Raw genomic sequence first — 57671 nt, forward strand, 5'->3', positions numbered from 1 at the left:
AAAGCGCGCCATGATGATGCGTATACGCCAGATAATATCGCCGGTAAGCGTCCAGACCGCGCCACGCTGGTTTATACCCAGCGTTGCAAGGAAGCCTTTAGCGATGTACCCGTGGTGTTGGGCGGCATTGAGGCCAGCCTGCGCCGTATTGCTCATTACGACTATTGGTCTGACAAGGTGCGTCGTTCGGTGCTGGTGGATGCCAAAGCCGATCTGCTGATCTACGGCAACGGCGAGCGTCCGCTGGTGGAAGTTGCACACCGCCTTGCGGCGGGAGAACCCATTAGTTCGATTGTGGATGTGCGCAATACCGCCGTGCTGCGTAAAACGGCGCTGCCCGGTTGGACGGGGGTGGATTCCACACGTCTGGATAGCCCCGGTCGCATCGAACCTATTCTTAATCCCTACGGTGAAGATTTGCCCTGCGTCGCGCACACGGTAAAAGGTTCCACCAGCGGCAAGCCCATTACCGTCCAGGCGCACAAGCCGAAGCCGTGGGAAAAAACCTACGTGTTGTTACCCTCTTTCGAGAAGGTGAATAACGACAAGGTGATGTACGCGCACGCCTCACGAATTTTGCACCACGAAACCAACCCGGGCAGTGCGCGCGCGTTGATGCAAAAACATGGCGATCGCTATGTGTGGATTAATCCACCTGCTATTCCGTTGCAAACGGATGAGATGGACGCGGTCTATGCCTTGCCGTACCAACGGGTGCCGCACCCTTCTTATGGCACATCGCGCATCCCGGCCTACGACATGATTCGTTTTTCTATCAATATCATGCGCGGCTGTTTTGGCGGATGTGCGTTCTGCTCGATCACCGAACACGAAGGACGCATCATCCAAAGCCGTTCGCAAGAGTCGATTGTGCAAGAAATTGAAGCGATTCGTGATGAAGTACCAGGATTCACCGGCATTATCTCAGATCTTGGCGGACCCACGGCCAACATGTACATGCTGCGCTGCCAGTCACCCAAAGCAGAGCAAACCTGTCGCCGTGCATCTTGCGTCTACCCAGAAATTTGTGCGCACATGGATACTAACCATGAGCCGACCATCCAACTCTATCGCCGTGCCCGCGCCTTGAAGGGCATCAAGAAGGTGCTGATCGCTTCTGGGGTACGCTACGATTTGGCGGTGGAGGATCCGCGTTATATCAAGGAATTGGCCGAGCACCACGTGGGTGGTTACTTGAAGATTGCGCCAGAACACACCGAGCAGGGGCCATTATCGAAGATGATGAAACCTGGCATGGGCAGCTACCACCGTTTCAAAGAGCTGTTTGACACCTATTCTCGCCAAGCAGGGAAAGAGCAGTATCTGATCCCGTACTTTATTGCTGCTCATCCCGGTACGCGCGATGAGGATATGGTCAATCTGGCGCTGTGGCTGAAAAAGAACCGCTTCCGGCTGGATCAGGTGCAAAATTTCTATCCTTCGCCGCTCGCCAGTTCTACCACCATGTATTACAGCGGAAAGAATCCGCTCAGCAAGGTGGATTATCACAGTGAAGAGGTGGTGGTGCCGCGTGGCGATCGCCAGCGCCGTTTGCATAAGGCGCTGCTGCGCTATCACGATCCGGCTAACTGGGCGCTGATCCGTGAGGCGTTAACCACGATGGGCCTGAAGCATCTGATCGGTAATCGCCGCGAATGTCTGGTGCCGGTGGCAACGGTGGATGAACGCCGCAATACCAAACCCTATCACAAGAGAGACACGGCGCAGGATAAAACCGCACAGCCTGCGCTTACCCGCTTTACGGGAGAAGGTCGGCGGCCAGCGGTGAAGAAAAGCGTCGGAAAATCAAACCATAAGCAGGGGCAGACGGGCAAGCGATGAGTGAGCGCTCGCCTCACGTTTGTGTCACGGCCTGATAAAGCCACTGTAACCGGACGCGCAGAAACTGCACGGCCTGATGTTTACGTGACAGCAACGTTTCCACAGGGACGCCGGTCTCCTGCGCCAGTTGTTTGAAGCTGTAGCCCTGCAACTCGGTTTTCTCAAAGGCTTCTCGTTGCAGCGCTGGCATTTCTTCCAGCGCTGCCGAGAGTTCTTCCCACACCAGTTGGTACAGATAGGCATCCTCCGTGCTGTCGGGAGGGCTGAACAGAATATCAGTCAGTTCATCGCCTTCCGGCCAGCTATCCGTTGCCATTTCCGTGAGCGGTATGTCGTGCTGCTTGCGTGAGCGATCGACCAACTCGTTGCGCGCAGCGCGAAATAGCCAGGCAGAAACATGCTCTATTGGATTGAGGTAGCTGTCAGCTTTGAGCAGCCGATAGCTGATCTCCTGAAAGATATCCTCTGCCTCAGCCATGTTGCGCGTGCGTCGAGAGATAAACGCACGCAGTTGTCGTTGGCAGGCTTCCAGTGCGGTGAGCAGAACGTTTTGCCTTTGCATGGCGTCAGCCATTACTCCGTTTTTCCGCTTTGGTTGGTGGGTTTGTCGCTTGGCTCTGGTGCGTCATCCTGGCTGTCATGACACGCCTGATGTCTACCACCGCGGCGCGAGAAAGGGTCGTGACGGAAACGATGATCACAGCGTTCCCCGTGCTGACCAAATCCATGTTGGTGGAAAAAGGCATCACGCTCTTCCTGACTCATGGCTAACCAACGTTCACGCATTTCGCGCCTGCGGCGACCAAAGAAGCCTTGGCAACCTATGCTGCCGAAGAGTATTTTACATAGGATCAGCAGGCCAAGCGCTTGGAAAAACCCAATACTCTGAACGCCAAAAATGGCGGGTAGTAACGCATTCCACAGCAGCATTACCAGTGTGGCGATCGCCACAACCGCCAATAATCCAATACCCAACATTTTAAATTTACGATCGCACATATCATCTACTCCGTGTTGTTCTGATAGAGAGGTAGACGAATCAGGCGAAGAAATATTTGCATGGGGGCGAAAATATTTTGAAAAAAAGGGATGGTGTCAGAGGCGGTGCGTTGAAATAGCGGCGTGATACCGCTACTGAGAGGGCATTAGCCGTTGACGCAGTCGGCGGGTGTGAGGCGGCGATTTTCTGTGTTATCCGCCAGTGGCTCTATCTTGCCGTGCTCTGTCAAACGATAGGCAACCCCCGCGACGATGCCGTTTTCTCCTTCGTACACCGTGACAAATCGCAGGCGTTTGCCGTCATGGTAGCTGAGTGCCGCACAGCCACCGACGCCCAGCGTGAACTGTTGCACGCTGCCACTGGAACAAAACACGCTGTCGGCACCGCTGGCCTGTAGCGTGACGTTATCGCCGCTGTTGAGAATACGACTACCCGCTCCCTGGGTGTGGATATGACTGCCATCGCCAGCGTTCGCCACGCGCGTTGAGGCGCCTTGGCTGGCGAGGTAATTGCGTCTGCCGCTGCTGGTGATGTGGGTGCCACGACCTGCACTGCTGATTTTTGTGGCGTTGCCGCAGTTGGCAATGCGCGCACGATCGCCCAATGCGCTGAGGCGGCAGTTCTGCCCCGTATTGCTCATTTTGGCGGCAAAACCGCTGCTCACCAACTGGCAGCCGTAGCCTGCGCTGGTAATACTGCCGTTATCACCGGATTGGCCGATAAAGTTGCCGTTACCGGTGGCGGCCAGAGTGCTCTGAAAGCCGGAGCAGCCGATATTCAACGCGTGATCGCCACTGGCAAAGTGCAGGGTGTACGACAGCACCGGCGTAAAGCGTCCATTGGCGTAGCCACGCGGGGTGATGTGCAACTGCTCTGCCTGACTGTGCGTGAGTCGCGCCGCCATCGCTCTGGCGCTGCCTATCTCCTGTTCGAGAAACGGCAGTGCGCCAAAGTGGTGCGCGTAGGCATAATCCACCAGACTTTCCAGCCAGGCGCTGTGGCTCTCGCCAATCAGCGCCTCGTGAATCGCCTGATAGCTGCCGCCCGTTGGAAAACGTCGCAGGAACCAGCGATACAGGTCGCGGCTAACGTGCAGCGCGCGCAGCTGTTCACGTGTTATGTGCGGTTCTCTGTGGGTCGGCATCATGGGTGCTCCGTTAGTGCCTGTGGTAACCATCGACCATACTGCGGAAAGTCTGGGTCGGCGTGCGCCCGGTGGTGCACAGATAGAGGTGCCCACAGATAAAGAACACGCTGAGTACAGCCAGCATAAAATGCACTGGCAGCAGCCAGGCTTTCACCAAAACCCATCCGGCGGGCAGCCACAGCGGGTTATGCAGCAATACGCCTGAGAGCAGCAGTAGCGGCACCAGACTGTACATCACCCCCAGATAAGCCACCTGCTGTAGCGGATTGAACTTGGCGCGCGGCGTGGCCGGGAACGGATGGTCTTCACCTTTGATAATGCCGTAGAGGTAAAAGCGCACTTGTAGAAAAGCCCGTTGGCCCCATCCCTGTCGCTCGATAACGTAATGGTGTCCGTTACCGCCCAGCGCGTTAATCAGCACAAATGCCAACCAGCACGCCAGCAACAGATAGCCGCACAGGCTGTGTAGCGACACCAGCAGCGCGGTATCGTGCGCGCCGAGCAGCGCAAAGTGGTTGATAAAACCGCTCGCCAGCAACAGGATAAACAGCAGCGCGTTGCTCCAGTGCCACAACCGAACCGCACGCGAGTAGAGATACACTTTTTCCTCGTGTCCAGCGGCATGCGGTGCGGCGAAGCGGTAACGCAGGAAACCGTGCAGCGCCAACACGCCCAGCATGCCGACAAATGCCACGCCAGCCAGGATCAGCCAGATAGGCCAATAGTCGGGGGTGTAGAGATAAACATACTGATACAGCTGGGACTGAAATTGCTCAGCGTTAGGCATGATATTCATACGTTCACCTTCTTCACTTCATGGGGACCCGGCCGACGATAGAGGTGCGGTTTGCCCACATTTGGCAACTGATACTCATAGTAGTCGTGTGTTTTCAGCCAGTTCTGCACCACTTCGCTGTCTTCCCGTCCGAAGATCAGCGCATTTTGCGGACAGGCACTGACACAAATCGGCGGGAATCCTTTCATCAGGCGCGATTCCAGACAGAAGTCGCATTTATCCGCCACATGGGTAACAGGGTTCAGGTAGCGCACCTGATACGGGCACGCGGAGATGCAGTAGCTGCACCCAATGCACTTGGGCTTATCCACCCGCACGATCCCGTTGCTGTCGTCGCGGTAGGATGCGCCCGTCGGGCAGACGGTAATGCATGGTGCATCTTCGCACTGCTGGCAAGAGTGACGGAAAAAGTGATAGGTATTACCGGATTCAGGCGGCGTCATCGCAATGTGCGCAATGCTCATGCGCGCCGCGCCGGTAGGTACCTTATTGACCTTATGACAGGCAACGGTACAGATATTACAACCGTTGCACTTCACTTCATCATGGATCATGGCATAGCGCACGGGGGCGCCTTTTTCCGCTTTACCCAATGCCGAGAAAACCGGTGCGCTGAAAAAAATCACCGACCCCATGCCGAGGACAAATTTACGGCGTGAGCATGTCATCTTCCATGCCTCCCAGAAAGTACGTTATTCATTGTGATCCACGCATACCGGGCGCGCGGGCTAGGGGTTCTCATATTGTTCCACCTCAATCCATTCACAGAGCCCTTGGGCTTTGCCGACACTCATGTAGCGGTCGCTGTACAGATAGATGGCACCGTTGGAGGCTTCTACCTGGTGAATATCCTGATAAGCCTCCGTGTCGGCGAGAAAGCGCAACGTGCTGGCTATCTTGTCGTCATCAAATCCATACGGGTGTAGCGCCAACATGCGGGCCTTGAACGGGCGCGGATAAGTCTCGCACTCAAAGCGGACGGTCTGCGCCAACGTCGCGCAGGCGTCCTGCTCATGCGTGAAGATCAAAATTCGCGCGTAGTTATGGCTCATGTAACGGTCGGAGTAGTAGAAACAGGTGTCCTGCTGCGCTATCTCAACGATATCGCTGCTTTGTTCTTCGGCCCGAATCTGCATCAACAGGACATCCAGCTCCTCATCGGTTAACGAATAGGGCGGCGCTAACAGGTCGCGCCGATCCACCACCGTGCCGTTGGCAGAGCAGCCACGCAGGTAATCCGCCAGCACGAGGTAGGGGGCCTTGGGCGCTTCCTCGGTCGGTGCGGTTTCCTGCGCTGTCGGTGCATCGCGCAGTGCGCCGCTTAACGGCAGCAACAACCTGCGTCGGCGCATATCCGGTGCATCGCTGTCTGTAACGTCCTCTGTGGCGGCAAGCGCCGCATCCGGCAATGCATCAGGAGGCGTTGTTTCGTTATCCACAACAGTTTTCATGATTGATGCCTTGTACTCAGGCCGGCAACAGGTTGTGCGCTGCCAAATCGTCTGCTATCTCTTTCAGATCAAGACGCTCCAATACGGCACGCGTCGGGCAGCCCAGTTCAGGGTCCCAGCCCATGGCGCTGTAGAACATCGTCAACGATTTCTGCACGTCGTCGCGATCCATCTTGTCTGTGCCTTCGCTGAACGCGGGCAGTTTTGGGTCCTTATCGAACACCCAGTCACAGATCTGATCGTGCTCGCGGCGCATATCCATGGTGTTCATCAGCTTCACGGTGTAGGCGCGGTGTAACGTGAAGATACGTTCTGCCGCCAGATCGAGGCTGGCTTCGGTGGTATCTTCACCGGTGACGGCAGCAAAGAATTTCGCTTCCATCGCCAGATCGCCGCGGTAGTTCCGGCTTTTGTGCGGTGATACCGTCATCGGCCACACCCAGTTACACAATGTCACTGCGTCGTGCAGGCAGCTTCTCAGCAGCGTCCATTTGGCATAATCAATCTTGTAGCGGTTGATTGGGGTGTAGCTTTTGGTTTCGTCAAACGCATCAGCAGAGCCGAACAGCTCAGCGGCGATCTCTTTTTGCAGCTTGAGCGGCAGGCCGCTGCCAATGTAGTTGATGTGGGTGTGCGTCATGGCATCACGGTTGAACATGCAGTTGACGATCGTCCCCACCTGCGCCGAGGCTTCGTTGGCATGGTGCACCGGGAAGCCCATGGGCGACCACAGCTTGTTTTTGGCGTAATTCCAATATTCTGGTCCCAGATTCCAGCGCTCCGCGATGAAATAGGATCCATCGGACAAATGGCTGAATTCGCCAATCCGGTGGGCCAGACGGTGGTAGATATCCTTGATAAAGTTAGGATCGCCTTCTTCCATCAGCTTCCAGGGAATGGACGCATACTCTTCGGCAGGCAATACGCGTTTGAACACGCCGTGGGTATGACAGTAGGTGAAGTCACGGTGTAATTGACCGTAGTTACACCACAATCCCATGTCGTCGAAAATGCTCAGACCGACCAGGTTCCCGACCACGTTGCCATCGCCTTTTTCAGCGATATCTTTGGGGCCGTTGGGGAAAATGGTGGTGTGCACAAAGTTGGCCACACAGGTGTTGCCGCCGGTGGTCGGTCCGCCAAACTGCTTGGCCTGTGGCACGTTAAGCTGCGACATACAGCGGATCGGGCAGGAGTGACATCCGCCCATTTTCACCGTGTATTTTTCCGCTTCTGGCCCCAGATCGAAGGTGGATTTCATGGTGCGGAAACCGACGGTGTTCTGGTTGCCCGGTGGGATTTCGCCGGTTTCAATCGGGCCGCCTTCCGCCGCTTGCCAGTACAGACCTTTGCGCGCGGTCCAGCGTGATTTCGGGTCAGAATATTCAGCCCATGCCTGCGGCGTGCTCGGGACAACGTGGTTATTGTTGGCCCCGATGAGCTGCGTCATCATGTATTCGTTGAGCGCTTTGAGTTCTTCGCGGTTAGCGACGTTAACGCCGTGGCTACCCCACACCGCGATGGCTTTGAGATTTTTGGAGCCGAGTACCGCACCTACGCCTGCGCCACCGCTGTGGTTGCGACTGTTAAGAATGCCGGAGAGCGGCACCAGATTTTCCCCCGCCGGGCCGATAGCCGCGACGCAGGTTTCTTCACTGGTGGCGCGACAAATTTCTTCGGTAGTGGCTCGCGTGCCTTTTCCCCACAGAAAAGCGGCATTTTCAATTTTTACTTCATCGTTCTGAATATTAATCCAGACCGGTTTTTCCGCTTTGCCTTCAATAATAATGGCGTCGTAGCCCGCGTATTTCATGTAGGCAGCAAAGAACCCCCCCATATGCGCATCAACAACCAGGTGGCCCCGGGTAAAGGTCGACAATGAGGTAATATTGACGCGTGAACTGCACGGTGCGCCGGAGCCGGTCAGCGGTCCGACGGCAAAAACGACTTTATTACCCTCATCGAAAGGTTTTGTTCCGGCTGGCACCTCGTCGTACATGATTTTATAGCCAAAGCCCATTCCACCAACCATCTTTTTATATTGGCTGGAATCCTCTTTGCTGATGGTGCCGGTGCTCAAGTTGATACGTAATATATTACCTGTCCAACCGTTAATCATAATTTTTCTTCCTGCGTATGAAACGCCGCGTGAATAAGGGGATAACGCCCGTCGCCGTTATCAGACGGTAATCTCTTTCCACTCGATAATGGATAATGCCCCGGTCGGGCACGCCGTCGCGCATTCACCGCACAGAATGCATTTGCCTGATTTTTTGGTCTGCGGGTTAACGGTCGCCATCATCCAGGGGCAGGCGGTGGTACAGGCGGCGCAACCGATGCAGCGCTTGGTGTCCACGGCGATGCTGCCATGCTCTTCATTGAAGGCGATGGCCTTGATAGGGCAGGCTTTCATGCATTCGGGATCTTTACACTGCCGACAGGTGTCAGTGGTGAAATTGAGATCGCCGTACAGACCGCCGCCGGAGCCAAGCCCACCGTCGCCGTAGTAGAAATGGCGATGGATTTTGACGCGTGAGAAATAGGAACCAACGCTACCGTCATTAAACGACGTGCAGGCGGTTTCGCAGCGATGGCACCCGGTGCAGCGGGCGCGGTTTGTCACCAGCACGCCTTTGGGGGTGGTCGTCAGCCCGATAACGCCGCTGTCGATCTGTTCCTGTCGGCATCCCAACAGTGAAAGCAGTGCTGGTGCAATAGTGATTCCTGCCAGGCCTTTGCCTGAAATCCGCAGGAATTCGAGTCTTGTTAGTCCCAGATCCAATAAAGGACGCTCAACCTGATTAGGCATTTAATTTTCATCCTCCGCATACCCGAATACATGAGCACGGAAATCAACGCAGTACAAAACACGCAACAAGGCGGCAAGAAATAACGTGACAATAAACATCAATCGTTGTATAAAATAGTTAATAACGATATTTCATCATAACGGCTTATTACCCGCGTCTGTTTTGCGAACTGACTTACGATGCAATGTTGAATAGGACGGAGGTCATGATTTGCTATCAGTGCGATTAATAAGGTACTTGATATGCAATTTATTACTCCGTTAATCATTAACAAGAATGGGTATTTTATTATATTTATTCTGTGAGCTATATCGTAGAAAAATGAATAACCATTTATTTTTTATGGGTATTGATTATTATTCCTATTTACATCCTGTCAGATATATATCTTGTTTATCATTTCCTTTCTTTTGATAAATATATTCCCCGATTTCAACTTCTCTTAACAAAATAAATAACATTGTGAGCAATGTTTATTATCATTCATTTATTATTTACTGTTACTGGTCCGGTTTATTTTCTTGAGATAACTCTGTTTTGACTTGTGTCTGTGAGAAGGGAATTAGCGTGCAGAGGGGAAAAATGATTATCCACACTATTTGCATGGATTATAGGCGCCGTACTGTGCGAAATGTTAACGCTTCATGCGTGTAAAAAACGAACAGGTTACCTTTCGGTAACCTGTCGTTGGAGGAGCGGTCTGGCAGGAAAATTACTGTGCGGCAACCTTGGATTGGCGATAGGCATCTAGCCAGTCAGCGACGCGTTGTTTCTGCTCATCATTCAGCCACATGCCCAGCTTGGTACGACGCCAGATGGCATCCTCCACGCTGACAACCCACTCTTTGTCGACCAGATAGCGCAATTCCGCTTCGTAGAGATCGTGTCCGAAGTTTTCGCCGAGGTCATGAATGCCTGTAGCATTCGTCAGGATCAGTTCGCTGTGGGAACCGTAGGTGCGGGCATAGCGACGCGCCAGCGATTCCGGCAGATTGAAACGACGGCGCAGCGCAGCGGCGTATTCATCACGCGTTCCGGCCAAATCGCCGCCGGGCAGCACGGCGTTTTGCGTCCAGGCCTGACCGCTGTGAGGATAGTATTTTGCCAGCTTCTCCATCGCATGCTCTGCCAGCTTGCGGTAGGTGGTTAGCTTGCCGCCAAATACCGACAGCAAAGGCGCTTTACCGTGCTCATCCGCCACTGACAGCGTGTAATCACGGGTAATGGCCTGTGGAGAATCCGACTCGTCATCGCACAGCGGGCGCACGCCGGAATAGGTCCATACAATATCGTCTCGTGTCAGCGTCTTTTTGAAGTGATCGTTGTAGACATCCAGCAAGTAGGCCGTTTCTTTGTCGTCGATCTTCACGTCATGCGGATCGCCGTGGTATTCCACGTCGGTGGTGCCGATGATCGAGAACTCATCCTGCCACGGAATCACAAACACAATGCGGTTATCTTTGTTTTGCAGAATGTAGGACTGCGGTTCATCGTGTACACGAGGCACAACAATGTGGCTGCCTTTGATCAGGCGAATACCATAAGGGGATTTCAGCTCCAGCCCGTGATCGAAGAACGCTTTCACCCAAGGGCCCGTGGCGTTGACCAGCCCTTTTGCCTGCCAGGTGTGGGTTTCCCCGGTCACGCTGTCGACGGCATCGATGATCCACAGATCGCCTTCGCGACGCGCCCGCGTCACTTTGGTGCGCGTGCGCACTTCGCCACCGCGTTTCACCACTTCCTGTGCGTTCAACACCACCAGACGCGCATCGTCTACCCAGCAGTCGGAATATTCGAAACCGCGCGTTAATTCGGGTTTAAGCACCGAATCTTTGCCGAATTTCAGGCCGTGGCTGGCAGGCAGGCTGACGCGTTTGCCCAGATTGTCATACATAAACAGCCCGATACGGATCATCCAAGCCGGGCGCAGGTGCGGCTGATGGGGCAAACGGAAGCGCATTGGGAAGATGATGTGCGGTGCCATCTTCAGCAATTTTTCACGCTCGGAGAGCGCTTCGCTCACCAAACGAAACTCGTAATGTTCCAGGTAGCGTAGGCCACCGTGGATCAATTTTGAACTGGCAGAGGAGGTGGCGCTGGCAAGATCCTGTGCTTCTAACAGCAGCACCGACAAGCCACGGCCCGCGGCATCGGCTGCAATGCCTGCGCCGTTGATGCCCCCACCGATTACGATAAGGTCTTTGGTTTCCACGCGTTCTCCTCCGTGTCCAAAAAAAGGTCAAAATGTTCGTTTTCGAGCATTATCATAATCGAAAACAAACACCACAGCCAAGGATTAACCAAATAAAAACATTTAGGCGTGATGCAGATAACATATTGTTGAAGGTTGTCACATAAAGTATAGGGGATTGGTGCGAGAAAGGGTGCGTAATTGGCGGAGAATACGGTCATTTCTCGCGTTGGTGAGAAATGACCGTCGAGGTGTTATTTTTGCCCGTAGTAGGCGTTCGGGCCGTGTTTGCGATTAAAATGCTTGTGCTGCAACGCGCTGTCGAGTGGGCGTAAATGGGGGTTCAGCGTGCAGGCGAGCCAGGCCATGCGCGCCACCTCTTCCAGCACCACCGCATTGTGCACCGCTTCTTCCGCATCTTTGCCCCAGCAGAATGGCCCATGCTGGTAGGCAATCATGCCGGGTGTGTGCAACGGATTGCGATCTCCCAGCGTCTGGGCAATGACCACACCGGTATTTTTTTCGTACTCCTGCTCCACTTCCTGCGCCGTCAGCGGACGGGTGCAGGGAATGTCGCCAAAAAAATAGTCGGCGTGCGTGGTGCCGAGCGCAGGAATGTCCAACCCCGCCTGTGCCCAAGCGGTGGCGTGGGTGGAGTGAGTGTGCACAATCCCCCCTATTTGCGGATAGCGGCGATACAGCTCCAGATGCGTAGGGGTATCGGAGGACGGGCGATAACGCCCTTCAACCGGATTGCCCTGTAAATCCACCACCACCATATCGTCAGCCTGCATCACCTCATAGGCAACGCCGCTGGGTTTGATGACCACCAGACCACGCTCGCGGTCGATAGCACTCACATTCCCCCAGGTGTATGTCACCAGACCGTGCTGAGGCAGGGCCATGTTGGCTTCAAATACCCGTTGCTTCAGTTGCGCTATCATGCGGCTTCCTCCACGTGCAAACCGGCGCGTTCCATGCGCTGTTTCACCCAGTCGCGCGCGGCGAGCACCTCTTTGATGGGATCGGGGGCATTTTCGCTCCACATCTCAATCAGATAAGGGCCGTGGTAGCCGCTCTCTTTCAAGGTGGTAAAGCAGCGTTCGAAATCCACGACGCCCGTGCCGAAGGGCACGTTTTTGAAGACGCCAGGGCGGGTATCCTTCACGTGCACCGCGACAATGTGGCCTTGGCCTGCGCGCAATTCCATTTGCACATCATTATCCCAGGCCGAGAGGTTACCGATATCGGGATAGAGCTGGAACCACGGGTTGTTCAGATAATTGGCGTAACCCAGCGCTTTGCTGATGGAGTTCATCAGGGGGTAATCCATGATCTCCATCGCCAGTGTGACCTGTGCGCGGCTTGCCATTTCTACCGCTTGTTGCAGGCCATCGCGAAAACGCTCACGGGTGATCTCGTTGGCCTCCTGATAATAGACATCGTAACCGGCCAACTGAATCACGCGGATCCCCACATCTTGCGCTAGCGCGATCGCTTTATGCATGATGGTGAGCCCTTGGTTGCGGATGGCATCATCCTGTGAGCCCAGCGGGAAGCGGCGGTGCGCGCTCAGGCACATGGACGGTACCCGAATGCCGGTGGTGGCGATGGCATTGACCAACGCCAGACGCTGTTCCCGATCCCAATCCAGCCGTGCCAAGCGTTCATCGGTTTCGTCCACCGACATTTCGACGAAATCAAAGCCCAGCTCGCGCGCCAGCTGTAAGCGTGCCAGCCACGCTTCGCCGGGGGGCAACGCTTTTTCGTAGATGCCCAGCGGCACCGCTTTTGTCAGCATGTTACTTCCCTTAGCCCCACAGTTGGGCAATACGGCGTTTAAACTCACGGGCGGCATCGACCGGGCTTGCCGCATCGCGGATACTGCGCCCGGCAATAAAGACGTGAATAGGGATACCCTGGAATAGCGGCAGATCGTCCAGCGCCAGGCCGCCGGTGACGGTGACCTTAAAGCCCATTTCGCTCAGACGTTTGATGGCGCTGATGTCGGTTTCGCTCCAGGCGACGCCAGCGGCCTGCGCATCCCGGCTGCGGTGATACACCACTTGCTGAATCCCTGCTGCGCGCCAGGATTCTGCCTGCTCCCAGGTCCAGAAGCCGGTCAGTTCGATTTGTACATCGCCGTCGAATTCGCGCGCTACCGCCAAGGCACCTGCAGCGGTGTTGATGTCCGCGCAGCAGATCACCGTGACCCAGTCGGCATTGGCTTCAAAACACATACGTGACAGGATTTTCCCCGCGTCGGCAATCTTTGCATCGGCCAGCACGATCTTGTGCGGATAGAGCGCTTTCAGATCGCGCACCGCTCGCACCCCTTCGCCCACACATAAAATGGTGCCGACTTCGATAATGTCCACCTCTTCGGCGATCAGGCGGGTGGTGTTGTAGGCATCGGACAGCGTCTGGTTATCCAGCGCAACTTGTAACATCGGTAACTGTGGCATCGGGGACTCCTTATTCCGTCGCAGCCAGCGTGGCGCGATCGATCAGATCCAAAACATCCTGCTCAGTGCGGCAGGCGCGCAGGCGATCAAAATTCGCCTCATCTTCAAACAGATTAACGATCTGCATAATGCCCACCTCTTGGTGCGCGGTAGCATCCTCGGCGGCCAGCGTGATCAGCAGATCCACCGGATCGTTATCTTCATGGTTGAACGGCAGCGGCGTTTTTAGCGTCACCAGCGCGAAGCCGGTTTTCTTCACCCCTTCTTCTGGACGGCCATGGGGCATGGCAAGCCCAGGAGCGATAACAAAATAGGGGCCAAAACGCGCTACGCCATCGAGAATCGCCTGGTAGTAGCGTGGCTCAACCACGTCGGCGGCCACGAGCAGATCGACGCCAATTTTGACCGCGTCCTGCCAGGTGACGGCCTCCGCTTGCAGGCGGATTGAACGGTTTTCCAGCAGCGAATCGCGCAGCTTCATGGCAGCTCCTTACGCTTTAGCATCCTGAGGGAAGTGGGCATTGATCACCTCCATCAGCTTGGGACCGAACTCAGCGGCAGAGAGCATATTGCGCACGCCGACGACATACTTGTTGCCGCTCACGGTAATCTCATCCGCCACGTGGGTTGAGGCTATGATGATGTCCGCGCCGCTCAGCTCTGCTTTATATTCTCCGACGGCACAGCTGTTGACGGTGTGTGCCACCCCTTGTTGGGTCAGGAACTGATCCACCTTCATCTTCATGATCATGGAACTGCCTTGCCCACAGCCGCATACGGCCAGAATCCGAACTGTCATGGTGATTTCTCCAGCGTCATTGCGCGGTGGTTTGCGCGAGTTGTTTTTCCGCATCTTCTTCAGCGCGCAGGGTGCGGCTGGCAAAGTACATGTAGGCCACCGCGATGAGGAGAACCACGCCCATAAACCACAGGCCCAGCGTCATGCCCTGCATCAGCGGCGGTGCCAGAATTGACCAGTCTGCCATGCCCATCCAGGCCGACAGTCCGGTGAGTTTTACCGCCCATACGCAACCAAAAATCTCAATCATCCCCATCACCAGACAGATTTTCAGCGCCGCGCGCCAGCCGCCAAAGTGGTTGGCAAACACGCCGATGGTGGCGTTGGAGAAGAACATCGGGATAAAGCCGGGGATGATCATGATGGGCGAACCCACCCCAATCAGAATGCCAACGGCGATCAACTGGCCGATGGTGCCCCACATAAAGCCCCATACCACGGCATTGGGGGCGAAGCTGTAGATGGCGGCGCAGTCGATCGCCAGCACAGCACCGGGGATCAGACGTTGAGAGATACCGTTAAAGGCTTCGGACAGCTCGGCAACGAACATGCGCACGCCCTGCACGATGATGAAAATGGCGACGGCGAATTGGAAACCGGTTTGCAGGATATAGACGGTCCAGTGGGTTTTTCCTGCCATCTTCTGCACCGTATCGATACCGAATGACAACAGGATTGCGCCAAAGAACACGGTCATCACGATGGCGGTAGAGACGATGTTGTCATGGAAGATATTCAGCCAGCCGGGCAGCTTCAGATCTTCGACGCTCTCTTCTTTTTTACCCAGATAGGGGGCGAGCTTGTAGGCTAGCCAGGACGCGAACTGCTGTTGGTGGCCGATGGAGAAACCACAGCCGTCGGTCACTTCCTGCGTTGGTTTGTACATCATGTTGGAGGTGATCCCCCAATAGAGCGACACCAGCACGGCGCTGCACAGGATGGTGGTCCACATCGGGTAACCGAGAATATAGAAGAACACCGCCAGCAAACCCGCCTGCTGAAACATGATGTGGCCGGTAAGCATAATGGTGCGAATGCCGGTGATGCGGCGCAGCAGGACGTAGACAATGTTCAGTGCCAGCGCCAGCAGCACCGCATAGCCGACCCAGCTGTAGGCATCGCCCATGCGTTCGATGGTGGCCATCATCGAGGCGTAGGTGTCAGAGATGGCACCGTTGATCTGGTACACCTCAGACATCTTGGCGACCACGGGTTTGAACGTGCCCGTCAGGATGCCGGAGCCTGCCTGCAACAGCATAAAGCCGATGATCGTCTTGATGGTGCCTTTGATGATCACCGTGGCGCTTTTGCGCAACAGCAAGTAGCCGAGAAAGGTCACAATACCCAGCAGCAAGGGGGCGTTGGTCATGACCTGATTAAAGAAAATGGTGAAGATGTTGTAGAGAGTTTCCATGGAACACTCCAATCGATTTTTATTGTTACCGTTTTACTGCTATTGCCTGCCATCACGACTGCTTACGGGAGCAACGTTGTGGCTGACATAGCCGGGCGTAGGGACTTCAGTAATCACGAGTAATCGTATTGAGATTTTTGTTGATTGTTTGTGATTAAACTCGCAATTCTCATGGCACTAAAGATCATTCAATCATCAAGTTTTATTTTTTTCATGTTATTCAGTATGTTGTGTTTTTATTCTTTTGCGTTATTTGATCTTGATGTGAATTTTCATGATTTTTTTCTCACTTCAAGTGATTGTCAGTGCGATTTAACGGTGCTAGATTGGCATTAAGTTGTCGTGTTTAATCTTTTTATGATTACTTATGATTTATTTAATTGCCGATTAATGATGAGGTCACGCCATGAGCAAGATAGAAACCATTACCCGCGAATCCTGGATCCTGAGCACCTTCCCGGAATGGGGAACCTGGTTGAATGAAGAAATAGAACAAGAGCAGGTTGCTGCTGGCACCTTCGCCATGTGGTGGCTGGGTTGTACCGGGATTTGGTTGAAATCAGAGGGTGGGGCCAATATTTGTGTCGATTTCTGGTGTGGCACCGGCAAGCAGAGTCACGGTAACCCTTTGATGAAAAACGGGCACCAGATGCAGCGCATGGCGGGGGTGAAAAAATTGCAACCTAACTTGCGCACCACGCCGTTTGTGCTGGATCCGTTCGCTATCCGCCAGGTGGATGCCATTTTGGCGACGCACGACCATAACGACCATATTGACGTCAATGTCGCCGCCGCCGTGCTGAAAAATTGCAGCCCGGAGGTTCCCTTTATTGGTCCGCAGAGCTGCGTGGATCTTTGGGTCGGCTGGGGCGTGCCGCGTGAGCGTTGCATTGTGGTGAAACCGGGCTCGGTTGTCCGTATTAAAGATATTGAAATCCATGCGTTAGATGCGTTCGATCGCACCGCGTTGATCACCCTGCCGGTGGAACAAAAAGCGGCGGGCGTGTTACCGGATGGCATGGATCTGCGGGCAGTGAACTACCTGTTCAAAACCCCCGGTGGAAACCTGTATCACAGCGGCGATTCCCACTACTCCAACTACTACGCGAAACATGGCAATGAGTATGACATCGACGTGGCGTTGGGCTCATACGGAGAAAACCCGCGCGGCATTACCGACAAGATGACCAGCGCAGATATGCTGCGCATGGCCGAGGCGTTGAATGCCAAAGTGGTGATTCCCTTCCACCATGATATCTGGTCGAATTTTCAAGCCGATCCGCAGGAGATCCGCGTGCTATGGGAAATGAAAAAAGACCGCCTGCAATACGGTTTCAAACCCTTTATCTGGCAAGTCGGTGGCAAATTTACCTGGCCGTTGGACAAAGATAATATGGAATACCACTATCCGCGCGGCTTTGACGACTGCTTCACGATGGAACCTGATTTACCGTTCAAATCTTTCCTGTAGTTCGCAATGTAGTTCGCGATGTAGTTCGCAATGTAGTGCGCGACGTGGAAAACACGTCGCGCTATGATGATTGCTGCGCATTTATGATAAATTATGATGTAAACTTTTCACGTCGACGCCATGACGCGCCGCTTCTTGTTACCGGACGACTTATGACTGAATCTCAGCGCCATCATGCCATCATTGATTTCCTGCACCGCCAGGGGCAACTCACTGTCTCCGATTTGATCGTGAATTTTGACGTTTCTCCCGCCACTGCGCGACGCGACATCAACAAACTCAATGAATTGGGCAAACTGCGCAAAGTGCGCAATGGCGCTGAAGCCGTTAACCTGCCGCGCCCGGCCTGGACACCGCTCAATATCTATCAGGCGCAGAATCTGGATGAGAAGATGCGCATCGCGCAGGCGGCCGCTGCGCTGTGCAACCCCGGTGAAAGCGTGGTGATTAATTGCGGTTCAACGGCGTTTTTGCTGGGGCGTGAGATTGTTGGGCGCGATATTCAGGTGATCACCAACTATCTGCCATTGGCGAATTTCCTGATTGAGCAAGAGCACGAAAGCGTGGTGATCATGGGCGGGCAGTACAACAAGAGCCAATCGATCACCCTGGCACCTCAGGAAGGGGATGCGAGCTTGTATGCCGGTCACTGGATGTTCACCAGCGGCAAAGGGCTGACGACGGAAGGGCTGTACAAAACCGATATGCTGACGGCGATGGCGGAGCAAAAGATGCTGAGCTACGTCGGCAAACTGGCGGTGGTCGTGGACAGCAGCAAAGTGGGACAACGCGCAGGCATGCTGTTTAGCCGTGCCGATCAGATTGACGTGGTGATCACTGGGAAGCAGGCTGACGCCGCTATTGTGGAACAACTGCGAGCGCAGGGTGTTGAGGTGATACTCGTATAATAAATCTTATATTGGGACACTGAATTATCCCTGTATTTCTGTCAGTAGCGTGAGTGTTTCGTGCGCGCTTACCAACGCCAGTTTCTGCAACCGCTGTTGCGCGCCCGACACGAGGCGCTCAATTGCCGCCGCCTCGTGGCTCCAGGCTTTTCGCGAGAAATCACGCCGCTACGCGGTGCCTTCGGCGTTCGTGTCCGCTACTCGGGCCGCTCCCGACGCGTTCCAGACGCGGCGGGAACTTTCGCCGCATCCATGCGGCTCACCCGGCGGCCACGCCCGTCTCAGCGTGATTTTTTACGCGCTCAAAAGACCAAACCACATCTTCTGCATCGGCTGTTGCGTGGCCTTTAAATATCCTACTGAGTTAGTGCGTTAGTAATTTTCTCGAAGTTCTCAAATGGGCAGAATCCCTTGTCGTTAGTCGGACACTCACTCAGTGCCAGCGTCACACGCTGTGGCGGGTTGGCGCGGTTAAGCGGTGCCAGCGTAGCGAGCTGTTCAGTCGATTGATACACGTATTCCACTTTCAACAGCGCCTTGTTACTGGCGTTATCGCGCCAGCGTTGGAACACCACCTTGCCGCCGATCGGTGTGGTTTCCAGTTGGTGCGGCAGATGGTACGGTTTCACACCCAGCGCGGAGAACAGCGATGCAACGTTTGAATCGTGACCGACCAGGAAGGTGAATTTAGGCTGCTGCTCGCCAAATGAACCGGCCAGCGCTTTGACCAAGTTGGCAGAGACGGCCTTGGCAACCACCGGTGCGCTAAACACTACGCTGTTGTAGTACTCTTTGATCGACACTAAATCAGCCAGTTGCTTCTCATCTTTGATGCGCCCCCAGCCGATCTTATTAATTGGTGTGCCTTCGTAGTATTGCAGGATAAAGGCATCAGCAATCGAGGTGCCGGTTCTCAGCGGGCCAACCACACCTGGCTCTTTGCCAGCCTCAATCTTCACGTCCGTTTCCTGTGCCATCAGGTCGCACTGCTTATCTTGCTTGCAGTTGGCGGAATCCTTGTAGCGAATGATCTCCGCCATCTGTTGGTATACCGGTTTCAGCCGCTCATTCAGCCCTTTTACCCCACCTTCACCGGCTTTTTGATTAATGGAGTCGATGGCCTGTTGTTTAAACGTGGCGCTGTCATTGCGGATGATTGGGTTAAAGGTAGCGTCCATCGTGCCCAATTTTTCTTTGTGCACCACCGGTACCAGACAACCTGGGAATGCACCCACGGCGAAATATTGTGCGGTGGAAATGGTGCGTTGCAGACTATTGGCGTAGAACGAGACGTCTTTATCCGTCGGGCAGGTATCGGCAGCCAGCAGGCGGTTATCTACCAGCCATTCGCTAAAATAGTGACCAAAATAGGCTTCCAGCACACCACCGCGCGTGGTCAGGTAACTGCTGGGGGTATCCCACTGTGGCCAGGCATCCGGTGTGACCTTGCCGAGTGCGCTGCTCGGGCTGGCTAACGGGGCGCGCAGGCCGTGACGACTAAACACCACGACCTGTTCAAGCGTGTAGCCATCCTGTGCAGCGGCGGGGAAAGTGAGCGCTGCGGGCAGTAACAGCGGGAGACAAAACAGGGCCTTGCGTTGTAAAGACATGGTGATGCTCCTGGTGAATGAATAACACATTCTCGTATGACATGCGTAACGGAGGCGTGTCATACGCGATCTTTCTCATCATGACCCTTTTTTCGCATAACGAAAAATGTTTTATTACAGAAATGTGACGATTGACTTACCTTACTGAAACAGTAGCATCTCTCTCATAGTAGCGTGCGCTGTGCCGTAATGCCTTTTTTCTTGGTCCCGAGGTGGTATTCGTATGGAACAATTTGAGTGTATCAGCATTGAGCAAGCCCATGAGCGTTGGCAGAAACACGGCGTGGTGGTGGATATTCGCGATGCGCAAAGTTACGCCACCGGACATGTGCCGCAGGCGCTGCATCTGACAAATGAAACGCTGTCTGATTTCGTGCGTGAAGCAGAACTCGATCAGCCGGTGATGGTGATGTGTTATCACGGCATTAGCAGCCGCAATGCGGCACAGTATCTGTTGAGCCTGGGGTTTGAGGCGGTATACAGCGTGGATGGCGGCTATGAAGCCTGGCAGCGCGATTTTCCGCAGGATGTGGCGTCGGCGTCGGACAACGCGTGAAGTGGAATATCCCGACGCCATGACGCGTCGGGATAGGGCAAGGTTATTCCACCGCCTGAATCGGCTTTTTCACAAAGAAGCCGTAGCTGATAGCCCCCAGCATGAGCAGGAAGGCACCAAACAGGAAGACATTGGTGAAGGTGCCCGTTGTATCAAGAATAATACCCGTGACGATCGGGGCGCTGGCCGCGCCGAGGAAGCCGCCGAAGTTCTGGATGGCACCCAGCGAAGCCACCTGAGATTTCGGTGCGATATCCGTCGCCAGTGTCCAGATAACCCCTGACGGCATCTGAGAACAGAAATAACCCAGCGACAGCAGCGCGATACATAACGTCGTGTCGTGCACGAAGGGAATCGGTGCCACGAAGCAGGCGGCCAGTGCTGCACCACACACGATCGGGATTTTACGCGCGGTAATGGTGTTAGTACCGCGACGAATCAGACGGTCAGAAATCACGCCGCCCACCAGCACGCCCAAGATCCCGGCAAAGAACGGGATGGAAGCCACCCAGCCGGTTTTCATCAGGCTGAAGCCCAACGATCTCTCCAGATAGCTCGGCAGCCAGGTCAGGTATACCCAAATGGTGAACATGATGGAGAAGTTCCCCAGGATCATGAACCAGGTGGTTTTGTGTTTGAACAGAGAGCCCCAGCTCGCTTTGGGCTGATTTGCTTGTTGCGTCTCAGCAACTGCCGCTTCGCCGTGGATCTGTACTTCTTCTGCGGGCGTCGGGTTACGGTACAGTTTCAGCCACATCAGCAGAATCGGGATACCGGCCAAACCGATGGCGATAAACATGCCGCGCCAGCCCATGGTCAGCAGCAGGATGGTCAGGATCGGCGGCGCAACGGCGTTGGCGATCTGTGAGCCAGTATTGATGATGGCGGTGGGAAGCCCGCGTTCATTGCTCGGGAACCAGCGGTGGGTGATCTTGATACCGGAGGTAAAAAACGGTGATTCAGAGATGCCCAGCATCATGCGCAGGCCATAGAACATCGAATAGCCGTTAACGAAACCTGCGAGAATGGTGAACCCTGACCACAGGCCGAGCGCCCAGGAAAACATTTTTTTTGGCCCGAATTTATCGACCAGCCAGCCCGCAGGCAAGTTGGCTAGCGCATAGGGCCACAGAAAGGCCGAAAGCAGCAGGCCCATCTGGGTGGAACTAAAGCCGAATTCTTTGGAAATTGTGGTGTTAGCGATGCTGAGGTTGGCGCGGTCGAGGTAGTTCACCACGGCGGCGATCAGCAACACCAGAATAATACTCCAACGCAAACGGGATATTTTTTGCATTGGTGGTGCAACAGCAGCAGGTTGAGATAACGATATTGTCTCTTTCATTTTATTTATTTTCCGTGAGCAGGCTGAGAGGAATCTGCGAATAAACGATTCGCCGTGAGTCTGGCTGTAAGGACGTTGGTGTAGGATGCAGGGCGCGCTGTTCTTGCGCCCAATCACGTTGGTCACACACGATCATGCTGAAAATCCCCTGGTTTTTTATTTTTCGTAGCGGGAGTCACGAGGTGCTCCCGCCATTTATTGTTATTTTTTATTGCGCAATTTTTTTCTGGTAATGCGCGGTGCCGTGGCGGATCTGGTCGAGGATCACGGTCAATCCCCAGAATTTCTCCAGCACGTCATCCTTGTTGACCCGGCAGTGAATGCTGTCAAAGGTGCCGCGACGTTGATGGTAAATCTTGGCGTTTTTCGGATAACCCAGCGTTTCAGTGACGGCAGCCAGTGACAGGAAATCGGCCAGTTCGTCTGCCAGCGCCGGGTTTTCCTGATGGTGGTGATAGAGCCACACGTACAGTTCCGGGTGGAAGTTAGTGAATACGCCGCTAAAGCCGCGCGATCCCGCTTTCATCGCCGGGAAGGCAATGGCAGCATTGGCGTTGATGATATTCAGCGGGGTGTCCTGCACCAGCTTGACGCGACGGGTTACGGTATCCAGATCGCAGCTTACGTCTTTCAATACCACGAAACGGCCGGTGTTAGCACAGTAAGTCAGCTCTTCGTCACTCAGCAGGCGGCGATACGGCGCTGGGCACTCATACAGGCCCAGCGGCAGCGATTCCGGCAGCGCATCCAGCAGGCTGTTCAGCGTACTGAAGAAGGTGTCGCTGCCGGTTTTCTGCGGATCGAGGTGGTTAGTCACCAGCACCAGCGCATCGATACCGGTTTGTGCCATGGCAGACAGCTCTTCGATTTGCGCATTGAGGTCGTCACTGATGTGGCCGGAAGCGATCACCGGCACGCGGCCTTTCACATGGTCGACAACGAAACGGGCGACGGCTACGCGTTCTTCCAGCGTCAGGAATTGCATTTCACTGGATTGGCACACGGCAAACAGCGCATCGACTTTGTTTTCCAGATACCAGTCAATCAGGTTGGCCAGGCCGGGATAGTCTACGTCGTTCTGTTCGGTGAACGGTGTAAGCATGACAGGGACGATACCATCGATTTTTTTCATTTTTTATTTCTCCGAATACAGACTGTGCGGGCGCGAGCCCGCAGGCATTAACGTTGTGATAAACGCGCGATAACCTGTTGATGTTCTGGCATGTTTGAAGCACCTTCCCGCTCGACCGCCAGGGAAGCAAAGGCGGAGGCGTAGGTCGCGGCCTGCACCATGCTTTGTCCGTTAGCCAGTGCGGCGGCAAAGGCACCGTTAAAGGCATCTCCTGCGCCGGTGGTATCCACGCCGAGCGCCGGAAAGGCCGGAATGTGTTGGAACTGGTGGCCGTCATACAGCAGCGCACCGCGCGATCCCATGGTAATGATGACGCGCTTGGCACCCATACGTGCGATTTTCAACGCGGCTTCTTTGGTGCTGTCAAAGTCATGAATGTCGATACCCGATAGCAGTGACGCTTCCGTTTCGTTGGGCGTGATCACATCCAGATAATCCAGATAGGGCAGAATCTCACTGGAGTACGGCGCCGGATTGAGAATCACTTTTTTGCCCAGCGCGTGCGCCAGCTTGATAACGTTCAGGGTGGCGGAAAAGTTATTCTCCAACTGCACCAACAGCACGTCTGACGTGGTTAATTCCGGGGCGATAGCCGCGACTTCATCATCGGTGATGGTCTGGTTGGCCCCGGGATAAATAGCGATCATGTTCTCGCCATTTTGCTGCGAGACATAAATGATGGCGTTGCCGGTGGGCTCGGTATCAGATTGATACAGCTTGAACGCGTGAATATCCGATGACGACAAATGGTCGTAGGCAAACTGGCTGAACTGATCGGTGCCTACCTTGGTGACAAAATAGACCTGTGAACCTGCCCGACTGGCGGCCATCGCCTGATTGGCACCTTTGCCGCCGGGGCCGAGGGCGCTGCCCTGCGCCATGATCGATTCGCCACCTTTGGGAAAACGCGCCACTTTGGCGACGATATCGACATTGAACGATCCTAAAATACACACCTTGCCGTTCATCTTGTTTCCTTTCTGTTTGCTGGTTTGATGCCGGGTCTGCTTTTCCAGTCGCTTGAGCAGCACTTCAAAATTTTCACTGCGTGGGGCAATCAACTCAGACTGCAAACTGCGCCGCACAATAGTTGCACCGCCGTAGCAGCGCTGAACCAGATTTAAACGCGCCAACTCGTTCAGGTCGCTGCGGATTGTCTCTTTGCTCACGGCAAATGCGGTGGCCAGATAATCAACACTGGCGCGTTCGTGTTTGGTTAAATAGGCCAGAATTTGATTACGTCTTTCTTCCAGGAACATGGTCACCTCGCTGCTGGATATGAGCCTAAAGGAGCGGCTATGGTTAAAAAGTGACTATTGTCATAGGATAATGGGCAAAACGGAAGCAAACGGAAGTTGGGTGGGGGAGATATATAACGAATTGCCAGCGCCAGCGGTGTTGGTGGCGCGTGCATCAGGGTAAACCGACGGTTTATCAGAACAATATTTCAACCCTCTTAATAAAACGATGTGATATTTTTATGACAAATCAATTTGCTAACGGATAAATTACGATGGCAATTCGCCTAACAGCCTTATCTCAGCCACGCTTGGCACAGGCGTTTGTCGACTATATGCAAACGCAGAATATTCAACTGGAGTTACGCTTCTCTGGGCAGGAAGTGGAACTTTGGCTGGACGATGAGGCGCGGTTGACTGAAGTACAGCAGGCGCTTGAGGTGTTCATTCAGGATCCGATGCATCCGCGTTATCAAGCGGCCAGTTGGCAAGCGGGATCAACCTCTTCGCCCTTGCGCTATGCGCGTTTTTCTTATCTACAGACGTTACAGCAGCGTGCCGGACCACTGACGCTGGGCGTGATGATTACCTGTATTGTCGTTTATTTGTGGATGACGATATTTGGTAACGATCGTGCCATGATGTGGCTCTCTTATCCGGATGCAGGACAACAAGGCCAGCTATGGCGCTGGTTTAGCCATGCCTTCCTGCATTTCTCCTTGCTGCATATTTTGTTTAACCTGATGTGGTGGTGGTATCTCGGCGGACCGGTAGAGAAAATTTTGGGGACGCGCAAGCTACTGACCTTGGCGCTGCTCTCTGCGGTCGCCAGCGGTTGGGTACAATCTTTCTTCAGTGGCATCTATTTCGGTGGTCTGTCTGGTGTGGTGTACGCCTTGATGGGCTACGTCTGGCTATACGGTGAACGCGTGCCGTCGGGCCCGCTGTTCATGCAGCGCGGATTGATGGCCTTTGCATTGTTGTGGTTGATCGCCGGATATTTCGATATTTTAGGTCTACGCATTGCTAATGCCGCGCACGTCGTGGGTCTGGTTATTGGGTTGGTGCTGGCTTTTTGGGATACGCAGCAGAAAAAAGCATGATCGCAACCCGGTAACATTACGGGGTAAGCGTTGCCAGCAGCACAGAGAAGTCTCAACCAGAGGGTTGAGTGGAAATCTGTTTTAGGGGAACAACGTGAGGCAAACACAGCGGCACGACGCCATCATTGAACTGGTGCGTCGGCAGGGATATGTCAGTACCGAAGAGTTGGTAGAACATTTTGCGGTCAGCCCGCAAACGATTCGCCGGGATCTTAACGATCTGGCGGAACAAAACAAGATCCATCGCCACCACGGTGGTGCGGCGTTGCCTTCCAGTTCGGTGAATACGGCTTACCACGATCGCAAGATGATGTGGTCAGATGAAAAAGCACGTATTGCACGTAAAGTCGCCAGCCAAATCCCGGATGGTGCTACGCTATTTATAGATATCGGGACAACGCCAGAGGCGGTTGCCTATGCGCTGTTGCAGCATAAGGATCTGCGGGTCGTCACCAACAACCTGAACGTGGCGACGCTGTTGATGGGAAAAGAGGATTGCAGGCTGATTCTGGCAGGCGGCGAAGTGCGCACCCGGGACGGCGGTATTATGGGCGAAGCGACGCTGGATTTCATTTCTCAGTTTCGTCTGGATTTTGGCATCCTCGGCATCAGCGGCATTGACATGGATGGCTCCTTACTGGAGTTTGATTACCATGAAGTGCGCACCAAACGGGCAATTATCGAAAATTCCCGCTGCGTCATGTTGGTCACCGATCACTCCAAATTCGGTCGCAATGCAATGGTGAATCTGGGCAATATGGATCTGATCGACTATTTTTTCACCGATCAACTACCACCACCCAGCGTAATGAAAATCATTGAACAACATAAGGTGCAGTTGGAGTTGTGCTGAGCCAGACGTGCCTTTTTCTGATTGATAACAGGGGAGAGGCACGATGGAAAAGCTGTCATTCAACCACACGCTGTTTATTGCTGCATTGCACCGCCAACGACAACACTATGGCGTGGCGGCGCTGACTTGCCTCAGCGCTCAGCAGCAGTGGCATGTCGTCAGTACGGCGCTATCGGAGCAGCTTGCCGCTCACCCGATAACCCCTCCCGATTCGTCCCCAGGCCGTCATGTTAACTACCTCTCCATGGAATTTTTACCGGGTCGCCTCACCGGCAATAACCTGATTAATCTGGGATGGCACTCTGCCGTGGCAGCGGTGCTGGCAGAGCAGGGGCTTAACCTTAGCGATGTGCTGGAAGGTGAGACTGACCCGGCATTGGGTAACGGGGGATTAGGGCGTCTGGCTTCTTGTTTTCTGGATGCGATGGCGACGGTGGGGCAGCCTGCGATGGGCTACGGGCTGGACTATCAGTACGGCCTGTTCCGCCAACGTTTCGAGGCCTGCCAGCAGCATGAGTATCCTGATGACTGGCAGCGCGATGCGTACCCCTGGGGTCGCCCGCAGCCTGCACTGAGTGTAAAGGTCGGTTTCGGTGGCGCTATCGAACAGCGCGATGGAGAGGCGGAAAAGTGGCAACCCGCTTTTTATTTTCTCGGTGAGGCGCGCGATGTGCCGGTGTTGGGCTATCAAAATGGCGTGGTGCAGGCGTTGCGGCTCTGGCACTCTACCGCGGAAACCCCTTTTGATCTTACGGCATTCAACGCCGGGCGCTATCTGGACGCGGAGCGCGCCGGTGTGTCAGCAGCCAGCCTGACGAAAGTGCTTTACCCGAATGACAACCATGCCGCCGGTCGGCGTCTGCGCCTGATGCAGCAATATTTTCAGTGCGCCTGCGCCGTTGCGGACATTGTGCGGCGACACCTTCAGGCAGGGCGGGCGCTGTCAGCGCTGCCGCAGTGGGAGGTGATTCAACTTAACGATACGCACCCGACGTTGGCTATCCCGGAATTGTTGCGCGTGTTGCTGGATGAACATCATCTGGGATGGGACGAGGCGTGGGATATCACCCAACGTATGTTTGCCTATACCAACCATACGTTGATGCCAGAAGCGCTGGAGCGCTGGCATGACGGCTTGTTCCGTCGTCTGTTGCCCCGTCATTTTGATATTATTAATACTATTGATACCCATTTCAAAGCGCAGGTGGAACAACAGTGGGGAGCACAGGCAAAGCATATCTGGCCGCGTGTCGCCATTCGCTACCAGCATCAGGTGCGCATGGCAAACCTGTGCGTAGTGGTCTGCTTTGCCGTTAACGGAGTGGCCGCACTGCATTCACGCTTGGTTGTGAGCGATCTGTTTCCTGAATACCACCAACTCTGGCCGCAAAAATTTCATAACGTGACCAATGGTATTACGCCGCGCCGCTGGCTAAAACAGTGCAATCCGGCGCTGTCGGCGCTGCTGGATGAAACGGTTGGAACGGCTTGGGCCACGGATTTACCGGCCTTGCGTGCGCTCGAATCTTACGCCGATGACAGTGCATTTCGAGCGCGTTATCGCGCCATCAAGCAGCAAAATAAAGAAAATCTGACACATTGGGTACGCCAGAATCTGGGGGTGACACTGGATCCTCACGCCCTGTTTGACGTGCAGATCAAACGATTGCATGAGTACAAACGTCAGCACCTGAATTTGCTCCATATTCTTTCACTTTACCGCCAATTGCGTGATAACCCGCATCTGGATATAGTTCCGCGCGTCTTTTTATTCGGGGCCAAGGCTGCGCCTGGATATGTACTGGCAAAAAACATTATCTACGCTATTAATAGCGTAGCGGAGAAGATTAATCGGGATAAGCATGTAAGGGATCGTTTGCGTATACTGTTTATTCCAGATTATCGTGTGTCGCTGGCGGAGCGAATCATTCCCGCTGCCGATGTGTCGGAGCAAATCTCTACCGCAGGGAAAGAGGCCTCTGGCACCGGGAACATGAAGCTGGCATTAAACGGTGCGCTGACAGTGGGTACGCTGGACGGTGCCAACGTGGAAATGGCGCAGGAAGTTGGGGAAGAAAACCTGTTTATTTTCGGGCATACGGTGGATGAGGTTAAAAACGTGCTGTCACAGGGTTACTCCCCGCGTGTGGTGCTCAAGCAGGTGCCGCAGTTGGCCCAATTGCTGGATGAGCTGGGCAGCGGCGCCTTTAGCCACGGCGACAAAACGGCGTTTGCGCCGTTGCTTGAAAGCCTGCTGGATAAGGGCGATCCCTATCTGTTGTTGGCCGATTTCGCGCCCTATTGCCAGGCGCAGCAGCGTGTGGATGCGCTGTATCGTGACACGGAGGAATGGACGCGACGGTGTGTGCTGAATACCGCGCGAATGGGTTTTTTCAGTGCCGATCGGGCTATTCATGATTATCAGACGCGCATCTGGCACGCGCGCTGTTGAGGAAAGGAAGATGTCATTCAAGGTAGATAACCCGAAGTTCGCTCCTGTCGGCGTTGCCGATACCTATACTGATGCCTACGGTAAAACGCACCTTGTCGATGTTGCGGTGAAAAAACAACTGCTGGCCATGATGGAGACAAGCAGTTGCGAAAAGGCACCGCTGCCCTCGGTTCGGGTTTTTCGTCAGGGCAAGGCGGCGCTGATTCCCCTCTCAGGCGACGGCGAGTTTGGTTGGACGCTGATGTATGAAAACGGGGGGCAGGTTCAGGGCAACATCATGGGCGGCAGCGAATTGCTGCTGCCGGATGCTTTACCACTGGGGTATCACGAACTGATATTGATGCGCGGTGAACAGCGTTGGACCTGCCGCGTGATTGTTGCGCCGCAGCGCGGTTATGAGCCGGAGCCTTTAATCCAGGGGAAACGCTGGTGGGGCGTTAACGTGCAGCTTTATACGCTGCGCTCGCAGGATAATTGGGGGGTTGGCGATTTCGGCGATCTGCGCCAACTGGTGGAGCAAGTGGCGCGACGCGGCGGTGCCTTTATCGGCGTAAATCCACTGCATGCACTTTACCCCGCCGACCCAGAGGCTGCCAGTCCTTACAGCCCCTCTTCCCGTCACTGGCTGAACATCATTTATATCAACGTCAACCGTATTGATGATTTTCAACAGAGCAAAGAAGCGCAAGCCTGGTGGCAACAGGATGACACACAGCGTCAACTCGCGGCGCTGCGTGCCGGGCGGTGGGTTGACTACAGCGGTGTGATGGCACAAAAACTGGCCGCACTGCGGTTGGCATACGACTTCTTCAAGACGCGCAGCGTGCTCGATCCGCGTGTCAGCGCATTTCGCCAATTTGTGGTCAGCGGCGGACAAAGCCTGCACCGGCAAGCCACCTTTGATGCGTTGCAAACCTGGCTCAAACGTCAGGGAGAGAACTATAGCGATTGGCAGCAGTGGCCAAAGCGATATCACGATGTGCATGGCGACACGGTGAAAGCGTTTTGTCAGGAAAATGAACACGAGATTGCGTTTTACTGCTGGCTGCAATGGGTGGCGAGCGAGCAACTGGCAGAGTGTTTCGCTCACAGTAAACAGCTCGGGATGCCTATTGGCCTATACCGGGACATGGCCGTGGGCGTGGCGCAGGGCGGAGCGGAAACGTGGGATGAGCGTAGACTCTATTGTCTGGACGCCGCCATCGGCGCACCGCCCGACCCGCTGGGGCCGCAGGGGCAAAACTGGTCGCTGCCACCGATGAACCCACACGTGATGCAGGCACAGGGATATCAGCCGTTCATCGATGTGCTGCGCAGCAACATGGCGCACTGTGGCGCATTGCGTATCGACCACGTGATGGGGCTACTGCGCCTGTGGTGGATACCCAAAGCTGAGCCCGCTACGCGCGGTGCCTATGTGCATTATCCGCTGGATGATTTACTGGCCGTGCTGGCGCTGGAGAGCCAACGCCAGCGCTGTCTGGTCGTGGGTGAAGATTTGGGAACGGTGCCAGCCGAGATTGTGGATAAACTGCGCGACAGCGGCGTTTACTCCTACAAAGTGCTGTTTTTTGAACAGGATGAGCACAACCACTTTCGGGCTCCACTCGACTATCCGCGCCAGTCGATGGCGACCATCACCACGCACGATCTGCCCACACTGCGCGGCTTTTGGCAAAACGTCGATCTGTCATTGGGCAAAGAGCTTGGCCTTTATCCTGATGAAGGCACGTTGCAGCAGCAGATTGAACAGCGCGACAACGCCAAACAGGGCTTGCTCGATGCGCTGCATCAGTATCAGCTATTACCGCAGCGCGTAGGGCGCAATGCGGCGTTAACGGCGATGGGGGCGCAACTAAGTCGTGGTGTACAGCGTTACCTGGCAGACAGCCGCAGTGCTTTACTGGGGTTGCAGCTCGAAGATTGGCTGGACATGGCGACACCGGTCAATATTCCTGGTACCACGCGCGAATATCCCAACTGGCGGCGCAAGCTGAGCAGAACGGTGACATCAATATTCAGCGATCGTCATCTGGAGCGTTTGATTCGCGATCTCGATCTACGACGTGGTTTGGCGCTGCCACCGGAAGCGGCGAGTGGAGCCGATGAGCGTTGACGGGTTCAGGCATACTCCCCACAGGGACGTGGGGAGTGAGGTAATCAATGCATCAATAGTATGAATGTTCGCCGCGCTGGTGTTCTGTCAAATCGCGCACACCTTTCAGTTCAGGGAATTTCTCTAACAGCTCTTTCTCGATCCCTTCTTTCAGCGTGTAATCGACCATGGAACAGCCGTTGCAACCGCCGCCGAATTGCAGGATAGCCATGCCATCATCGGTGATTTCCATCAGCGTCACACGGCCACCGTGCCCAGCCAACTGGGGGTTGATCTGGGATTGCAGCACATACTCCACGCGTTCCATTAGCGGCGCATCATCACCCACTTTGCGCATTTTGGCGTTGGGCGCTTTCAGCGTCAGTTGAGAGCCCAACTGATCGGTCACGAAGTCGATTTCAGCATCTTCCAAGTAAGGGGCGCTCAGTTCATCCACGTAGGCGGAAAGCTTCTCGAACTTCAGTTCAGTGTCCGAGGCTTCCACCGCATCCGGCGGACAATAAGAAACGCCACACTCAGCGTTAGGCGTGCCCGGATTGATAACGAAGACGCGAATTTGTGTGCCTTCTTCTTGTTTTACCAGCAGTTTGACAAAGTGGTCTTGTGCAGAGTCGGTAATACGGATCATAGTGGGTTAACTCAATAGTTGACTACGCTTATCGGTCATAATACGCCCATCGTGGCGTGAACTCCAATTCATTCACGGTAAATGCCATTTATACCCGTCATACTTCAAGCTGCAGGTGCGTTGGCTGCGTTCACTCACCCGAATCACTTACTCAAGTAAGCTCATCGGGATTCATTCACTTGCCGCCTTCCTGCAACTCGAATTATTTAGGGTATATGGCAACAAAGGCGCTCACGCATCGAGCAGCGTGCGGCACAGGCACCACACCTGAATATGCGCGGCACCCTGTGCCTGTAACACACGGCAGATCTCTGTCACCGTATTGCCGGTGGTCACCACGTCATCCACCAGCGCAATTCGCAGCCCGGAGAGATTTTGGTCGCAGGCAAATGCGTGGCGCAGGTTGTCGCGCCGTTCAGAGGCGCACAGGTGCTGTTGCAGGGGCGTATGACGCACTCGGGTGAGCGCATGAGGGTGATAACGGCAGCGCAGCCAACGGGCTAACGGCTGGGCCAGCAACTCGGTTTGATTGAAGCCGCGCCGCCAGCGCTGACGGCGATGCAGTGGTACGGTGAGCAGCACATCGGGTTTCTTAAGATTTTCTGGATCAAGGCGATATACGTTAATCCATCGCAGTAATATCTGTCGTGCGAGCACCTGCCCGAGTTCGATGCGCCCGTGAAATTTGAACTGTTTCAATAGGGTGGTGAAGGGCGGGCGATAATCAGAGACAAATGTCAGGCGGTGCCAGTGTGGTGGACGATACAGGCAGCGACCGCACGGTAACGTGGCATTGCCGGAGGGTAAGCCGCAGCGCGGGCAGCAGACCGGCGGGGCCGGAAGATGGCGCTGACAATAGCAGCAAATACCGTGATGGTAATGATAAAGCGGTTGTTGGCATAGCCAGCAATTGGCACTGATGGTTAACATAGCGGCCTCGCAACAAAATATCGAACGACTCGCAGGAAGATAATTGATGACAACGCTCTACTGGCACACCGAAGGGGAAGGGAAACGCGATCTTGTGTTGCTGCACGGATGGGGGCTGAACGCGCAGGTATGGCAGTGTGTTGCGGCGCGATTGGCTCCGCATTTTCGGCTGCACTGTGTGGATCTCCCCGGTTATGGCCGTAGTGTGGGATATGGGGCGTTACCGCTTTCTGACATGGCCGACATCGTGCTGGCACAGGCACCCGCGCAAGCTGTCTGGTTGGGATGGTCGCTGGGTGGACTGGTTGCCAGTCAGGCGGCACTCAGGGCGCCTGCACGGGTCAGCGCCTTGATCACGGTCGCCTCTTCCCCCTGTTTCAGTGCCCACGAGGCGTGGCCCGGTATTAAACCTACGGTGTTGCAGGGTTTTCAGCAGCAGCTTAGCGAAGATTTTCAGCGCACCGTGGAGCGTTTTCTGGCATTGCAAACTCTGGGCACCGGCAGCGCGCGTCAGGATGCACGTCTGCTAAAAAGTGTGGTGCTGGAGCAGCCGATGCCGGGCATTGAGGTGCTTGAGGGAGGCTTGGACATTTTGCGCCAGACCGACTTGCGCGAGGCGATGGCGTCGTTGACTCTGCCGATGCTGCGTATTTACGGGGCGCTGGACGGGCTGGTACCGCGTAAAGTGGCGAGCCTGCTTGATGAACGCTGGCCCGAGACTGACTCACTGGTGATGGCGCAGGCGGCGCATGCCCCGTTTATTTCCCACCCGGATGCCTTCGCCGAAACGGTTTGCGTGTTTGCTGGCGTCTAATGCGGTGTGGCGTAAAGGCTGAAGAATGTGTCATCAACGTTAATTTACATATTCTCCTCATTTTCTCCACGATGTTGCGAGTGCTGACAGGGTAAAGTAGCGCGTCATACCCGTCATACTTCACGTTGCAGATGCGTTGGCTGCGCTCACTCACCCGAATCTCTGACAGGGTAAAGTAGCGCGTCATACCCGTCATACTTCACGTTGCAGATGCGTTGGCTGCGCTCACTCACCCGAATCACTTACTTGAGTAAGCTCATCGGGATTCGTTCACTTGCCGCCTTCCTGCAACGCGAATTATTTAGGGTATATTAAGGAATTACATGCGCCACGTATAAAAATAGTCTGAAGGAGCGTTGTTTCGATGGCGAATTTTTTTATTGATCGCCCGATCTTTGCCTGGGTACTGGCCATCCTGCTGAGTCTGGGTGGCATGATGGCGATCGCCTCGTTAGCGGTTGAGCAATATCCCGATTTGGCACCGCCAAACGTGCGTATCACCGCCTCCTATCCGGGCGCTTCTGCGCAGACCATGGAAAACACCGTGACGCAGATTATCGAGCAGAGCATGACCGGGCTCGATCATCTGATGTATATGTCATCGCAAAGCAGCTCCGGCCAGACGCGCATTACGTTAAGTTTTGATGCGGGCACCGATCCGGATAACGCGCGTCAGCAGGTGCAGAACCAGTTGCAATCGGCGATGCGAAAATTGCCGCAGGATGTGCAGCAACAAGGGGTTACCGTCAACAAGACGGGAGATACCAATATCCTGATGATCGCTTTCGTCTCGACGGACGGCAGCATGGAGAAACAGGATATCTCCGACTACGTCGCCAGTAACGTGCAGGAACCGCTCAGCCGCATCAACGGGGTGGGCAGCGTCGATATTTTCGGTTCGCAGTATGCCATGCGCATCTGGCTCGATCCGTCCAAACTCAAGTCCTTTTCCCTGACGGCCAGCGATGTGGTGAGCGCCATTCAATCGCAAAACAGTCAGGTATCCGTCGGCCAGGTCGGCGGTACGCCATCTGTAGACTATCAGTCACTAAATGCCACTGTAAACGCGCGCTCGCTGTTGCAGACGCCCGAGCAGTTCCGCGCCATTACCCTGCGTGTGAATCAGGATGGCTCAGCGGTGACGCTGGGCGACGTGGCGAAGATTGAACTGGGGGCAGAAAACTACGACTCGCTGAGCCGCTTTAACGGTCAGTCTGCCTCCGGGCTGGGTATCAAGCTGGCGTCTGGGGCCAATGAAATTGAAACCGATAAGCTGGTGCGTGCACGGTTGGCCGAGCTGGCCCCGTTTTTCCCGCACGGGCTGGAAGCGAAAATCGCGTTCGAAACCTCCCCCTTTGTAAAGGCCTCGATTGAGGATGTGGTCAAAACGCTGCTGGAAGCGGTACTGCTGGTGTTTTTGGTGATGTACCTGTTCTTGCAAAATTTCCGCGCTACGCTCATCCCTACTATCGCCGTTCCCGTGGTGCTGCTGGGGACGTTTGCCGTGCTCTATGCCTTTGGCTTTAGCCTCAATACGTTGACCATGTTCGCGATGGTGCTTGCCATCGGGCTGTTGGTGGATGATGCCATCGTGGTGGTGGAAAACGTTGAGCGCGTAATGAGTGAGGAAGGGCTGAGCCCCAGAGCCGCGACGCGCAAATCGATGCAACAGGTGCAGAGTGCATTGGTGGGGATTGCGCTGGTGCTCTCGGCGGTGTTTGTACCCATGGCGTTTTTTGGCGGCACGACCGGCGCTATTTACCGCCAGTTCTCCATCACCATCGTTTCTGCCATGGTGCTGTCGGTATTGGTGGCGTTGATTTTAACTCCCGCGCTGTGCGCCACGCTGTTGAAACCGTTGGCGAAAGGCGAACACCATGGCAAACGCGGCTTCTTTGGCTGGTTTAACCGTCAGTTTAATCAGCTCTCTGAACGTTATGAACACGGTGTCGGCAAGATAGTGGTCAAAAGTGGCCGCTGGTTTGTGCTTTACCTCGCGATTATTGGTGTGATGGCGTTCCTGTTTCGCACCTTGCCTACCTCGTTTTTGCCGCAGGAGGATCGCGGCGTCTTTATGACGCAGATCCAGCTACCGCCTGGCTCGACACAGCAGCAAACGCTGAAAGTGGTCGAAAAGGTGGAAGCCTATTACATGACGCAAGAAAAAGAGAACGTGGTGTCTGTGTTTACCGCTGTCGGTAACGGCCCCGGCGGTAACGGTCAGAACGTGGCGCAGCTGTTTGTTCGCCTGAAAGATTGGGATGAACGTCCCGGCGCGCAAAACAGCGCAGGTGCTATCGTTGAACGGGCAACGCGAGCCTTTCGCCGTATCAATGAGGCGCGGGTTTTCGCCAGCACGCCACCGGCGATTTCCGGTTTGGGTAACGCATCCGGGTTTGATATGGAGTTGCAGGATCGCGCGGGCCTGGGGCACGACGCCTTAATGGCGGCGCGTGACACGCTGCTGGCGCAGGCGGCAGGGGACGCGCGTTTGACACGGGTTCGCCACAACGGTCTGGACGACAGTCCGCAAATGCAAATCACCATCGATCAGCGCAAGGCAGAATCGTTGGGGGTGTCCATCAGCAGTATCAACAGTACGCTGAAGATTGGCTGGGGCTCCACTTATGTGAACGATTTTATCGATCGCGGGCGGGTGAAAAAGGTGTATGTGCAGGCGGCTGCGCCCTACCGTATGCTGCCAGACGATATCAATAAATGGTATGTGCGTAATGACAGCGGGGGCATGGTGCCGTTCTCCGCCTTTGCGCAAACCTCGTGGATGACCGGTTCGCCGCGTCTGGAACGCTATAACGGCTTCTCCGCGTTGGAGATCCTTGGCGAATCTGCGCCGGGCGTCAGTACCGGCACGGCGATGGATGTGATGGAACAACTGGTGGCTAAATTGCCAGAAGGGTTTGGGCTGGAGTGGACCGGCATGTCGCTGCAAGAGCGCATGACCGGAGCGCAGGCCCCGGCGCTCTATGCCATCTCGCTGCTGGTGGTGTTCTTGTGCCTGGCGGCGCTGTATGAGAGTTGGTCCGTGCCGTTCTCCGTGATGCTGGTGGTGCCGCTCGGCGTGCTGGGCGCATTGATCGCCACCTGGGCGCGCGGGTTGGAAAACGATGTTTATTTTCAGGTTGGCCTGCTGACAGTGATCGGGCTCTCAGCCAAAAACGCCATATTGATTGTAGAGTTTGCCAACGATATGAACCACAAAGGCGTGGATATCATCAAAGCCACGCTGGAAGCCTCCCGCCAACGCTTGCGTCCCATTCTGATGACGTCACTGGCCTTTGTTTTTGGTGTGTTGCCAATGGCAACCAGCACCGGTGCGGGCTCAGCCAGCCAGCACGCGGTGGGCACCGGCGTGATTGGCGGCATGGTGGCTGCCACCGTGCTGGCGATTTTCTTTGTTCCCCTGTTTTTCGTCGTAGTTCGACGCCGCTTCCCATTGAGAGAGAAAACGGAGTAGTGCTTATTGGTCTCTCTTTCCTTATCCCCGTGGGAGTCACGGGGATTTTTTTCCTCGCCATAAACTAACGCGTTACGCTATATCACTCCCACCTGATTATGTGAGGTGGTCTGAGCAATATTATTAGCAATCAAATGATAATGATTGCTATTCATATTTAATGCTTAATTATCTGTATTTATGAGCATAACCTGTTGAATTGAGCCACGAACTGGTTTTTTGATAGCCGCCTGCTGTCATTAACGGTAAAAATGCGCCGAATTGTAAATTAACGTAAGGATTGCGTTTATTTTGCGTAGGCATTTTTCCCTTATCAACCTGTTTGCGTTGGGTATTTGTTCTGCGGTAAGCCACGCAGAGAGCATGACTCCTGCCGATCGGGCATTGATTGAACAGCAACAAAAAAACCTGTTAGAACAGACGCAACGGCAGCGCGAAGCGCTACAAAACAGTACCGTGTTACCCACGGTTCCTGAAGTGCAGCCTGTTGCGGATGATGCACCTTGCTACCGCATTCAGAAGATTGAATTACAGGGTGTCACGGTTCTTTCCTCGTCGGTACAGCAGACGTTGACCGCGTCCTGGGCCGGGCAGTGCATGAGGATGTCGGATATCCAGGCGCTCGTGCGTTCGGTGTCTCAGGCCTATTTGCAGCGCGGCTACATTACCTCGCAAGCCTGGGTGCCCGAGCAGGATATCTCTTCAGGGACGCTACAGATCGCAGTGACGGAAGGCCGTATCGAATCCATCACTCAGCAGGAAAAAATGCCGCTCACTCTTAGCATGGCGTTCCCCACTGCGGCGGGAAATGTGCTGAATTTGCGCGATCTGGAGCAAGGGCTTGAACAGCTTAACCGCCTTACCTCACAGCCTGTCACCATTGATATTCAACCGAGCAGCCAGTCGGGTTATTCCCGTGTGGTGGTGGTGCCTGCCGGAAATACGCGGCCGCTGCATGTAAATCTGGGAGCGGATAATAGTGGCAGCAAAGCCACCGGCACAGGCCAGATGAGTACACAACTGACGTTGGACAACCCGTTGCAGTTGGCCGATCTGTGGGTGTTATCTGCCTCACGCGACAACGCTTTTGTGCAGGACCGGCGCAGCCGCAGCCTTTCGGGCAGTCTGAGCGTGCCTTATGGCTATTGGCTGTTCAGCTATCAGAGCAGTTGGAACGACTTCCATCAGAATCTTCCTTTCCCGGGTAGCGCCTGGCGCTATGAGGGGATGGCACAATCTCATCGGTTGGGGGCGTACCGCACACTGCTACGGGATGGTCAGCAGAAACTGGCGCTGGATATGTCTGTTACGCGACGGCATACGGAAAACCGTATCGCGGGGCAGAGGCTTTCCAACAGCAGTGCGGTGGTCAGCAGCGTGGCGTTGGGTCCGCATTACAGCCGCAGTGCGGGGAATGTCTATTTCACGATAAACCCGTCCATTAGCCAGGGGCTGAGCACCCTGGGCGCGCCGCGTGATGATACCCGTTATCCCGATGCACCTCGCGCGCAGTTTCGTAAAGTCAGTTTGAATGCCAGCGTTTTCTATTCCTTCACGCCGTCGCTGTATTACCTGACGACGGCTTATGGCCAAACCTCCCCTGACAATCTGTATGCCAGCGAGCGCGTGACGGCCGGTGGCCTCTATTCGGTTCGCGGATTTAAAGAGCAGCTATTGTCTGGTAATCGCGGCGCGTACTGGCGTAACGAAGTGAACTGGCAACTGGCGTCATTTCCCATCGTGGGAGCGGTGTCGCTCACCGGGGCGGTGGATGGCGGTTGGGTCAGCGGGCAGGGGGGATTGGTTGACGGCGGTAAGGTGGTGGGGTCTGCGCTGGGGCTGACGCTCAACGGACGCTGGTTTACCCAGTCGCTGATGATGGGCAAGCCATTGGCTTTCCCCGGAGAATTACGCCCGGATAAGTGGGTCGGCTATTGGCAGGCGACCGTCACCTTATAGCGCCACGCTTTTGTATTTTTATGCATATGCACGTCTATGACATGGACCACAGCTAACGGAACTACAACAATGGAAAAATTGCACCATCCTCTGGGGCGCGGTATCAGCTACCTGCTTATTTATCTGACGGCCATTCAGCCACTGCATCCTGCCTTTGCGGCCGGTATTAATCCGGCGAATACCACTACTCAGGTTCAGGCGGGTAATGTCCCGGTGATTAATATTGCCACCCCTAACAGCGCAGGTATTTCTCATAATACCTACAAAGATTTCAACGTTGGCGCACCCGGTGCGGTACTGAACAACTCAACCGTGGCGGGAAAATCCCAACTGGCCGGTCAGGTTAATGCCAATAGCAACCTCAAGGGGAATGCTGCCAGTCTGATTATCAATGAAGTGACCGGCGGAACCCGTTCAGAGCTAAACGGCAAGCTTGAGGTCTTCGGTGCCAAAGCTAACGTGATGATAGCCAACCCGAATGGCATCACCTGCGACGGCTGCGGATTTATCAACACGCCAGGGGTAACGCTGACCACCGGCAAGCCCCAGTTCGACAAACAGGGGGCGTTAGATGCGCTGGAAGTGAAGAAGGGTAGCATCATTATTGGCAGTAAAGGGCTGGATGCCGTCGCGCAGGATTATGTCGATATCATCAGCCGTGCCACCGAACTGAATGGGAAAATTACCGCACAAAATCTCTCCCTGACACAGGGGACGAATCGTGCCAGTTATAAAGACGGTACGCTGACGGCCATCGCCGGTGAAGGCGCACAGCCGCAATTGGCAGTCGACACCAAAGCACTGGGCGGGATGTATGCCAACAAAATCCGGCTGGTCGCTAACGAAGAAGGCGTTGGGGTTAATTTGGCGAATCTGACCTCTACGCAGCAAGGGATCACGCTCGATACTAAAGGCAAAATTCAGCTAGGCAATACCGCTGCCAAGACTGATTTGAATATCACCGCGAAACAGACCGACATCATCAAAGGGGCGACGGTTAAAAGTGAGCGTGACATTACCGTTGCCAGCACCACGTTAAACAACAATGGCACGTTGAGCGCAGGAAAAGACATGCGCTTGTTTAACGATAACCTGACCAATACCCAGGCCACCATTCAGGCGAATAATAACCTGTGGATTCAGAAAGATGCGGTGGGCAACAAAGGTGTCAAGGTTGAAAACCGTTCGGGGACGATAAAGACCACGGCGGGGGATTTGGTGATCCGTACGGGGCAGTTAGATAATGTGCGAGATACGTTTATTATGCAGGAGAAAGAGATATTACCTGATTCTGCATCGATTAACTCCTACATTGGCATAACGTATATTCTTCGCCCTCCACTTCCTGGAACACCTACTCCCCTGATTTTTAGAGGGGAGTTTGACTCTACAATAAGTAAAAAGTGGTTCGGACATGTTGATTTATACAAGAATAACAAATTAAATACGTCAACAACGAGTGTGGTTAACGTGGTTGCAAGTCCTTTGTCAGAGATATCATCGGGTAAGGACTTATATATTAATTCTGGCATTTTAAATAATTCATCAAGTGCGATCTCTGCCAAGAATAACGTCATTATGACAGGTGGTGTTCTTCAAAATAAATCGATGCTGACATTCTTGGTAGATAGTTATGATGTGTTGAAATTGAATCAAATAGTGTCTATACCAAATTTTTTGTCTGAGGAAAATATAAAAGAAGTTCAATCTGTTACAAATCCAACTAGATTTCAAATAATACCTATTAAATATACTCTTGATAAAAAAACCGAAAGCATTTTGGTTAAGGGGGTTATTCCTGGAGTAATTAATGCTGGCCGGGATATCGTAGCTGATTTTAATGATGATGTTGTTTTTGAATCATCCAATAAAAGTAAAAATGGATTTGAACAGGTAGTTCACCCCGAAAACACTCCAGATTCACTATCCGCGAAAAATATTACTATACATGCTAAAAATATAAGGGGTGAATATGGGGTTAATGTGGTTGGTGATATTGTTTTTATTGCTGATGAAAATATAAAGATTGAAGGATCTAGGGTTGTGGCTGGTAATGGAATATCAGTAATTTCGGGTGATGGTATTGATGTTAAACAAAGTGACCTCTTTGCGAAGAATATCAGTTTACAGAGTCGTTCTGGTGATGTTAATGTTTATTCTGACGGCGATATTAGTCACTTCTATGAAAATGGTACTCGTCAACTGAGTCAACTCAACCCATCTGACACACTGTCTATCCATGCTGCTAAAAATCTTGGATTGTTGGGTGTTTTCTTCGGAAAGAATATTAATACAACCTTAACTTCAGGTCAAAATCTGACCATAAAAAGTGATGAAGACTTTCTACAACTAGAACGACTCGGCACCGTAAGTTCTGATGTTGAAAAACTGGCTTATTTTAATGACGCATTGAAAAAATTCAGTATTATGGATTCCATAGGCGATATTACGTTTAATGCAGGAAAAAACCTTGATATCGCAGGCATGACACTGAATGCTACAAAAAATATTAGCCTGACGGCCGGGGAGGACATAAACCTCACCCCAAAATCACTGGTGACCATACCTGAGTCCCTTTTTCCTGAATCACGAAAGGCGGAGTTAAGCAGTCGCCTTAGCGCGGGTAATCAGTTACTGATCTCCAGTGGAAGAGATTTACTGGCTCAATCCGCTGATCTCTCTGCACAGGGGAATACCACCCTGCTGGCAGGCAACAACCTGAGCCTCTTCGCAACGGGCTATTCAGCCCTTGATAGCACCAATGACAATAACAAAGACGATCGCTATCTCACGGCGCGTGTGCATGCAGGAAAAAAACTGACGCTGGCCGCCAATGGGGATTTCATCGCTAATGGCACGGATTTCTCTTCCGAAAACGATATGACGCTCAGTTCCGGCGGAAAAATGGAACTGAACGCGGTAAGTAATCATATCTACCGCGAAGGAGGAAATGCGTACAGCGAAACCGTGACACAGAAAAATGCCACCCTTAACAGCGGAGGTGTCCTAACCCTGCTTTCCAACGGCAGCATCCTGTTTCAGGCGACACAACTTATTGCTAAAGGGGCGCTAGATGCGGCGGCCAAGGGGGGATTCCTCTATGCCCAGGCGATGGAAGAGTCCAGCCACTATGAAAAAACCACCACCAAGCGCAAGTGGTACGGCAAGAAAACCACCATTCGGCAAGTCAGTCACACTGTGACAAATAAAGTGACTGAATTCACCGCAGGCGGCGATATCAACCTGTTAAGCCGTGATGACAGTACTTATGAAGCCAGCAAAATCAACGCGGGAAAAAATGCCAAACTGACCAGCACCAACGGCAAGGTCAACTTCAAAGCCGTGAAAAATACCGCGTTTGAGCAGACCATCACCACCTCGAAAGGTTTTTTCATTAAGAACGCGGACAAAGGCTACACCAAAGATACCTGGGTATTGCCGACCGTTTATACCGGTGGAAAACTCACCGTTGATGCTGCCAACGGCGTGAGTGCGGATGTAAAGGCGCAAAATGCTCAGGCTCTGCAAAACACTCTGTTGACCCTGGGAAATACGCCCGGCACCGCCTGGCTGAAAGATCTCAACACGCGCAAAGATGTGCAGTGGACACAGGTACAGGATGCCTACAGTAACTGGAACCACAAGAGCCAAAGCCTCAATCCGGTTGTTGGCGCGGTTATCGCCATTGCGGTTGCTGCGGTAACGGCAGGCGCGGGGCTTGCTGCTCATGTAGCTGATTTGGCAGCAGGTACGTTGGGGAGCACCAGTGCGGCAGTTACTGCCGCTACCTATGGTGCGGCCTATTCTGGTATGACGGCAATCACCTCTCAGGCTGCTGTGGCATTGCTCGATAATCAGGGAAATATCAGCAAAACGCTGGAAGCGTTAAGCAATAGCAACTCTGTGAAATCGCTGGTTACCGCCATGGTGATTGGTGGTGCGCTCTCAGGGTTTGATTCTGTTATGGGCTTTGATAAAGCCGCAGGCGGTGCAGCTGGCACTAACGCTGGTAATGCCAAACTGCCGCTGCTGAGTAACGGCGACTGGAGCAAGATTGCCCAGCGTGTGGCAGGACAGTCGATCATCAGTTCCAGCCTGAATACCACCATCAATGGCGGCAGTTTTAAAGATAATTTCACCACGGCGTTGCTGGCAAATATCGGTAATCAGTTTCAGGCGGAAGGGGCATTCCTGATTGGAGAGAACGGTGCAGTGCTTGAAGCTCCGGGTAAGATGCTCAGCCATGCTGTTGTTGCAGGTATTGCGGCGGAGATCAGTGGTGGAAATGTTAAAGGTGCAGCTGCAGGTGCTTTGGCGGCAGAATTAGCTGCAATCACATTAGGTAATACATTTGTTGATCCTGCTTTAAGAGAAATTCAAATAACCTCTACCGGAAGAATTATTGGTGCTTTAACTGGTGCCGCGATTACTGGTAAAACTAGCGGAGTAAATAGTGGGGCTAATTCTGCTGAAAGCGTTTTACAATTTAACTTCTTAATGCATGAAGAACCGAAGAAACTAGCTGAAAAATACGCTGCGTGTAAAGGAGACGCACGGTGTGAAAATGATATACGTAAAGAGATAAATAAAAAATCAGCAGAAAACCAAGAGACATTTGAAGGGTGCCGGGCATCAGGCAACGCTACCTGTATTAACGATATGCTATATGGAGTTTCAGACGCTAGAGGTTACGATGACCTGGGGAAGTTGATTGGCTTTGACCTAACCAACTCATACAAAGAGATGGGGCAGAATGCTTATGATCGCGCCAATATCTGCGGTGGAGATATGAGCTATGGATGCGGCCTCAAATTGTGGGCGGATCAACTACCAGGAGAACTATTAGGTGGGGTATTATCGTGGGGGATTGGTAGGGCAGTAAGTCCGCTAATTAGTAAATATTTTTCGGAAACAGGGGTTCTCTCAGCCAAAGAGATTACTAACCGGCAGATTAACGGTATATGGGTTGATACAAATGGACTCCCACTTCCCGTGCCACCGAGTGTGGGCGCTGCAGGTCGGGTTCCTATTGTGTTGCAAACAGGAGGAAACACGATAAGCTCAAGAACAGCTAATGGTTTGAATAAAGCATTCAACAAAGAATTGACAAACAGAGACTGGGGACGAGCTCTTGAATCATTGAAGTCTGACTATAACTTACGTAATGACTTTCATGGAAGAATATTAGATAATGGTAACTACATTGATAAAGCTGGAAAAATTGTCGGTAACATTGGAGATTATTTACCATGAATACAATTAGTTCAAGAATTACACCAATATCTCCTAACTATGAAACATGCCTGGAATGTCGTGTAAGTTTGTTGATTTATCCTGGTACAATGCATCCAGATGAGGTAAGTGCCATATTAAATATGGAGCCTTCTCAAAAAAATATAATCGGTGATAAAAGAATTAACAGCTTAGGAAGAACGCGTGAGATAAAAATAGCGGGTTGGTTTCTTTCATCCGAAATGTTTGTTTCCTCAAAAGATCTTAGAGACCATATTAACTGGATTACGGCTAAACTTAATCCTGCAAAAGCAGGGTTGAAAAAACTCCAAAACACGCCAGGAATTAAGATGACACTGAGTTGTGTCTGGTGGTCTTCGCTCGGTCACAGTGGCCCTGTTTTATGGCCAGAACAAATGAAAGCATTAGCAGATTTAGATCTCGAGTGCTCTTTTGATATCTATTTTGATTCTACCCAATCAAGCTGATATCAGCTATGTCAAACCAAAGATACCTGGATTTATGTGGGACTTATCCGGTCCAGGTATTTTCACTACCTACTCCCATAAAAATTACAATAATTTCAACGTTAAGATAATATCTAGCCATATTCTCTGCGCTCCGTATGGGCAGTGTGAATGTATCCGGCAATGGCTTAATTGGCAAAGGATGTTCGAGTTTAAAATATCAGAATTACCTAATAACAAAGAGTTTGTAATAACTAAAAATACAGGGTAAGAATATACAGTATTGGATAGCACTTTTCATGAGTTAGGTGGTAATATCTCAGCTAAAGGAACTATCTTTACAGAACGTTCCGCTTGCGAAAGTTGTTTGGGTGTTATTAAGCGGTTTCAGGATGGATACTCTAACATTAATATAAATGTACTTGGTGATAATTATGTTGGGTTGATTCCGGTTAAAAAAGGATAAGTGAGAATGAATAGTTATGATGAAGTGAAAAATATTTTTTAAAACGCATGTTATTCTTATTGTAGAAATAAGATTCTGGTATCAAAGGGAAAAGGTATAACATGGAGTGATTATGAATCTGAGCATGGGTTTGCCTATGATGAATTGAATAATTCTTTTGGTTCTCCAGTAGAAGATCTTATGCTTGAAGTTATTACCCTCATCGTAGATGCGGGAAGAGCGTCAGAGCAAACTGAACAATATCACAAAAATATAATATCAAGTATTTTATTGAAGCATAGCCTTCCTGAGCTACTTAGTCATGTGTCAGAAGAAGACAGAAAAGATATCTTTTATGACATTTCTTTATTGGGTTTGATTAATAAATAATCTAATTAGAGATAAACAATGCGGTCCGATAGGGCCGCTTTTTATGCAAATAGTCGTAATTAATTGCAGGTAGCAGATTCACCTACCCTTTGACGAAGCTGATAGGTCAGGGTTGTTAACATCGTGACAGACAACTTTTTGAGCCTGACACAATGAAAAAGAGCAACAACTGTAAGTATCCCATCCAAGCGGACCATGCACTTTTAGATATCTGACCTAGCGTTTCGTAATGTCCTAGATGTCCGCTCATGGCACAGGACTGCTGTTACAGACCCTTCAATCGATCCAGAGATGTCTAACGCATCATCGATTTCAATAGCTAGGTTAAGTAGGGATTTTGGCGATGGTATGAAATGAGAAATTGGCGTTCACATATTGTGAACGGCAAAGAGTAGTGCTATCATGTTCACATAATGTAAACGGATGGAACGACCGCAAGATGCACGTCATTTCAAAAGAGCCTTTTGAGGAAGCGGCAAGGCGATATCCCAACGATTCGTTAGCCATTCGGGCGCTGTACCGCTTAGTACGCGAGACGGATTTCTTTTCTCCAACTGAGATGCAAACTCTGATACCGAGCCTGGATAATTTTAAGTATCGGAATAAGTGGTGGGTTTTGGATGTAGGAGGCAACAACTTGAGGGTTATCGCCTATATCAATTTCGTGAATAAGCGCTTCTATGTGAAGCACATCGCAACCCACGCTGATTACGACAAGTTGACCCGCTATTACAGGGAGAACAAAGAATGATTACCGACACTGCAAAAGCCATTGAAGCAACCAAACAACTCGTCGCTGCTGTCCCCTTCCTGGGGGGCAGTTTGTCCGAGAGCGATTACCGCGAAGCGATGGAACTGGTGGACTACCTGATCGAGAACGATGACGAGAACCCACTTATTGACTTCCTGGCGATTAAGATTGCTGACTATGAAGATAACAGCCCTCGTTTCGCTGAATTCAACAAAGCTATCGCTGAAATGCCGGTCGGCGTTGCACTGCTGCGTACCCTGATTGACCAGCACAAGTTGTCTTACTCTGATCTCAAAGAGGAAATCGGCTCTAAATCACTGGTTAGCCAGATTTTGTCTGGCCAGCGCTCTTTGACTATCACTCACATTAAGGCACTGTCGGCTCGTTTTAGTGTGAAACCAGAATGGTTTTTATAACAAATTAGATTATGTTGAATAGCACCGGTTGTTTGCAGCGGTGCTATTCGTTAATGGATTAATATAGACTGAGTATATACAGGTCCATAAGTGTGGAATGAATCGCTGCGGGTAACCTAGACACTTTCGAGCCGTTGATAATACTGCTGTTCATATTCGTTCGGCGACATCTGATCGCTTGAACCATACCGACGCCTGCTGTTATATAACATTTCGATGTAATCAAAAATATCGCAGCGGGCTTCTTCCCGCGTTCCGTAGATCTTTTTCTTTATACGCTCACGCTTTAGAAGCTGGAAAAAACTTTCTGCAACTGCATTGTCGTGGCAGTTGCCGCGTCGACTCAGTTCGGAATTCCATATATAATAATTATTATTATCCAGCTAATTATATTAATAATTTGTTATTTATAGGCGCGCTAATCATAACTATAATTATTAGTACTTAATGCTTACGAAAATATATTTATAAGCATGAGTATCGAATTAAGTGTTGGTCTCTTTTTTTGATAGCCGCCTGCTGTCATTAACGGTAAAAATGCGCCGAATTGTAAATTAACGTAAGGATTGCGTTTATTTTGCGTAGGCCTCTTTCCCTTATCAGCCTGTTTGCGTTCGGTATTTGCTCTGCGATAAGTCACGCAGAGAGCATGACACCTGCCGATCGGGCATTGATTGAACAGCAACAAAAAACCCTGTTAGAACAGACGCAACGGCAGCGCGAAGCGCTACAAAACAGTACTGTGTTACCCACGGTTCCTGAAGTGCAGCCTGTTGAGGATGATGCACCTTGCTACCGCATTCAGCAGATTGAATTACGGGGTGTTACGGTTCTTTCCTCGTCGGTACAGCAGACGTTGACCGCGTCCTGGTCAGGGCAGTGCATGAGGATGTCGGATATTCAGGCGCTCGTGCATTCGGTGTCTCAGGCCTATTTGCAGCGCGGTTACATTACCTCGCAAGCCTGGGTGCCTGAGCAGGATATCTCTTCAGGGACGCTACAGATCGCAGTGACGGAAGGCCGCATCGAATCCATCACTCAGCAGGAAAAAATGCCGCTCACTCTTGGCATGGCGTTCCCCGCTGCGGCGGGAAATGTGCTGAATTTGCGCGATCTGGAACAAGGGCTTGAACAGCTTAACCGCCTTACCTCACAGCCTGTCACCATTGATATTCAACCGGGCAGCCAGTCGGGTTATTCCCGTGTGGTGGTGGTGCCTGCCGGAAATACGCGGCCGCTGCATGTGAATCTGGGGGCCGATAATAGTGGCAGCAAGGCCACCGGCACAGGCCAGATGAGTACGCAACTGACGTTGGACAGCCCGTTGCAGATGGCCGATCTGTGGGTGCTATCTGCCTCACGCGACAACGCTTTTGTGCAGGACCGGCGCAGCCGCAGCCTTTCGGGCAGTCTGAGCGTGCCTTATGGCTATTGGCTGTTCAGCTATCAGAGCAGTTGGAACGACTTCCATCAGAATCTTCCTTTCCCGGGTAGCGCCTGGCGCTATGAGGGGATGGCACAATCTCATCGGTTGGGGGCGTACCGCACACTGCTACGGGATGGTCAGCAGAAACTGGCGCTGGATATGTCTGTTACGCGGCGGCATACGGAAAACCGTATCGCGGGGCAGAGGCTTTCCAACAGCAGTGCGGTGGTCAGCAGCGTGGCGTTGGGCCCGCATTACAGCCGCAGTGCGGGGAATGTCTATTTCACGATAAATCCGTCCATGAGCCAGGGGCTGAGCACCCTGGGCGCGCCGCGTGATGATACCCGTTATCCCGACGCACCCCGTGCGCAGTTTCGTAAAGTCAGTTTGAATGCCAGCGTTTTCTATTCCTTCACCCCGTCACTGTATTACCTGACGACGGCTTACGGCCAAACCTCCCCTGACAATCTGTATGCCAGCGAGCGCGTGACGGCCGGTGGTCTCTATTCGGTTCGCGGATTTAAAGAGCAGCTATTGTCCGGTAATCGTGGCGCGTACTGGCGTAACGAAGTGAACTGGCAACTGGCGTCATTTCCCGTCGTGGGAGCGGTGTCGCTCACCGGGGCGTTGGATGGCGGTTGGGTCAGCGGGCAGGGGGGATTGGTTGACGGCGGTAAGGTGGTGGGGTCTGCGCTGGGGCTGACGCTCAACGGACGCTGGTTTACCCAGTCGCTGATGATGGGCAAGCCACTGGCCTTCCCCAGCGAGTTACGCCCGGATAAGTGGGTCGGCTATTGGCAGGCGACCGTCACCTTATAACGCCACGCTTTTGTATTTTTATGCATATGCACGTCTATGACATGGACCACAGCTAACGGAACGACAACAATGGAAAAATTGCACCATCCTCTGGGGCGCGGTATCAGCTACCTGCTTATTTATCTGACGGCCATTCAGCCACTGCATCCTGCCTTTGCGGCCGGTATTAATCCGGCGAATACCACTACTCAGGTTCAGGCGGGTAATGTCCCGGTGATTAATATTGCCACCCCTAACAGCGCAGGTATTTCTCATAATACCTACAAAGATTTCAACGTTGGCGCACCCGGTGCGGTACTGAACAACTCAACCGTGGCGGGAAAATCCCAACTGGCCGGTCAGGTTAATGCCAATAGCAACCTCAAGGGGAATGCTGCCAGTCTGATTATCAATGAAGTGACCGGCGGAACCCGTTCAGAGCTAAACGGCAAGCTTGAGGTCTTCGGTGCCAAAGCTAACGTGATGATAGCCAACCCGAATGGCATCACCTGCGACGGCTGCGGATTTATTAATACGCCAGGGGTCACGCTGACCACCGGCAAGCCCCAGTTCGACAAACAAGGGGCGTTAGACGCGCTGGAAGTGAAGAAGGGCAGCATCATTATTGGCAGTAAAGGACTGGATGCCAACGCGCAGGATTATGTCGATATCATCAGCCGTGCCACCGAACTGAATGGGAAAATTACCGCACAAAATCTCTCTCTGACACAGGGGACCAACCGTGCCAGTTATAAGGACGGTACGCTGACGGCCATCGCCGGTGAAGGCGCACAGCCGCAATTGGCGGTGGACACCAAAGCATTGGGCGGGATGTATGCCAACAAAATCCGGCTGGTCGCTAACGAAGAAGGCGTTGGGGTTAATTTGGCGAATCTGACCTCTACGCAGCAAGGGATCACGCTGGATACTAGGGGCAAAATTCAGTTAGGTAATACCGCTGCCAAAGCCGATCTGAATATCACCGCGAAACAGACCGACATCATCAAAGGGGCGACGGTTAAAAGTGAGCGTGACATTACCGTTGCCAGCACCACGTTAAACAACAATGGCACGTTGAGCGCAGGAAAAGACATGCGCTTGTTTAACGATAACCTGACCAATACCCAGGCCACCATTCAGGCGAATAATAACCTGTGGATTCAGAAAGATGCGGTGGGCAACAAAGGCATCAAGGTTGAAAACCGTTCGGGGACGATAAAGACCACGGCGGGGGATTTGGTTATTCGTACGGAACAATTAGATAATCTCCGGGATGAGATTATCGTGACGAATAATGATGTCATCCCAACGCAAAGTGCTAAAAAGAATGTTGAAAAAAATCAAGCGTCAGAATGGGATAATAAAAAATATTTTGGTTTTTTATCCAACTTTAAGGATGGATACCCTGAAAAATGGTTCGGTGAAATCGATATAACGCCGATGTATACTTCATCGACAGATCCTATAGGTATCAATGTTTCGAGATATAATTTTTCTTCATCTGTTAGCCCTGAGTCCAAAATTACTGCTGGAAATGATTTGTATGTAAATTCGAGTTTCGTAAATAACATCTCCAGCCAGATGACATCCGGTAAAGATTTAATTCTAACAGGGAAACAATTAAACAATAATAGTGTTCTGTATGGTACGGTTAATAAATTCAATATCTACAGGGTTACAGGAACTGAAGAAGTTCAGGGGAACTGTGTAATATGTACAGTAAGTACTGTCCGTTTGGTTGACCGAAAAAACAGTTGGGAGATTAAAGAAAATATTCCAGCACAGATAGTTGCAGGAGGCAATCTGGTCGCTGATTTTTCTGAGCGGATCACCAATGAACAGCAGAAGTATACCACTGCCAAAACAGATGAAGTGATAGCTACAGATCCATATATATATTTGAGTGCAAAAAACATTCTCCTTCATTCTAATGATATATCAATTGAAGGTGGTGTTCATGCATCAAATGACCTCACTCTGCTTTCAGATAAAGATATTAGGCTTGGCAATGCACAGTTAACAGCCAATAAAAAAATTAACTTAACTGCAGCGGACAATATTAATGTTAATCAAAGTGTCTTGTCTGGAGATAGTATCGAATTACAGAATCTAGCAGGCAATATTAACATTGCATCCATTATCTACACTAATTATTATTCTAAGGATAGAACTCGTCAACTTAGCCAACTAAATGCATCCAATGAGTTATCAATTCATGCTGCAAAAGACTTGGGGATAACAGGAGTTTATTTCCAAAAAAATAAGAATACCACATTGACTGCAGGTAATAACCTGCTCGCCAAAAATGATGATACATTTCTGAAAATCGGACGACTCGGTACTAGTACCGATGAAGAAAAACAGACTTATTTTGATAATACATTAAAACAGCTCAATGCAATCAATACATCCGGTGATATTACACTGAATGCGGGGAAAAACCTTGATATCGCAGGAATTGAGCTAAATGCAACAAACAATATTAGCTTGACAGCAGGGGGAAATATAAACCTTAACCCTAGGGCACTAAATAATAGTTCACCATCCCTTTTCCCTTTATCACTGACCACTATTACAGGGGCGCTTTTCGTTAAGTCACGGCTGGCCGAGTTAAATAGTCACCTTAGCGCAGGCAATCAACTACTGATATCCAGTGGAGGCGATTTACAGGCCCAATCCGCTGATCTCTCTGCACAGGGGAATACCACCCTGCTGGCAGGCAACAACCTGAAGCTTTTCGCAACGGCCTATTCTGCCCTTGATAACACCAACGACAATAACAAAGACGATCGCTATCTCACGGCGCGTGTGCATGCAGGAAAAAAACTGACGCTGGCCGCCAATGGGGATTTCATCGCTAATGGCACGGATTTCTCTTCCGGAAACGATATGACGCTCAGTTCCGGCGGGAAAATGGAACTGAACGCGGTAAGTAATCATATCTACCGCGAAGGGGGAAATGCCTACAGCGAAGCCGTGACACAGAAAAATGCCACCCTTAACAGCAGTGGTGTTCTAACCCTGCTTTCCAACGGCAGCATCCTGTTTCAGGCGACACAACTTATTGCTAAAGGGGCGCTAGATGCCGCTGCCAAGGGAGGATTCCTCTACGCACAAGCGATGGAAGAATCCAGCCACTATGAAAAAACCACCACCAAGCGCAAGTGGTATGGCAAGAAAACCACTACTCGGCAAGTCAGTCACAATGTGACGAATAAAGTGACCGAATTTACCGCAGGCGGCGATATCAACCTGTTAAGCCGTGATGACAGTACTTATGAAGCCAGCAAAATCAACGCGGGAAAAAATGCCAAACTGACCAGCACCAACGGTAAAGTCAACTTCAAAGCCGTTAAAAACACTGCGTTCGAACAGACTATTACCACCTCGAAAGGGTTTTTCATTAAGAACGCGGACAAAGGCTACACCAAAGATACCTGGGTGTTGCCGACCGTTTATACCGGTGGAAAACTCACCGTTGATGCTGCCAACGGCGTGAGTGCGGATGTAAAGGCGCAAAATGCTCAGGCTCTGCAAAACACTCTGTTGACCCTGGGAAATACGCCCGGCACCGCCTGGCTGAAAGATCTCAACACGCGCAAAGATGTGCAGTGGACACAGGTACAGGATGCCTACAGTAACTGGAACCACAAGAGCCAAAGCCTCAATCCGGTTGTTGGCGCGGTTATCGCCATTGCGGTTGCGGCAGTAACGGCAGGATCGGGGCTGGCAGCCTATGGGGCTGATTTGGCAGCAGGAACGGTTGGAAGCACCAGTGCAACGGTCACTACTGCCACCTATGGTGCCGCTTATTCCGGTATCTCGGCAATCACCTCTCAGGCTGCCGTGGCGCTGCTCGATAATCAGGGCAATATCAGCAAAACGCTGGAAGCGTTAAGCAACAGCAACTCCGTGAAATCGCTGGTTACCGCCATGGTGATTGGCGGTGCGCTCTCGGGATTTGATTCTGTGATGGGCTTTGATAAAGCAGCAGGCGGTGCTGCTGGCACTAACGCTGGTAATGCCAAACTGCCGCTACTCAGTAACGGCGACTGGAGCAAGATTGCCCAGCGTGTGGCCGGCCAATCGATCATTAGCTCCAGCTTGAATACCACTATCAATGGTGGCAGTTTTAAAGATAATTTCACCACGGCGCTGCTGGCAAATATCGGTAATCAGTTTCAGGCGGAAGGGGCATTCCTGATTGGAGAGAACGGTGCAGTGCTTGAAGCTCCGGGCAAGATGCTCAGCCATGCTGTTGTTGCAGGTATTGCGGCGGAGATCAGTGGTGGAAATGTTAAAGGTGCAGCTGCAGGGGCGTTGGCGGCAGAACTGGCAGGTATAATCATCAATGATAACTTAGTGAAAACAGAAGGGTGGCAAGAAAAACAGGCCCAAATAAGCCGCTTTGCTGGTGCACTTATAGGGGCTGTTGCTACAGGAAATGCAAGTGGTGTAAATAGCGGTGCAAACGCCGCTGAAATTGTGGAACGCTTTAATCGACAGTTACACCTTGATGAAATTCAGGCCATAAAAGCGCTTTCCCAAGGTGATAAAGAGAAGGAAATGCGCCTGTTGGCGGCATCGTGCCGCAAAGTTAACTGTGTAGCGCAGGAGTCATTAAACTCAGAGGAACGTCAGCAATACGAGACGTTAATGAGGTTGTATCCTGTAACGCGCGAAGAAGAGGGAATGCTTGCCAATTATTGGGTGCAAAAAGAGCGTCAACGTACCAGTAATTACCCGCTTTATCTCGGTTATGACACAGAGCAACTGTTTACCTATACTACTGCTGACGGTATTTCTGATAGTCAGATTTTTGCAAGAAATCAATGGATTGAAAATTTTAGTGAGATGACTCACTGGTCCAGGGACTCCGTAGAAGCCATAGGATTTGGTATTTCGATCGCAAGTACATTTGCGGGCATGGGAAAGGCTGGCATTGGTAATCAGTACCTGTCAAAAAACCTTGTAACGCCAACGATGGGCTGGAAAAGCTATCTTGTTAATGAAGAAACTATACAGCAAGCGTCAGCATTTAAACAGCAAGTGACGAGCCTAAGAGCAGGGCTACCATCAGCTCCAAAACGTAGTGGCAATGTTGCTGTCGCGGATATTAATATCCCTGGAATTCCAAAATCGTTAGCTGCTCATAGTAGTGTAGATGTATCCGGTAATGGTTTAGTTGGCAAAGGAAGTGAGAGTTTTAAATATCAGGAGATACCTAATAGTCAAGGCTCTATAATAGCTAGAAACATAGACTCAGAATATAAGATACTGGATAACATTTCAGACAGGTTAGGTGGTAATATATCAGTAAAAGGAACTGTTACCATTTTTACAGAACGTCCCGCATGTGGAAGCTGTTTAGGCGTTGTAGAACAATTTCAGCAGAGGTATCCAGGGATTGAGGTAAAAATACTTGACAATAATGGGATTATATTGAAACCAGGAGCGAAGAAATGACAGAAGAAAGAATTGGTTATGAAGAAATTAAAAATTCTTTTTTGAGGTGTTATTATATCTATTGTAGGAATAAACTCGACTCATTTAATCGCCGAGGTGAAGTTTGGGGCGAATCTGAATCAGAGATAGGTTATGCTTACTATCAGTTTGAAGATTCTTATGATTTAGATATAGAAAAACTAATGCTAAACGTAATTGCATTGGTCTTAATGGCAGGAAGGGGGCCAAAACAGGTTGAAGAAAATCTACGTGAAAGTATAAACAGCATCCTCAAAAACAAGGCTTTGAATGTAATTATTAAAAATATTACCGAGGAGGAAAAATCAGATCTTCTCTATGACATGTCTCTATTAGGTATAGTTGATAAGAAATCAGAATAGATAAGACAGTGCGGCCTTTGTAGGCCGCTATTTCATATCTGATGAGATAATGTATAAATAGAGGTTGTCCAGTGGTTTTCTATAGTGTGAATATTTATAATGTTTTTTTCAGAAAATCAATGGTTGAAAACAGATATGCTCACATGCTAATTGTTATCGGTGAATTTATGTGAGCCTGCTAACCTAGTGTGGTTGTGTTGATAAAAATGGAGAATACTTTCTTCAGGAGTGTAACCATCGCGTTGTGGCTGCTAAAGAACTTTATCAAGAAACTGGGAACTCTATGTATATAGAAAATTTAATAAAAAATGGTCGCTAGACATATTCTGATAAATATATTGGTGATACACATCCGTTACCGGTAAGAAATAAATAAATTTAGCGGCCATACTGATAGTCACTTTTTTGTGGCTATCACCAGGTAAGTCACTCTGTGAAAACGCTGAGAGATATGTAATGAATAAAAATGAAATTTATATTGATATCTTACAGGTAACACTGCCGCATTTGCGCATGGTTGCTAACTTGAGTTGGTTTTATAAACTTAGAGATCGTTCTGCAATATATGAAACAGAATTAATTTATGGTTTTTATTATCTTTTATCTCACGACGACTTTGAAATAAGCGACATACGGTTTTTAAATGACCATTGTCGATATTATTGTGTGAATTGCAATGAGAATATAAGTATGCTTTATAATGATCATTTAAAAAGCTTTGCAGATCTTTTTTTATTGTTCCTGATCATTTAAAGGATCAGCTTGAATGGGAAGGACCGAGTCTCACTTAAAGAGATCACCAAGGCCACATCAAAGATACTTGGATATTGCTGACTGTCAATATCGGGGACAGCTCACCGTTGATGGCGCTGACTTCCTAGGTTGCTCTCCCGTTGCTCGATAATCAGGGCAATATCAGCAAAACGCTGGAAGCGTTAAGCAATAGCAACTCTGTGAAATCGCTGGTTACCGCCATGGTGATTGGTGGTGCGCTCTCAGGGTTTGACTCCGTAATGGGCTTTGATAAAGCCGCAGGCGGTGCTGCTGCCACTAACGCCGGTAATGCCAAACTGCCGCTGCTGAGTAACGGCGACTGGAGCAAGATTGCCCAGCGTGTGGCAGGACAGTCGATCATTAGTTCCAGCCTGAATACCACCATCAATGGCGGCAGTTTTAAAGATAATTTCACCACGGCGTTGCTGGCAAATATCGGTAATCGGTTTCAGGCGGAAGGGGCATTCCTGATTGGAGAGAACGGCGATATTCTTGGTTTACCGGGTAGAACGGTCAGCCATGCGGTGATTGCCGGGGTTGCAGCTGAAATTGGCGGAGGGGATGGAAAAGGTGCTGCCGCCGGGGCGATGGCGGCAGAACTGGCGGGTGTTATCATGCAGAGTTCGCTGTTTGAGCCTGCGAATCTGAATGAAAAAGAACGTCAGCTATATCGCCTTCAGGAAGCGTTAACCGGCAGTGAGGCCAAGACGCAGGCTGCAAAGGTGGTTGCGGCTATCGCGGGTGCTGTCACTACTCATACCCCTGAAGGGGCTTACAGTGGCGCAAACGCTGGGGAACAGGTTTACCGCTATAACTTTGATGAGCACCTGCTGGACTCTGTTCTTACTGAAGCTAATAACGATATTGCGCTGGCTAAGCAAGGTGATCTGGCCGCGATTCAGCGCGTGCAGGCCCGCAATGATGCATTATCTGCGGTGGCCATTATTGGCGCAGGTGGTGTCGCTGTGGCGGCAGGTGGAGTGTGGCTGGTTGCCACGGCACCTGAGCTGGCGTTAGCCGCTCGTCTGGCACTGACGGGGTGTAAAACTCAGCCCATGCTGTGTTTCAATCAGGCTGGCATTTTTGCTACCGATCTCGCAGCCCCTGAAGCAGCATTGGGTGTAGGTGCTGCAGTCAGCGGTACCACCTTTGTGTTGGGAAAAACGGAGGACAGCGCCAAGCGCTTGTCGCAGCAACTCGCCAACACTGCGCAGGCGTTCTATAACAAACAGGGTATCAAGACACAGCCAGTCGCTGATTTTATTAAAGGAGAAGTCACCGTAGGGAGTAGTCTCTCAACAAAAACGGCTGACTACCTGCGTGAGATTCAAAAAGCAAACACTGAGCAAGTGATTAAGGTGTTTGATAAGGCTCAACCGGACAGTAAGCTTAACGTGTTTGGCAAGCAAATTGAGCAAGTCTTGGGTGAGGGGGGTAGCAATACATCGGGAACGACGAAAGTGTTTGCCAGCCCAAGCTTATCGGAGCAAGAGATACGTAACTTTGCGCAGTCGTTGGCAGGAAATGTGCCGTTACAAGAGCGAAATATGCCTCAGGGGATAATTTACATTGCGCAACTAAATGATGGTTCTACCATCAAATTACGGAATTTTTCTAAAAGCAGTGAGGATACAAAAGCTCGTTGGACTATTGAAATTACCGGAAATGAAAGCATAAACTCCCTTCAGGGGAAGGTGAAGAAAAAAATCGAGCTCAAATTTCAGTGAGGGCAAAGATGCTTTATAACCAAGATGAATACCAATTGTTTCGAGATGAACTTAATGGTGGTTCTATAGGAACGATATGGTCCGCGATGCGAGCAGATAATTTTGATAAAATTCATTTGTCGTTCGATGAGAAAAAAGAGTATTTCTTTGAACTATTACAAAAACTATTAGGAGAAGGTATAATAAAACTTGCTAACCGTGGTGTATTCTTAGACGGAACTATCGAAGAGCAGATAGCCCGTTATAAGCTTGCTTTTCCTAAAACGGAAGATGAGTGGAAAGCGCGAGGTGAGGATCTCTGGTTTTATGAAGAAGATTGTCCCGGCGGTGTGGTTTGGGTTCATGAGAGTGGTTATTTAGACTGGACCTGACTCACGCTTTACCGCTAATGGTTTTTTCTGGACATTAGCGGTCAATATGATTATTTTTTTCAAGGATGACTTATGAGAGTACTGATTTTTTTGATGATTGGCTTTACGTTGTCAGGATGTGCAATAAAGTTCGGCGATGTTAAAAAGGGCGGTGGTATAGAGTATTTTGAAACACATTATACCCGTCATACTTCAAGTTGCATGTGCGTTGGCTGCGCTCACTCACCCCAGTCACTTACCTGAGTAAGCTCCTGGGGATTCAATCCCTTGCCGCCTTCCTGCAACTTGAATTATTTAGGGTATATACGACAAAAATGAGAGGTGCAATGCCGGGTGGCTCTGTACTTCTTACTATGGATACTTACCTTTCACCGATGGTTGTTAATTATTGTTCATCACGTCAGGGTGAGATTATTTCTGTATGGTGCGTTGATAAAAATAACTATCCTTTATTTAAAGTCAAATACAGTGGCCCTAGTGATGTGCCGTTGATGGTAAATGGAAAAATGACGATGTTTACGCCCTA

General features: G+C 51.7%; 44 protein-coding genes and 1 pseudogene (1 of these 45 running past the window's edge). 23 read left to right on the forward strand and 22 right to left on the reverse strand.

Going from position 1 to position 57671, the window contains the following annotated elements; genetic code table 11:
• A partial coding sequence (locus tag J5224_RS08960) for a YgiQ family radical SAM protein (RefSeq protein WP_264625042.1) occupies positions 1-1842 on the forward strand: 1842 nt, incomplete at its 5' end.
• Positions 1843-1855: 13 nt separating this feature from the next.
• On the opposite strand, the gene J5224_RS08965 is transcribed toward J5224_RS08960, so the two are convergent.
• The 15 genes from J5224_RS08965 to ulaA all read right to left on the reverse strand — a co-directional run bounded on the left by J5224_RS08965 (position 1856) and on the right by ulaA (position 15915).
• Entirely contained in the window at positions 1856-2416 is a 561-nt protein-coding gene (locus J5224_RS08965) for an RNA polymerase sigma factor (RefSeq protein WP_264625043.1), read from the reverse strand.
• Positions 2416-2841 carry a hypothetical protein gene (locus tag J5224_RS08970; RefSeq protein ID WP_264625044.1) on the reverse strand — a complete coding sequence of 142 codons (426 nt, stop codon included), beginning with the start codon at positions 2839-2841 and terminating at the stop codon, positions 2416-2418. The genes J5224_RS08965 and J5224_RS08970 overlap by 1 nt, the downstream gene beginning before the upstream one ends.
• A gap of 146 nt (positions 2842-2987) precedes the next feature.
• The gene (gene ydhT / locus J5224_RS08975; protein ID WP_264625045.1) at positions 2988-3989 is read right to left on the reverse strand and encodes a protein YdhT; all 1002 of its coding nucleotides are present in this window, start codon (positions 3987-3989) and stop codon (positions 2988-2990) included.
• Between the two features lie 10 nt (positions 3990-3999).
• Complete coding sequence (phsC, locus tag J5224_RS08980) at positions 4000-4785, reverse strand: thiosulfate reductase cytochrome B subunit (RefSeq protein WP_264625046.1); 786 nt, start codon at positions 4783-4785, stop codon at positions 4000-4002.
• Entirely contained in the window at positions 4782-5453 is a 672-nt protein-coding gene (locus tag J5224_RS08985; RefSeq protein ID WP_264625047.1) for a 4Fe-4S dicluster domain-containing protein, read from the reverse strand. The genes phsC and J5224_RS08985 overlap by 4 nt, the downstream gene beginning before the upstream one ends.
• A gap of 60 nt (positions 5454-5513) precedes the next feature.
• A complete protein-coding gene (locus J5224_RS08990; RefSeq protein ID WP_264625048.1) occupies positions 5514-6236 on the reverse strand; it encodes a YdhW family putative oxidoreductase system protein in 723 nt (240 codons plus the stop codon).
• A 16-nt stretch (positions 6237-6252) separates the two neighbouring features.
• On the reverse strand, positions 6253-8355 hold the full coding sequence (locus J5224_RS08995) for an aldehyde ferredoxin oxidoreductase (RefSeq protein WP_264625049.1): 2103 nt from the start codon (positions 8353-8355) through the stop codon (positions 6253-6255).
• Positions 8356-8415: 60 nt separating this feature from the next.
• Positions 8416-9045 carry a ferredoxin-like protein gene (locus tag J5224_RS09005; protein WP_319802425.1) on the reverse strand — a complete coding sequence of 210 codons (630 nt, stop codon included), beginning with the start codon at positions 9043-9045 and terminating at the stop codon, positions 8416-8418.
• Positions 9046-9758: 713 nt separating this feature from the next.
• On the reverse strand, positions 9759-11258 hold the full coding sequence (glpD, locus tag J5224_RS09010) for a glycerol-3-phosphate dehydrogenase (RefSeq protein ID WP_264625051.1): 1500 nt from the start codon (positions 11256-11258) through the stop codon (positions 9759-9761).
• Between the two features lie 233 nt (positions 11259-11491).
• Complete coding sequence (locus J5224_RS09015) at positions 11492-12178, reverse strand: L-ribulose-5-phosphate 4-epimerase (protein WP_264625122.1); 687 nt, start codon at positions 12176-12178, stop codon at positions 11492-11494.
• Positions 12178-13038 carry an L-ribulose-5-phosphate 3-epimerase gene (locus tag J5224_RS09020; protein ID WP_264625052.1) on the reverse strand — a complete coding sequence of 287 codons (861 nt, stop codon included), beginning with the start codon at positions 13036-13038 and terminating at the stop codon, positions 12178-12180. The genes J5224_RS09015 and J5224_RS09020 overlap by 1 nt, the downstream gene beginning before the upstream one ends.
• A 10-nt stretch (positions 13039-13048) precedes the next feature.
• The gene (locus J5224_RS09025; RefSeq protein ID WP_264625053.1) at positions 13049-13702 is read right to left on the reverse strand and encodes a 3-keto-L-gulonate-6-phosphate decarboxylase UlaD; all 654 of its coding nucleotides are present in this window, start codon (positions 13700-13702) and stop codon (positions 13049-13051) included.
• Positions 13703-13712: 10 nt separating this feature from the next.
• Positions 13713-14183, reverse strand: coding sequence for a PTS ascorbate transporter subunit IIA (gene ulaC / locus J5224_RS09030; protein ID WP_264625054.1), 471 nt, complete (start codon positions 14181-14183; stop codon positions 13713-13715).
• A 9-nt stretch (positions 14184-14192) separates the two neighbouring features.
• Positions 14193-14501 carry a PTS ascorbate transporter subunit IIB gene (gene ulaB / locus J5224_RS09035; protein ID WP_222158820.1) on the reverse strand — a complete coding sequence of 103 codons (309 nt, stop codon included), beginning with the start codon at positions 14499-14501 and terminating at the stop codon, positions 14193-14195.
• Positions 14502-14517: 16 nt separating this feature from the next.
• Complete coding sequence (ulaA, locus tag J5224_RS09040; RefSeq protein WP_264625055.1) at positions 14518-15915, reverse strand: PTS ascorbate transporter subunit IIC; 1398 nt, start codon at positions 15913-15915, stop codon at positions 14518-14520.
• Positions 15916-16321: 406 nt separating this feature from the next.
• On the opposite strand from ulaA, the gene ulaG reads away from it, so the two are divergent.
• On the forward strand, positions 16322-17386 hold the full coding sequence (gene ulaG, locus J5224_RS09045) for an L-ascorbate 6-phosphate lactonase (RefSeq protein WP_264625056.1): 1065 nt from the start codon (positions 16322-16324) through the stop codon (positions 17384-17386).
• 152 nt (positions 17387-17538) lie between these two features.
• A complete protein-coding gene (gene ulaR / locus J5224_RS09050) occupies positions 17539-18294 on the forward strand; it encodes an HTH-type transcriptional regulator UlaR (protein ID WP_264625057.1) in 756 nt (251 codons plus the stop codon).
• Between the two features lie 356 nt (positions 18295-18650).
• On the opposite strand, the gene agp is transcribed toward ulaR, so the two are convergent.
• Positions 18651-19904, reverse strand: coding sequence for a bifunctional glucose-1-phosphatase/inositol phosphatase (gene agp, locus J5224_RS09055; RefSeq protein WP_264625058.1), 1254 nt, complete (start codon positions 19902-19904; stop codon positions 18651-18653).
• A gap of 223 nt (positions 19905-20127) precedes the next feature.
• Between agp and glpE the strand changes: the two genes are divergently transcribed.
• A complete protein-coding gene (gene glpE, locus J5224_RS09060) occupies positions 20128-20460 on the forward strand; it encodes a thiosulfate sulfurtransferase GlpE (RefSeq protein WP_264625059.1) in 333 nt (110 codons plus the stop codon).
• A gap of 43 nt (positions 20461-20503) precedes the next feature.
• Here glpE and J5224_RS09065 read toward each other — a convergent pair whose 3' ends face one another.
• The 3 genes from J5224_RS09065 to rbsK form a co-directional block, all read right to left on the reverse strand.
• The gene (locus J5224_RS09065; RefSeq protein ID WP_264625060.1) at positions 20504-21802 is read right to left on the reverse strand and encodes an MFS transporter; all 1299 of its coding nucleotides are present in this window, start codon (positions 21800-21802) and stop codon (positions 20504-20506) included.
• Positions 21803-22010: 208 nt separating this feature from the next.
• A complete protein-coding gene (locus J5224_RS09070; RefSeq protein WP_264625061.1) occupies positions 22011-22934 on the reverse strand; it encodes a dihydrodipicolinate synthase family protein in 924 nt (307 codons plus the stop codon).
• A 47-nt stretch (positions 22935-22981) separates the two neighbouring features.
• Positions 22982-24193 (reverse strand): ribokinase, encoded by a 1212-nt coding sequence (gene rbsK, locus J5224_RS09075; protein ID WP_264625062.1) that lies wholly within the window; start codon positions 24191-24193, stop codon positions 22982-22984.
• A 254-nt stretch (positions 24194-24447) separates the two neighbouring features.
• On the opposite strand from rbsK, the gene glpG reads away from it, so the two are divergent.
• The 4 genes from glpG to malQ all read left to right on the forward strand — a co-directional run bounded on the left by glpG (position 24448) and on the right by malQ (position 30696).
• Positions 24448-25275: a rhomboid family intramembrane serine protease GlpG gene (gene glpG / locus J5224_RS09080; RefSeq protein WP_264625063.1), complete on the forward strand. Its 828-nt coding sequence runs from the start codon at positions 24448-24450 to the stop codon at positions 25273-25275.
• A gap of 94 nt (positions 25276-25369) precedes the next feature.
• Positions 25370-26128 (forward strand): DeoR/GlpR family transcriptional regulator, encoded by a 759-nt coding sequence (locus J5224_RS09085; protein WP_264625064.1) that lies wholly within the window; start codon positions 25370-25372, stop codon positions 26126-26128.
• A gap of 43 nt (positions 26129-26171) precedes the next feature.
• The gene (gene malP, locus J5224_RS09090) at positions 26172-28580 is read left to right on the forward strand and encodes a maltodextrin phosphorylase (RefSeq protein ID WP_264625065.1); all 2409 of its coding nucleotides are present in this window, start codon (positions 26172-26174) and stop codon (positions 28578-28580) included.
• 10 nt (positions 28581-28590) lie between these two features.
• Positions 28591-30696, forward strand: a complete 2106-nt coding sequence (gene malQ / locus J5224_RS09095) for a 4-alpha-glucanotransferase (RefSeq protein WP_264625066.1) — start codon at positions 28591-28593, stop codon at positions 30694-30696.
• Positions 30697-30748: 52 nt separating this feature from the next.
• Here the strand turns inward: malQ and nfuA are convergent, their stop codons facing one another.
• Positions 30749-31324 (reverse strand): Fe-S biogenesis protein NfuA, encoded by a 576-nt coding sequence (nfuA, locus tag J5224_RS09100; RefSeq protein ID WP_264625067.1) that lies wholly within the window; start codon positions 31322-31324, stop codon positions 30749-30751.
• Positions 31325-31555: 231 nt separating this feature from the next.
• The gene (gntX, locus tag J5224_RS09105) at positions 31556-32254 is read right to left on the reverse strand and encodes a DNA utilization protein GntX (protein WP_264625068.1); all 699 of its coding nucleotides are present in this window, start codon (positions 32252-32254) and stop codon (positions 31556-31558) included.
• 46 nt (positions 32255-32300) lie between these two features.
• Between gntX and bioH the strand changes: the two genes are divergently transcribed.
• The 9 genes from bioH to J5224_RS09145 all read left to right on the forward strand — a co-directional run bounded on the left by bioH (position 32301) and on the right by J5224_RS09145 (position 46203).
• Complete coding sequence (gene bioH / locus J5224_RS09110) at positions 32301-33068, forward strand: pimeloyl-ACP methyl ester esterase BioH (protein ID WP_264625069.1); 768 nt, start codon at positions 32301-32303, stop codon at positions 33066-33068.
• Positions 33069-33432: 364 nt separating this feature from the next.
• Positions 33433-36543: a multidrug efflux RND transporter permease AcrD gene (acrD, locus tag J5224_RS09115; protein WP_264625070.1), complete on the forward strand. Its 3111-nt coding sequence runs from the start codon at positions 33433-33435 to the stop codon at positions 36541-36543.
• Between the two features lie 291 nt (positions 36544-36834).
• The gene (locus J5224_RS09120) at positions 36835-38502 is read left to right on the forward strand and encodes a ShlB/FhaC/HecB family hemolysin secretion/activation protein (RefSeq protein WP_264625071.1); all 1668 of its coding nucleotides are present in this window, start codon (positions 36835-36837) and stop codon (positions 38500-38502) included.
• 69 nt (positions 38503-38571) lie between these two features.
• Positions 38572-43755, forward strand: coding sequence for a DUF637 domain-containing protein (locus tag J5224_RS09125; RefSeq protein ID WP_264625072.1), 5184 nt, complete (start codon positions 38572-38574; stop codon positions 43753-43755).
• The gene (locus J5224_RS09130) at positions 43752-44222 is read left to right on the forward strand and encodes a DUF4279 domain-containing protein (protein WP_264625073.1); all 471 of its coding nucleotides are present in this window, start codon (positions 43752-43754) and stop codon (positions 44220-44222) included. Before J5224_RS09125 ends, J5224_RS09130 begins: the two co-directional genes overlap by 4 nt.
• A gap of 262 nt (positions 44223-44484) precedes the next feature.
• Positions 44485-44667, forward strand: a complete 183-nt coding sequence (locus tag J5224_RS35775; protein WP_413544657.1) for a deaminase domain-containing protein — start codon at positions 44485-44487, stop codon at positions 44665-44667.
• A 180-nt stretch (positions 44668-44847) separates the two neighbouring features.
• Positions 44848-45036: a hypothetical protein gene (locus tag J5224_RS09135; RefSeq protein ID WP_264625074.1), complete on the forward strand. Its 189-nt coding sequence runs from the start codon at positions 44848-44850 to the stop codon at positions 45034-45036.
• A 439-nt stretch (positions 45037-45475) separates the two neighbouring features.
• Positions 45476-45787, forward strand: a complete 312-nt coding sequence (locus J5224_RS09140; RefSeq protein ID WP_264625075.1) for a type II toxin-antitoxin system HigB family toxin — start codon at positions 45476-45478, stop codon at positions 45785-45787.
• A complete protein-coding gene (locus J5224_RS09145; protein WP_264625076.1) occupies positions 45784-46203 on the forward strand; it encodes a helix-turn-helix domain-containing protein in 420 nt (139 codons plus the stop codon). Before J5224_RS09140 ends, J5224_RS09145 begins: the two co-directional genes overlap by 4 nt.
• A gap of 116 nt (positions 46204-46319) precedes the next feature.
• Here the strand turns inward: J5224_RS09145 and J5224_RS09150 are convergent.
• A pseudogene (locus tag J5224_RS09150) lies at positions 46320-46550 on the reverse strand (IS3 family transposase); the annotation flags it as partial.
• A 230-nt stretch (positions 46551-46780) separates the two neighbouring features.
• On the opposite strand from J5224_RS09150, the gene J5224_RS09155 reads away from it, so the two are divergent.
• The 6 genes from J5224_RS09155 to J5224_RS09180 form a co-directional block, all read left to right on the forward strand.
• Complete coding sequence (locus tag J5224_RS09155; RefSeq protein ID WP_264625077.1) at positions 46781-48448, forward strand: ShlB/FhaC/HecB family hemolysin secretion/activation protein; 1668 nt, start codon at positions 46781-46783, stop codon at positions 48446-48448.
• Positions 48449-48517: 69 nt separating this feature from the next.
• A complete protein-coding gene (locus tag J5224_RS09160) occupies positions 48518-53893 on the forward strand; it encodes a DUF637 domain-containing protein (RefSeq protein ID WP_264625078.1) in 5376 nt (1791 codons plus the stop codon).
• A complete protein-coding gene (locus J5224_RS09165; protein ID WP_264625079.1) occupies positions 53890-54273 on the forward strand; it encodes a hypothetical protein in 384 nt (127 codons plus the stop codon). The genes J5224_RS09160 and J5224_RS09165 overlap by 4 nt, the downstream gene beginning before the upstream one ends.
• A gap of 893 nt (positions 54274-55166) precedes the next feature.
• Positions 55167-56774 carry a DUF637 domain-containing protein gene (locus J5224_RS35540; protein WP_319802426.1) on the forward strand — a complete coding sequence of 536 codons (1608 nt, stop codon included), beginning with the start codon at positions 55167-55169 and terminating at the stop codon, positions 56772-56774.
• 8 nt (positions 56775-56782) lie between these two features.
• Positions 56783-57145 (forward strand): DUF596 domain-containing protein, encoded by a 363-nt coding sequence (locus J5224_RS09175; RefSeq protein ID WP_264625080.1) that lies wholly within the window; start codon positions 56783-56785, stop codon positions 57143-57145.
• 203 nt (positions 57146-57348) lie between these two features.
• Positions 57349-57671 carry the 5' portion of a hypothetical protein gene (locus J5224_RS09180; protein WP_264625081.1) on the forward strand. It continues 112 nt past the right edge of the window, so only the first 323 of its 435 coding nucleotides appear in the window; its start codon is at positions 57349-57351; its stop codon lies beyond the right edge, outside the window.

This window comes from Candidatus Symbiopectobacterium sp. NZEC135 (genome assembly GCF_025962695.1).

What these genes read in the sequence shown, in the direction of transcription:
- J5224_RS08965 (WP_264625043.1), bottom strand. Translation starts at nt 2,416, where the DNA reads ATGGCTGACGCCATGCAAAGGCAAAACGTTCTGCTCACCGCACTGGAA.
- J5224_RS08970 (WP_264625044.1), bottom strand. Translation starts at nt 2,841, where the DNA reads ATGTGCGATCGTAAATTTAAAATGTTGGGTATTGGATTATTGGCGGTT.
- ydhT (WP_264625045.1), bottom strand. Translation starts at nt 3,989, where the DNA reads ATGATGCCGACCCACAGAGAACCGCACATAACACGTGAACAGCTGCGC.
- phsC (WP_264625046.1), bottom strand. Translation starts at nt 4,785, where the DNA reads ATGAATATCATGCCTAACGCTGAGCAATTTCAGTCCCAGCTGTATCAG.
- J5224_RS08985 (WP_264625047.1), bottom strand. Translation starts at nt 5,453, where the DNA reads ATGACATGCTCACGCCGTAAATTTGTCCTCGGCATGGGGTCGGTGATT.
- J5224_RS08990 (WP_264625048.1), bottom strand. Translation starts at nt 6,236, where the DNA reads ATGAAAACTGTTGTGGATAACGAAACAACGCCTCCTGATGCATTGCCG.
- J5224_RS08995 (WP_264625049.1), bottom strand. Translation starts at nt 8,355, where the DNA reads ATGATTAACGGTTGGACAGGTAATATATTACGTATCAACTTGAGCACC.
- J5224_RS09005 (WP_319802425.1), bottom strand. Translation starts at nt 9,045, where the DNA reads ATGCCTAATCAGGTTGAGCGTCCTTTATTGGATCTGGGACTAACAAGA.
- J5224_RS09020 (WP_264625052.1), bottom strand. Translation starts at nt 13,038, where the DNA reads ATGCTGACAAAAGCGGTGCCGCTGGGCATCTACGAAAAAGCGTTGCCC.
- J5224_RS09025 (WP_264625053.1), bottom strand. Translation starts at nt 13,702, where the DNA reads ATGCCACAGTTACCGATGTTACAAGTTGCGCTGGATAACCAGACGCTG.
- ulaC (WP_264625054.1), bottom strand. Translation starts at nt 14,183, where the DNA reads ATGAAGCTGCGCGATTCGCTGCTGGAAAACCGTTCAATCCGCCTGCAA.
- ulaB (WP_222158820.1), bottom strand. Translation starts at nt 14,501, where the DNA reads ATGACAGTTCGGATTCTGGCCGTATGCGGCTGTGGGCAAGGCAGTTCC.
- ulaA (WP_264625055.1), bottom strand. Translation starts at nt 15,915, where the DNA reads ATGGAAACTCTCTACAACATCTTCACCATTTTCTTTAATCAGGTCATG.
- ulaG (WP_264625056.1), top strand. Translation starts at nt 16,322, where the DNA reads ATGAGCAAGATAGAAACCATTACCCGCGAATCCTGGATCCTGAGCACC.
- ulaR (WP_264625057.1), top strand. Translation starts at nt 17,539, where the DNA reads ATGACTGAATCTCAGCGCCATCATGCCATCATTGATTTCCTGCACCGC.
- agp (WP_264625058.1), bottom strand. Translation starts at nt 19,904, where the DNA reads ATGTCTTTACAACGCAAGGCCCTGTTTTGTCTCCCGCTGTTACTGCCC.
- glpE (WP_264625059.1), top strand. Translation starts at nt 20,128, where the DNA reads ATGGAACAATTTGAGTGTATCAGCATTGAGCAAGCCCATGAGCGTTGG.
- J5224_RS09065 (WP_264625060.1), bottom strand. Translation starts at nt 21,802, where the DNA reads ATGAAAGAGACAATATCGTTATCTCAACCTGCTGCTGTTGCACCACCA.
- J5224_RS09070 (WP_264625061.1), bottom strand. Translation starts at nt 22,934, where the DNA reads ATGAAAAAAATCGATGGTATCGTCCCTGTCATGCTTACACCGTTCACC.
- rbsK (WP_264625062.1), bottom strand. Translation starts at nt 24,193, where the DNA reads ATGTTCCTGGAAGAAAGACGTAATCAAATTCTGGCCTATTTAACCAAA.
- glpG (WP_264625063.1), top strand. Translation starts at nt 24,448, where the DNA reads ATGGCAATTCGCCTAACAGCCTTATCTCAGCCACGCTTGGCACAGGCG.
- malP (WP_264625065.1), top strand. Translation starts at nt 26,172, where the DNA reads ATGGAAAAGCTGTCATTCAACCACACGCTGTTTATTGCTGCATTGCAC.
- malQ (WP_264625066.1), top strand. Translation starts at nt 28,591, where the DNA reads ATGTCATTCAAGGTAGATAACCCGAAGTTCGCTCCTGTCGGCGTTGCC.
- nfuA (WP_264625067.1), bottom strand. Translation starts at nt 31,324, where the DNA reads ATGATCCGTATTACCGACTCTGCACAAGACCACTTTGTCAAACTGCTG.
- gntX (WP_264625068.1), bottom strand. Translation starts at nt 32,254, where the DNA reads ATGTTAACCATCAGTGCCAATTGCTGGCTATGCCAACAACCGCTTTAT.
- bioH (WP_264625069.1), top strand. Translation starts at nt 32,301, where the DNA reads ATGACAACGCTCTACTGGCACACCGAAGGGGAAGGGAAACGCGATCTT.
- acrD (WP_264625070.1), top strand. Translation starts at nt 33,433, where the DNA reads ATGGCGAATTTTTTTATTGATCGCCCGATCTTTGCCTGGGTACTGGCC.
- J5224_RS09125 (WP_264625072.1), top strand. Translation starts at nt 38,572, where the DNA reads ATGGAAAAATTGCACCATCCTCTGGGGCGCGGTATCAGCTACCTGCTT.
- J5224_RS09130 (WP_264625073.1), top strand. Translation starts at nt 43,752, where the DNA reads ATGAATACAATTAGTTCAAGAATTACACCAATATCTCCTAACTATGAA.
- J5224_RS09135 (WP_264625074.1), top strand. Translation starts at nt 44,848, where the DNA reads ATGCTTGAAGTTATTACCCTCATCGTAGATGCGGGAAGAGCGTCAGAG.
- J5224_RS09140 (WP_264625075.1), top strand. Translation starts at nt 45,476, where the DNA reads ATGCACGTCATTTCAAAAGAGCCTTTTGAGGAAGCGGCAAGGCGATAT.
- J5224_RS09145 (WP_264625076.1), top strand. Translation starts at nt 45,784, where the DNA reads ATGATTACCGACACTGCAAAAGCCATTGAAGCAACCAAACAACTCGTC.
- J5224_RS09160 (WP_264625078.1), top strand. Translation starts at nt 48,518, where the DNA reads ATGGAAAAATTGCACCATCCTCTGGGGCGCGGTATCAGCTACCTGCTT.
- J5224_RS09165 (WP_264625079.1), top strand. Translation starts at nt 53,890, where the DNA reads ATGACAGAAGAAAGAATTGGTTATGAAGAAATTAAAAATTCTTTTTTG.
- J5224_RS09175 (WP_264625080.1), top strand. Translation starts at nt 56,783, where the DNA reads ATGCTTTATAACCAAGATGAATACCAATTGTTTCGAGATGAACTTAAT.